The 57671-nt window shown below is 75.9% G+C and carries 43 protein-coding genes (2 of these 43 cut by a window edge); 19 read left to right on the forward strand and 24 right to left on the reverse strand.

The features are described from left to right. The 5 genes from FHN55_RS05915 to FHN55_RS05935 all read right to left on the reverse strand — a co-directional run. Window positions 1-49, reverse strand: the beginning of a protein-coding gene (locus tag FHN55_RS05915; protein WP_139711330.1) for a glycosyltransferase. 2024 nt of this gene lie to the left of the window's left edge; the window shows 49 of its 2073 coding nt (coding positions 1-49); the start codon lies at window positions 47-49; its stop codon lies off the left edge, out of view. After that, entirely contained in the window at window positions 46-1239 is a 1194-nt protein-coding gene (gene glf, locus FHN55_RS05920; protein ID WP_139711331.1) for a UDP-galactopyranose mutase, read from the reverse strand. The genes FHN55_RS05915 and glf overlap by 4 nt, the downstream gene beginning before the upstream one ends. A 101-nt stretch (window positions 1240-1340) precedes the next feature. After that, a complete protein-coding gene (locus tag FHN55_RS05925; protein WP_139711332.1) occupies window positions 1341-2252 on the reverse strand; it encodes a glycosyltransferase in 912 nt (303 codons plus the stop codon). After that, the gene (locus FHN55_RS05930; RefSeq protein ID WP_139711333.1) at window positions 2249-3226 is read right to left on the reverse strand and encodes a glycosyltransferase; all 978 of its coding nucleotides are present in this window, start codon (window positions 3224-3226) and stop codon (window positions 2249-2251) included. Before FHN55_RS05930 ends, FHN55_RS05925 begins: the two co-directional genes overlap by 4 nt. An 82-nt stretch (window positions 3227-3308) precedes the next feature. Beyond that, complete coding sequence (locus FHN55_RS05935) at window positions 3309-4367, reverse strand: cell wall-binding repeat-containing protein (protein WP_180357670.1); 1059 nt, start codon at window positions 4365-4367, stop codon at window positions 3309-3311. A 163-nt stretch (window positions 4368-4530) separates the two neighbouring features. Between FHN55_RS05935 and FHN55_RS05940 the strand changes: the two genes are divergently transcribed. Further along, window positions 4531-6009, forward strand: coding sequence for a DUF1800 domain-containing protein (locus FHN55_RS05940; protein WP_180357671.1), 1479 nt, complete (start codon window positions 4531-4533; stop codon window positions 6007-6009). Next, window positions 6009-7337, forward strand: a complete 1329-nt coding sequence (locus FHN55_RS05945; RefSeq protein WP_218974387.1) for a DUF1501 domain-containing protein — start codon at window positions 6009-6011, stop codon at window positions 7335-7337. Before FHN55_RS05940 ends, FHN55_RS05945 begins: the two co-directional genes overlap by 1 nt. Window positions 7338-7438: 101 nt before the next feature. On the opposite strand, the gene FHN55_RS05950 is transcribed toward FHN55_RS05945, so the two are convergent. The 4 genes from FHN55_RS05950 to FHN55_RS05965 form a co-directional block, all read right to left on the reverse strand. Next, window positions 7439-9595, reverse strand: coding sequence for a DUF6541 family protein (locus tag FHN55_RS05950; RefSeq protein WP_139711336.1), 2157 nt, complete (start codon window positions 9593-9595; stop codon window positions 7439-7441). An 81-nt stretch (window positions 9596-9676) separates the two neighbouring features. Next, complete coding sequence (locus tag FHN55_RS05955; RefSeq protein WP_139711337.1) at window positions 9677-10768, reverse strand: hypothetical protein; 1092 nt, start codon at window positions 10766-10768, stop codon at window positions 9677-9679. Window positions 10769-10831: 63 nt separating this feature from the next. Next, the gene (locus tag FHN55_RS22565) at window positions 10832-12946 is read right to left on the reverse strand and encodes a DUF6541 family protein (protein ID WP_180357672.1); all 2115 of its coding nucleotides are present in this window, start codon (window positions 12944-12946) and stop codon (window positions 10832-10834) included. A gap of 11 nt (window positions 12947-12957) precedes the next feature. Next, a complete protein-coding gene (locus FHN55_RS05965; RefSeq protein ID WP_139711338.1) occupies window positions 12958-14199 on the reverse strand; it encodes a glycoside hydrolase family 3 N-terminal domain-containing protein in 1242 nt (413 codons plus the stop codon). A 146-nt stretch (window positions 14200-14345) separates the two neighbouring features. Here FHN55_RS05965 and FHN55_RS23215 point away from each other — a divergent pair, with 146 nt between their 5' ends. Beyond that, window positions 14346-15632, forward strand: coding sequence for a PRC-barrel domain-containing protein (locus FHN55_RS23215; RefSeq protein ID WP_218974388.1), 1287 nt, complete (start codon window positions 14346-14348; stop codon window positions 15630-15632). A gap of 67 nt (window positions 15633-15699) precedes the next feature. Here the strand turns inward: FHN55_RS23215 and FHN55_RS05980 are convergent, their stop codons facing one another. Genes FHN55_RS05980 through FHN55_RS05990 form a run of 3 tightly spaced genes read right to left on the reverse strand, consistent with a single transcriptional unit; the run spans window position 15700 to window position 19330 of the window. Further along, complete coding sequence (locus tag FHN55_RS05980) at window positions 15700-17013, reverse strand: lipopolysaccharide biosynthesis protein (RefSeq protein ID WP_139711339.1); 1314 nt, start codon at window positions 17011-17013, stop codon at window positions 15700-15702. Between the two features lie 11 nt (window positions 17014-17024). Next, a complete protein-coding gene (locus FHN55_RS05985) occupies window positions 17025-18110 on the reverse strand; it encodes a glycosyltransferase (RefSeq protein ID WP_139711340.1) in 1086 nt (361 codons plus the stop codon). Then, window positions 18107-19330 (reverse strand): glycosyltransferase, encoded by a 1224-nt coding sequence (locus FHN55_RS05990; protein WP_139711341.1) that lies wholly within the window; start codon window positions 19328-19330, stop codon window positions 18107-18109. The genes FHN55_RS05985 and FHN55_RS05990 overlap by 4 nt, the downstream gene beginning before the upstream one ends. Window positions 19331-19489: 159 nt before the next feature. Here FHN55_RS05990 and FHN55_RS05995 point away from each other — a divergent pair, with 159 nt between their 5' ends. From FHN55_RS05995 to FHN55_RS22570, 5 genes are all read left to right on the forward strand, one after another. Beyond that, window positions 19490-19963 (forward strand): hypothetical protein, encoded by a 474-nt coding sequence (locus FHN55_RS05995; RefSeq protein ID WP_139711342.1) that lies wholly within the window; start codon window positions 19490-19492, stop codon window positions 19961-19963. 91 nt (window positions 19964-20054) lie between these two features. Then, complete coding sequence (locus FHN55_RS06000; protein WP_139711343.1) at window positions 20055-20255, forward strand: hypothetical protein; 201 nt, start codon at window positions 20055-20057, stop codon at window positions 20253-20255. Between the two features lie 125 nt (window positions 20256-20380). Beyond that, window positions 20381-22969, forward strand: a complete 2589-nt coding sequence (locus tag FHN55_RS06005) for a cell wall-binding repeat-containing protein (RefSeq protein WP_139711344.1) — start codon at window positions 20381-20383, stop codon at window positions 22967-22969. Window positions 22970-23046: 77 nt separating this feature from the next. Continuing rightward, window positions 23047-23847, forward strand: coding sequence for a sulfite exporter TauE/SafE family protein (locus tag FHN55_RS06010; RefSeq protein ID WP_218974389.1), 801 nt, complete (start codon window positions 23047-23049; stop codon window positions 23845-23847). A gap of 74 nt (window positions 23848-23921) precedes the next feature. Beyond that, window positions 23922-24506, forward strand: a complete 585-nt coding sequence (locus tag FHN55_RS22570) for a hypothetical protein (RefSeq protein WP_180357673.1) — start codon at window positions 23922-23924, stop codon at window positions 24504-24506. On the opposite strand, the gene FHN55_RS23220 is transcribed toward FHN55_RS22570, so the two are convergent. Then, on the reverse strand, window positions 24439-24924 hold the full coding sequence (locus FHN55_RS23220; RefSeq protein ID WP_218974401.1) for a glutathione peroxidase: 486 nt from the start codon (window positions 24922-24924) through the stop codon (window positions 24439-24441). The genes FHN55_RS22570 and FHN55_RS23220 overlap by 68 nt on opposite strands. A 181-nt stretch (window positions 24925-25105) precedes the next feature. Here FHN55_RS23220 and FHN55_RS06025 point away from each other — a divergent pair, with 181 nt between their 5' ends. Next, the gene (locus tag FHN55_RS06025; RefSeq protein WP_218974390.1) at window positions 25106-27619 is read left to right on the forward strand and encodes a cell wall-binding repeat-containing protein; all 2514 of its coding nucleotides are present in this window, start codon (window positions 25106-25108) and stop codon (window positions 27617-27619) included. 18 nt (window positions 27620-27637) lie between these two features. Here the strand turns inward: FHN55_RS06025 and FHN55_RS06030 are convergent, their stop codons facing one another. From FHN55_RS06030 to FHN55_RS06070, 8 genes are all read right to left on the reverse strand, one after another. After that, the gene (locus FHN55_RS06030; RefSeq protein ID WP_139711347.1) at window positions 27638-28024 is read right to left on the reverse strand and encodes a hypothetical protein; all 387 of its coding nucleotides are present in this window, start codon (window positions 28022-28024) and stop codon (window positions 27638-27640) included. A 353-nt stretch (window positions 28025-28377) separates the two neighbouring features. Continuing rightward, the gene (locus FHN55_RS06035; RefSeq protein ID WP_180357674.1) at window positions 28378-29322 is read right to left on the reverse strand and encodes an EAL domain-containing protein; all 945 of its coding nucleotides are present in this window, start codon (window positions 29320-29322) and stop codon (window positions 28378-28380) included. Window positions 29323-29384: 62 nt separating this feature from the next. After that, window positions 29385-30032 (reverse strand): hypothetical protein, encoded by a 648-nt coding sequence (locus tag FHN55_RS22575; protein ID WP_180357675.1) that lies wholly within the window; start codon window positions 30030-30032, stop codon window positions 29385-29387. Window positions 30033-30142: 110 nt separating this feature from the next. Further along, on the reverse strand, window positions 30143-32635 hold the full coding sequence (locus FHN55_RS06050) for an MMPL family transporter (RefSeq protein ID WP_139711351.1): 2493 nt from the start codon (window positions 32633-32635) through the stop codon (window positions 30143-30145). A 1-nt stretch (window position 32636) separates the two neighbouring features. Then, window positions 32637-33296 carry a TetR/AcrR family transcriptional regulator gene (locus FHN55_RS23225; protein ID WP_257570740.1) on the reverse strand — a complete coding sequence of 220 codons (660 nt, stop codon included), beginning with the start codon at window positions 33294-33296 and terminating at the stop codon, window positions 32637-32639. Window positions 33297-33370: 74 nt separating this feature from the next. Beyond that, the gene (locus FHN55_RS06060; protein WP_139711352.1) at window positions 33371-35704 is read right to left on the reverse strand and encodes a bifunctional diguanylate cyclase/phosphodiesterase; all 2334 of its coding nucleotides are present in this window, start codon (window positions 35702-35704) and stop codon (window positions 33371-33373) included. Between the two features lie 92 nt (window positions 35705-35796). After that, a complete protein-coding gene (locus FHN55_RS06065) occupies window positions 35797-37212 on the reverse strand; it encodes an APC family permease (protein WP_139711353.1) in 1416 nt (471 codons plus the stop codon). Continuing rightward, window positions 37209-38342: a class II histone deacetylase gene (locus FHN55_RS06070; RefSeq protein WP_139711354.1), complete on the reverse strand. Its 1134-nt coding sequence runs from the start codon at window positions 38340-38342 to the stop codon at window positions 37209-37211. The genes FHN55_RS06065 and FHN55_RS06070 overlap by 4 nt, the downstream gene beginning before the upstream one ends. Before the next feature lie 410 nt (window positions 38343-38752). On the opposite strand from FHN55_RS06070, the gene FHN55_RS06075 reads away from it, so the two are divergent. The 7 genes from FHN55_RS06075 to FHN55_RS06105 all read left to right on the forward strand — a co-directional run bounded on the left by FHN55_RS06075 (window position 38753) and on the right by FHN55_RS06105 (window position 48641). Further along, window positions 38753-40183 (forward strand): bifunctional diguanylate cyclase/phosphodiesterase, encoded by a 1431-nt coding sequence (locus tag FHN55_RS06075; RefSeq protein WP_139711355.1) that lies wholly within the window; start codon window positions 38753-38755, stop codon window positions 40181-40183. A gap of 59 nt (window positions 40184-40242) precedes the next feature. Beyond that, window positions 40243-41283 carry a LacI family DNA-binding transcriptional regulator gene (locus tag FHN55_RS06080; RefSeq protein WP_139711356.1) on the forward strand — a complete coding sequence of 347 codons (1041 nt, stop codon included), beginning with the start codon at window positions 40243-40245 and terminating at the stop codon, window positions 41281-41283. A gap of 247 nt (window positions 41284-41530) precedes the next feature. Continuing rightward, window positions 41531-43507, forward strand: a complete 1977-nt coding sequence (locus FHN55_RS06085; RefSeq protein ID WP_218974392.1) for a glycoside hydrolase family 127 protein — start codon at window positions 41531-41533, stop codon at window positions 43505-43507. Window positions 43508-43607: 100 nt separating this feature from the next. Next, window positions 43608-44888, forward strand: a complete 1281-nt coding sequence (locus tag FHN55_RS06090) for an extracellular solute-binding protein (RefSeq protein ID WP_139711357.1) — start codon at window positions 43608-43610, stop codon at window positions 44886-44888. Window position 44889: 1 nt separating this feature from the next. Then, complete coding sequence (locus FHN55_RS06095) at window positions 44890-45918, forward strand: carbohydrate ABC transporter permease (protein ID WP_139711358.1); 1029 nt, start codon at window positions 44890-44892, stop codon at window positions 45916-45918. A gap of 92 nt (window positions 45919-46010) precedes the next feature. Beyond that, a complete protein-coding gene (locus FHN55_RS06100; protein WP_139711393.1) occupies window positions 46011-46772 on the forward strand; it encodes a carbohydrate ABC transporter permease in 762 nt (253 codons plus the stop codon). Between the two features lie 153 nt (window positions 46773-46925). Further along, window positions 46926-48641 carry a hypothetical protein gene (locus FHN55_RS06105; RefSeq protein ID WP_218974393.1) on the forward strand — a complete coding sequence of 572 codons (1716 nt, stop codon included), beginning with the start codon at window positions 46926-46928 and terminating at the stop codon, window positions 48639-48641. A 113-nt stretch (window positions 48642-48754) separates the two neighbouring features. Here FHN55_RS06105 and FHN55_RS06110 read toward each other — a convergent pair whose 3' ends face one another. Further along, window positions 48755-51904, reverse strand: a complete 3150-nt coding sequence (locus FHN55_RS06110) for a S8 family serine peptidase (RefSeq protein WP_139711359.1) — start codon at window positions 51902-51904, stop codon at window positions 48755-48757. A gap of 101 nt (window positions 51905-52005) precedes the next feature. Further along, window positions 52006-53064: a cell wall-binding repeat-containing protein gene (locus tag FHN55_RS06115; protein WP_180357677.1), complete on the reverse strand. Its 1059-nt coding sequence runs from the start codon at window positions 53062-53064 to the stop codon at window positions 52006-52008. 205 nt (window positions 53065-53269) lie between these two features. Here FHN55_RS06115 and FHN55_RS06120 point away from each other — a divergent pair, with 205 nt between their 5' ends. After that, complete coding sequence (locus FHN55_RS06120) at window positions 53270-54238, forward strand: glycosyltransferase (RefSeq protein WP_218974394.1); 969 nt, start codon at window positions 53270-53272, stop codon at window positions 54236-54238. Further along, complete coding sequence (locus FHN55_RS06125) at window positions 54238-55710, forward strand: hypothetical protein (protein WP_139711362.1); 1473 nt, start codon at window positions 54238-54240, stop codon at window positions 55708-55710. The genes FHN55_RS06120 and FHN55_RS06125 overlap by 1 nt, the downstream gene beginning before the upstream one ends. 12 nt (window positions 55711-55722) lie before the next feature. On the opposite strand, the gene FHN55_RS06130 is transcribed toward FHN55_RS06125, so the two are convergent. After that, complete coding sequence (locus tag FHN55_RS06130) at window positions 55723-56988, reverse strand: phosphatidylserine decarboxylase family protein (RefSeq protein WP_139711363.1); 1266 nt, start codon at window positions 56986-56988, stop codon at window positions 55723-55725. Between the two features lie 202 nt (window positions 56989-57190). Here FHN55_RS06130 and FHN55_RS06135 point away from each other — a divergent pair, with 202 nt between their 5' ends. Beyond that, a protein-coding gene (locus FHN55_RS06135) for a multidrug effflux MFS transporter (RefSeq protein ID WP_139711364.1) crosses the window boundary here: on the forward strand, window positions 57191-57671 show its 5' end (the start). Its footprint extends 806 nt past the window's final position; only the first 481 of its 1287 coding nucleotides appear in the window; its start codon is at window positions 57191-57193; its stop codon lies beyond the right edge, outside the window.

Below are 57671 nucleotides of genomic sequence, written 5' to 3' on the forward strand. Positions count from 1 at the left end.
CCCGCGCGGCCACGGCGCTGCTGCTGGGCGCGCCCGTCGTCGTCGTCATGCGTCCACCCCGCCGGAGGCGAAGGCCTCGCCCCGGGTGAAGTGCGGGACGAGCTTGTTGTCGAAGGTGCTCAGCGCGGCGCCGATGGCCATGTGCATGTCCAGGTACTTGTAGGTGCCCAGGCGGCCGCCGAAGATCGTGCCCTTCTCGCCCTTGGCGAGGTCGCGGTAGGCCAGCAGGCGCTGGCGGTCCTCGGCGGTGTTCACCGGGTAGTACGGCTCGTCGCCCTTGTCGGCGAAGCGCGAGTACTCCCGCATGATCACGGTCTTGTCCTGGGAGTGCTGGGCCTCGCGCTCCGGGTGGAAGTGCCGGAACTCGTGGATGCGCGTGTAGGGGACCTCGTCGCCGGCGTAGTTCATGACAGGGCAGCCCTGGAAGTCGCGCGTGGGCAGGACCTCCTGCTCGAAGTCGAGCGTGCGCCAGCTGAGCGGGCCCTCGACGTTGTCGAAGTACTCGTCCACCGGGCCGGTGTAGATGACCGGCACCTGGCCCACGACGTCGCGCTTGTTCAGCGGCTGCGACAGGTCGAGGAAGTCGGTGTCGAGCTGCACCGTGATCTTCGGGTGGTCCGCCAGGTTCTCCAGCCACGCCGTGTACCCCTTGGTGGGCAGGCCCTCGTGCGTGTCGTTGAAGTACCGGTTGTCGTACGTGTAGCGCACGGGGAGGCGCGCGATGACCTCGGCGGGCAGGTCCGTGGGGTCGGTCTGCCACTGCTTGGCGGTGTAGTCCCTGATGAACGCCTCGTACAGCGGGCGCCCGATCAGGGAGATCGCCTTCTCCTCGAGGTTGGCGGCCTCGGCGGTCTCGATCTCGCTGGCCTGCTCGGCCACCAGCGCACGGGCGGCGTCGGGGCCGTGCGCGGACCTGAAGTACTGGTTGATGGTGCCGAGGTTGATCGGCAGCGGGTACACCTCGCCCTTGTAGGTCGAGTAGACCTTGTGGACGTAGCTCGTGAAGCTCGTGAAGCGGTTGACGTGCTCCCACACCCGCTCGTTGCTGGTGTGGAACAGGTGCGCGCCGTAGCGGTGCACCTCCACGCCCGTCTCGGGCTCGAACTCGCTGTAGGCGTTGCCCCCGATGTGGTTGCGCCGGTCGATGACCAGCACCTCCAGGCCGAGCTCCTCGGCGCACCGCTGCGCCACGGTCAGGCCGTAGAAGCCGGAGCCCACGACCACCAGATCTGCGTTCACGACACTCCTGCCTCGATCGACCGGCTCACCCTAACGGCGCATCCGGGACCGCTCGCCCGTTTGGCCAGGCTCGTCCCCTCCAGCTCCCCGCCCGCCCGGGATCAGGACGACGACGGGGGCCGCCGTGTGAACACCGCGCGGTACGCCAGGCGGCGCAGCCCCTGCGGCACGGCCCGGTACCCGCCGCGCACCAGCACGTTGCGCACGAACTGCGCCGGGGTGGTGAACCCCTCCGCCACCAGGTGGCGCTGCAGCACCAGCTCGCTGCGCAGCAGACGCAGCCCCCCGCGGCGGGCGTACGCACCCGCCCCGACGCGGTAGCGCACCAGCGGCTGCTGGACGTTGGCGGCCTTGGCCCCGGTGGCGATCATGCGTGTGAACAGCCAGTAGTCCTCGAGCAGCGGCAGGTCGCGGTACCCGCCGGCGCGGGCCACGGCCGAGCGCCGGTACACCACCGTGGGGTGGTTGAAGGGGCTGTGGAAGCGCGCCCGCACAGCGATGGCGTCGTGACCGGCGGGCGGGGTGCGCACCGCGAGCGTGGTCTCCCCGGCACCGGCCGCACCCTCGTCGTCGTCCACCTCGCCCACGGCGTCCTCGGCGGGACCGCCGGAGAACTCCTCCAGCGCCGAGCCGACCACGTCGCAGGTGTCGACCCCGCCGTCGAGCAGCGGGAGCTGCACCGCGAAGCGGTGCGGGAGGGACACGTCGTCAGCGTCCATGCGGGCCACCAGCTCGTGCGAGCAGCGCGCGAGGCCCTCCTCCAGGGCCACGGCGAGGCCGCGGTTGGCGGGCAGGTCCACCCGCACCACGGGGACGCTCGAGGTGGCCGTGAGCTCGTCCAGCGCTCGTGCCAGGGCGTCCGGCACCGGGCCGTCGCGCACGAGCACGACCTCGGCGGGGGGCCGGGTCTGCAGGTGCGTGGCGGAGCGGAACGCCCGCCGCAGGAAGGCGGGGCTGTCGCGGCGGTAGACCGGCAGGAGCAGGGAGAACGGCTCGCCCGCCGGTCCGCTCATCGCCAGGTCCCGGCCTCCAGGCCGGCTGCCTGCTCGCTGACGGGGCCGAGCCCGGCGAGGACCTGCGCGGTGGTCCGGGGCGGCCGCAGGGACTGCAGCGCCCCGGCGCGGGCCGCCGCCCACAGCACCTGAGGCGACTCCGACCGCCGGAAGGTCCTCACCCAGCGCCGGGCGCTGGAGCCGCCGTAGGCGACCTTCTCCCACCAGGCGAGGCTGCTGGAGCGCGTGAACATCCAGAGCTTGTTGCGCACCTCCCAGCGGAAGCGCTGCCCGGGGTCGGCGTCGGTGGAGCCGAAGGTCTTCGTGCGGTGCTCGACCACGGACGTCGGGACCCACAGGCCCACGCCGTGCCGCAGCAGGCGGGTGGAGTACTCGAAGTCGTCGTTCCAGAGGAAGTAGTCGGCCACGGGCAGGCCGTGGCGGCGGACCGCGGAGGCGTCCACCAGCATCGACACGAACGACGACGAGCGCACCGGCACCGCACCGGCCCGCGCCGCGAGGCGCTGGTCGGCCTGCCGCGCCAGGGGGCGCCGGCGGGGGGTGTTCATGGGGTGGTCGCGCCCGTCGGTCCACACCACCCGGCTCGCGGTGACCGCGGGGCGGGCGCCCCCGAGCCACTGGTAGCGCTCGTCCACCGCGAGCAGCTCACCCAGCGCCGTCGGGGTGGGGATGGTGTCGTCGTCCATGAGCCAGACGCGGTCGGCGGCGTGACCGGCCACGGCGCGCGCCAGGCCGGCCGCGAAGCCGCCCGCGCCGCCGGTGTTGCGGACCAGGCGGATCGCGTCGAGCGGGAGGTCGAGCTCGTGCGCGAGGTCCACCGCGGCGTCGGCGGACCCGTCGTGGGAGGCGTTGTCGACGACGACGACGAGGTCGACCGGGCGCGTCTGCTGCGCCAGCGCCCTCAGACAGGCCAGGAGCAGCTCGCGCCTCTCGTGCGCGACCACGACGGCGACGACGCGGAGCTGTGCGGACACGGGCCCACCGTAGACGGAGCGCCCGCCGGCGGCGCGGAGCACTCGATCTCCTCCACCGCCGGCGCCGCCGTGACGCCGGGAGTCAGCGGGCGAGGGCGCCGACAGCGGCGTCGAGCACCGCGTCCGGCAGGGCACCGGAGCGCCCGACGCCCACCAGCGAACGGACCCCCGTGCCGGGCAGCACCGAGCGCGTCGCGTCGGCGAGCGCGTCGGGTCCGGTGACGAAGAGGGGGCGGCGCGCCAGGCCGGCGAGCGGACCGCAGGCCAGGGCGTCGGGGAAGCGGGCGCCGTTGGCGAGGTAGCCGGTGGTGGCGGAGTCGAAGGGGATGCCGAAGCCGCCGACCTCGCCGTCCTCCGCGCCGCTGTCCAGCTGCGGGGCGCAGGCGAGCGCCAGGAGCACCGCGGAGGTGTCGAACCTGTCGGCGCCGCGCACGGGCAGCACGGCCAGGCCCATGGCGTCGAGGGCGTCGAGCACCGCCGTCCCGATGGCCGCCGGACCGCCGAGGGTCACCACCTGGCGCACCGCCATCGACCTCAGCGCGGTGCGCGTGGCGTCGGGGAGGGAGTCGCGCGCGGTCAGCAGGAGGGGCACCCGCGCCGCGCACGCCAGCGGTCCGGCCGAGAGGGCGTCGGCCGGGTTGGTGCCGCTGGCGATGATCGCGGTGCGCTGCGCCGACGTGCCGCCGGAGGCGCCCACCAGCGCGTACGTGCGGGCGGACGGTGCACCGATGGCGGCTGCCGCGGCGGCGGTGCCGTACCTGTCGTCCCCGGCGACGCGGACGGTCCGGGCGCCGAGGGCCTCGACCGCGCGGACCACGTCCGCGGGGACGACGGCCGGGCCGCCCATGACGTGCACGACGGGGGTCCCGCTGGCGTCGCGCGGGAGTCCCGGCAGCAGGTCGCGCAGCGCCGCAGCGGTGGGGGCCGGCAGACCGCCGCGGGCGGTCAGCAGCAGCGGCGCCGACAGGTGACCGGCGAGGAAGGACGCCGACAGGGCGTCGATGCCGCCGGGGGCGTCCTCACCGCTGGCCAGGAGCACCCCTCCGGGAGCGGACCCACCAGCGCGCAGCGCGGCCACGACCTGCGCGGCCACGAGAGCGGCGGTGCCGTAGCGGTCCTCGCCGCCGGTCCTCTCGGCCACGTCCGTCCTCCTCGCAGGCGGGCGGCGTCCTGTCGGGGGGCGCCGGGGGTGGGCGACTCGCCGCGCGGATCGTCCAGAAGTGCACAGATCGTCACACGGCATCACCTAGCGTCGGGACCGGACACGCGAAGACCATCCACGGACGAGCTTGGGGAGGACCCCTGTGGCGCTCAGCGCGCAGCTCACCGCCCTGCACGACCGCGTCCGCCTCTACGAGCCCGGCGGCCTGCCGCTGCCGCTCGACGCGGCCGGTGTCCGCCACCTCGTGCGGCGCCTCACGTGGGGCGAGACCCCCGGGCTCGTCGACGAGGTGCGCCGCGACCCGCAGGCGTGGTTCGACGCCCAGCTGGACCCGGCGCGGATCGACGACTCCGCCTGCGACGGGTACGCGGCCCGCTTCACCAAGGTCCACCGATCGATCGGCGAGGTCAGGGCGCAGGAAGAGAACGCCAACTGGAACACCATGCTGCAGCTGGGCATGGTCACCACCGCCCGCTACACCTGGAGCCGCCGGCAGCTCTTCGAGGTGCTCTGCGACTTCTGGTCCAACCACCTCAACGTCACCTGCCCCAGCTCCGACGTCTGGGACTCCCGCCACGACTACGACGCCGCCGTCATCCGGCGCCACGCGCTCGGCTCCTTCGAGGAGATGCTCGTGGCCTCGGCCAAGCACCCGGCGATGCTCCGCTACCTCGACAACGCCTCCTCCACCAAGAAGGCACCCAACGAGAACTACGCGCGCGAGGTCATGGAGCTGCACACCGTCGGCATCGCTGCGGGCTACGGGGAGTCCGGGGTGCGCGCCGCCGCCCGCGTCCTCACGGGCCTGACGGTGGGCAAGGACGGTCTCTACACCTTCGACGCCAACCGCCACGACACCTCCGCGGCCACCGTGCTGGGGTGGTCGGCGCCGGCCCACAGCGCCGCGGAGGGAGAGGCGACGGCCACCTCCCTCCTGCGCCACCTCGCACGGCACAGGGCCACGGCGACGTCGCTCGCGCGGAAGCTGGCCGTCCGCTTCGTCAGCGACGACCCCCCGGCGTCCCTGGTCGGCCGCCTCGCCGACGTCTACACGGCCAGCGGCACGCAGGTGGTGCCCGTGCTGAGAGCGCTGTTCACCTCCGAGGAGTTCTGGTCGTCCGCCGGCAAGAAGACGCGCAGGCCGCTGGAGGGCTACCTCGCGGTGGTGCGGATGACGGGGTCGACCCCCGGTCCCGAGGGCCTCGGCGGTGTGGACGACCTCCACTGGCAGACCCGCGAGGTCGGGCACATGCCGCTGGCCTGGGCACCGCCCAACGGCTACCCGGACGTCGCCGCCGCCTGGCGCTCCGCCGGCGGCACGATGACGCGCTGGAACGCCAGCACCAGCGTCGTCAACGGCTGGTGGCCCAAGAAGCTCGTCCGACCGGCCACTGCGACCGTCCTGCCCGACCCGCTGCCCTCCACGTTCGGTGGGCTCGTGGACGCCCTCGTGCTGCGGCTGCTGGGGCGGCCTGCCACCGGTACCGAGCGGGCTGCGCTGCTCGCCTTCACCGAGCACGCCGCCGGGGACGCGCTCAAGCCGAACGACCAGTGGCTCGGCTGGCGGCTGGGCAGCGTGGTGACCACCATCCTCAACTCGCCCGGACACATGGAGCGCTGATGGACCGACCCGTGCCGCTCCCCCGCGCCGGCAGCACCCCGTCGTCGACGACGTCGGTGGACGGCTGCGGCTGCCCTGACGGCCCCGGCGGCCGCGGCGCTGGGAGCTTCTCGCGCCGCTCGCTGCTCAAGGCCCTCGGCGTGGGCGCGATGACCCTCGCGGCCACCGAGCAGGTCCACACGCAGGTGGCCTTCGCCGCTCCCGGCTACACCGGTGACGTGCTCGTGGTGCTCAGCCTGCGCGGCGGCATGGACGGCCTGTCCGCCGTCGTCCCCGGCGGCGACCCCGACTACTACCGGCTGCGGCCGACCATCGCTGTGCCGCAGTCGTCCCTGCTCGCGCTGGACGGCACCTTCGGGCTGCACCCGGCGCTCGCGCCGCTGCTGCCGCTGTGGAAGGCGGGGCGCCTCGGGGCGGTGCACGGCGTGGGGCTGCCCGGAGCGAGCCGCAGCCACTTCGCCGCCATGGAGGACATGGAGAAGGCGGCGCCCGGAACGTCGCTGCGCACCGGCTGGCTGGACCGGACCCTCGGCACGCGCGCCGCGGCGGGGACCTTCCAGGCGGTGTCGATGACCGGGGCGCAGACGCCTCAGATGCTCGCCGGACCGGCTCAGGAGCTGACGATGAAGCGGCTCGAGGGCTTCGCGCTGACCGGCCCCGGCGACAGCGCCGTCGAGAGGGCCCGCTGGACCAGGGCCTACGCGGCGCTGCACGCGGAGGGGCCGCCGACCGTCGCGGAGACCGGGCGCGCGGCGCTGGCCGCGGCGGCCACCATCTCCTCCACCGTCGGCGCGACGGCCGCCGGCACCGGCTACCCCGACACCGACCTCGGGACGTCGCTGCGCGACCTCGCGCGCATGGTCAAGGCAGGCGTGGGTGTGCAGGTGGCGGCCGTCGACTACGGCGACTGGGACATGCACTCCGGCCTCGGCGCCGCCGGCGGCGGGTGGATGAAGGACCAGCTCACCGAGCTGGCGACGGCCCTGGCCGCCTTCGACGCCGACCTCGGCGCGCTGATGTCCGGCGTCACGGTGCTCACCATCAGCGAGTTCGGGCGCCGTGCCGCCGAGAACGGCTCCGGCGGCCTGGACCACGGGCACGGCAACCTCATGCTCGCGATGGGCGGCGGCGTGGTCGGCGGGAAGGTGCACGGCAAGTACCCGGGCCTGAGCGCGTCGGCGCTGGACGACGGGGCGGTGGCCAGCGCCACCGACTACCGCGACGTCATCGGCGAGGTGCTGCAGAAGCGCTGCGGCGCCGGGTCGCTGTCCGAGGTGTTCCCGGGCTTCTCCTCCGCGGGCGCGCTGGGCCTGGTCCGCTCCCGCTGATCCCCCCGGCCTCCCTCTCCTCGCACTTTCCACGGAAAGTGCGAGGAGAGGGAGGCCCTCGGCGCACTTTCCGCGGAAAGTGCGAGGAGGAGGGGCAGGGATCAGGACGACGACGGGAGCGCGCCGGGCGTGATCTCCCCGCAGGCGTCGATCCGGTAGAGGGTCGCCACCGGGCCCGCGGACGCGTCCGGCCCGTCCTCGGAGTCGACGGCGGTGAAGCCGGGCGCCGTCGCGAGGTCTTCGAGGCCGGGGTAGCGCAGGTCCCGCTCCGCGGGGTCGCGCTTCCACAGGTGCCACCAGCCGAAGTCGAGCGCGTACCCCAGGTGGAGCCGCCGCACGGCCTCGCAGACGGCCGGGTCCGTGGCGGCGTCTCGCAGGTGCGACGCGACCAGCGCCCGGTCGGCGTCGAAGGTCGAGGTCATGTGGGGGAACGGCGTCGCCCGGTCCGCGATCGCGTAGACGAAGCCGGACCCGTCCCACGGGTTGCCCGCCACCCCGACCCCTGCAGGCACCTGCGATCCGACCCGGTCCAGCAGCGCGCGCTCGGGCGCGTCGAGCAGGTCGGAGTACTCGGTGTCGCTCGTCGCGACGGAGTTGGCGTAGAGCCAGCCGTAGGTCACGGCGTACCCCGGTCCTCGAGCGCCGGCCAGCACCACCAGCACGGCCAGCGCCGAGCTCATCGTCGCCAGGGCGGCCCACCGCTCCGCGGGCACCAGGCGCACCGCGGGGGCCGCACGACGCCGCGCGCGCCCGCCGGTGCCGCGCGCCGCCGGACGGCGCGGTCCGGCGAGCAGCAGGCGCAGCCGGCGCCACACCCGCCGCGCGGCCGCCGGGCCGAGCGAGACCGCGGCGCTGGCCAGCACGATGCCGGTGATCGTCGCGAGCGGGGCGATCCGGTAGGCGTCGTTGAACCAGTACCCGGTGAACCTCTTGGTGAGGGGCGACTGCACGGCCCAGGCGACGACGAACAGCGCCGACGCCACGACGTGCGCTCCCGCCACCCAGCGCAGCTGCCGCCGCCGCACGGCGAGGGCCAGCCCCAGGAGCACCAGGGCGGCGGCCAGCCACAGCGGAGGACGGGTCACCTCCGCGCCGTTCGCAGGGGCGGGGATGCTCAGGTGGCTGAACAGCACGGCCTGCTCCACCGCCTGGCGCACGGACGCCATGGGCGCCCACGGGGTGTTCCGGGCGCTGACCACCGACGCGCTGGTGTCCACCACGCGCCAGGCCAGCAGCGCCACGAGCACGACGAGCACGGGCAGCACCACCGGCACCACGCGCTGCCCGGTGCGCCACCACGCCGTCGTCGTCCTGGTCAGCGCCACCGCCCCCAGCGGCAGCGCCAGCGCGACCAGCGCGAAGCCCCCGCTGGGCTGCGCGAGCGCCAGCCCCGGCAGCGTGCCGGCGGCCACCGCGAGCGCGCCCAGCCGGGCACGCGCGGTGCGGGACCTGTCGGCGGCCAGCACCAGCAGGGCCAGCGGAGCGGGCAGCAGGCTGGTGGTGAGCAGGGTCGGGTAGAGGACGCCCCACCCCAGCGGGGCGACCGGCTGCGCGGTGAACAGCGCGGTGAGCGCCCCCGCCGCGGCCAGCGCCACGGGGCGCCGGCCCAGGACGACCCGCACGAGGCCCACCACCCCGAGCGGCCACGCGACCAGGGCGACGGCGAGGGCGGTGGCGTTGGTGGACACGTCCACGGGGCTGCCGGTGGTCATCGCGGCGAGGGAGACGACGTCGTGCCACGCGGCCGGGTAGAACGACGTCGCCGCGCCGGGGTCGGTGAGGCGTCCCAGGTGCAGGGAGGAGCCGTCGCCGGTGTCGAGCACCCAGCGGACGGCGTTGAGGTGGAACACCGCGTCGTAGCTCTGGGAGACCGCGGTGGGGTCCCACAGCGCGGAGGTGAGGCGCCGCCCGGCGAGCAGACCGCCCCCCACGAGCCCGCCGAGCGCGCTGAGCGCGACGGCGGCGTCGCGGTGGCCCACGCCGCGCCCGCGTCCGAGGCCGCCGGTGAGCAGACCCACCGGCAGGGCGACGACGACGGCGAGGGCGGTGGCCAGCGCGAGCGGCAGCAGCCCCCAGCGCACCCCGGCGACGGCGGCGCCGACCGCGGCCAGCGCCACCACCCCGGTGGACAGCGCGGGCGCCACCCCGGTCCAGACCAGCCCGCGCAGGCCGGCGGCACGCCCGACCAGCAGTCCCGGCACCACGAGGACGGCGGCGGCGACGGCGGCGGGCGCGACCGCACCCGACCAGCCGACCACCCGCCGACGGTAACCAGGAGCGACCCCGCGGCGCGGGCGAACGCGCAGGCCGGTCGGCGGCGGGCGCTCCGCGCCGGTCCGTCAGCCGCAGGCGAGCGCCACCTGCCGCGCCAGCCACAGCGGCGTCCCCGCCACCGGCGTGGTCGCGTCGAAGGCCTGCCCGAGCGAGGTCGTGGTGCCGTCGCCGTCCACCGCCTGCAGGTCCAGCCGGCTCAGCGCCCCGTCGCCGACAACGGCGCAGCGCGGGTGCACCTCGAGGTCCAGGACGGCCGTCTCCCCCGGGCGCAGGTCGCGGGGGAGCGGGGGGTCCGAGGTCGGGTCCAGGCCCGCGGTGCTGTCCAGCTGCAGGCGCACGGGTGCGGCGTCGGGGGGCGAGGTGACGCTGACGCGCAGGCCGCCGTCGTCCTGCCACAGCCAGCCGGTCTGGAGCTGGCCCGCCGAGGACGCGCCGCAGGCCTGCCCGAGCTGCTCGGCGAGGGAGCTGGCGAGGGAGTCGACCACGGGCAGCTGCACGTCCACGGCCTGCCCCCCGCCGGCCGGGCGCACGGAGGCGAGCACCACCGTGGGGCTGCTCGCCTCCGGGGTCGGGTACGGGCCGAGGTCGAAGGGCGAGGCGGGCTGCGCCGTCGGCGGCCTGGTGCGGGGGTCGTCGCGGACCGCCGCGCAGTCGACCTGCACGCCCAGCGGGGCCACCACCACGGCGCCCTGCTCCACCTCCACCGCCTCGGGGGGTGCCGCCGTGCCCTGGTGGGGCGTGGAGAGGCCCTGCAGCTGCACGTCCAGGGCGGTGTCAGCGTGGTTGACCAGCTCCACGTGCACCCGGGCCGCCAGCACGCCCCCGCGGTCGTCACCTGCGGCCACGAAGGCGGAGCCGACGGTCAGCGCGCGCTGCAGCGAGGCCTGCTGGTCCAGGGCGTCGCGGTGGGAGCTGCCCACGGCCGCTCCCCCGAGCCCCGCGGCGAGCACCAGGACGACGACGGCGGCCGGCCCGCGCGCCCAGCCGGGCACCGCCTCCGGCCAGCGGGACCAGGCCGACCCACCGCCCCGGCAGGGCTCAGGTGCGGACCGCGGCGGCGAGGCGCGCTCGTCGTCGTCGTCGAGGTCGTCGACGGGCTGGTCGAGGTCGAGCAGCTCGACGTCGCCGGCTCCGTCGCCGCGCTGCCCGAGGGCCATGGCCGGACTGTAAGCCCCCCAGGTGAACAGCCCGGGTGGGCCAGCCCCCGGAGGGGCCGGCGGTCAGCGGGGTGCGCAGGGCGTACCGGGCACCAGCACCCGGTAGGCCGACGCCGTGCCAGCACGCGCGACCGGCTCCAGCGACGCGGTCAGGTCCAGGTCGGTGAAGCCCGGCGCCGGCTGCATCGACGCGTACACGGGCTCACCGCCCGCGTAGACGTAGCAGACGCGCAGGTCGCGCAGGGCCCGCTGGACGTCCGGGTCGGTGTCGACGTCGTCGAGGCGGGCCAGCAGCAGCTGCGCGTCCGGCGTGAGCGGCCCGGGGGCGTAGTGGCGGAACAGCACGGGGAGGTCGTGGAGGGAGTACAGCCAGGCGGAGCCGTCCACGGGGTCGCTCGCCACGGTGGCCCCGGCGGGCAGCGGCTGGTCGCGCACCACCTGCGCCAGCCGGTCCATGACGGCCCGCTGGTCCGGACCGGTGACCCGGGGCGCGTAGCCGGCCGCCAGCCGCGGCGCCGCGGTGTCGAGGGTGCTCACCGCGGCGCTGCCCACCAGCAGGAGCGCGGCGGCCCCGGCCCCCGCCCGCATCACCGTCCGCCGGGCACCGCGCGCCCGGGCGAGCTGGGGCCCGAGCAGCTCAGCGGCGCGGGCCGCTGCCACGCCGACGGCCACCGCGCCGACCACGGCCACCACGGCCATGAGGCGGAACGGGGCGTTGTAGAAGAAGAGCGTCACCGAGCGCAGGGCGTCCGCGGCCGCTGCGCCGGCCGGTCCCACCACCTGCGCGAGCACCGGTCCCACCGGGACCACCGTCGCCACGGCCGCCGCGACGGCCAGCGCCCAGACCACCGCGAGCCACGCCGCGGCCCGCGAGGTGGCCAGCAGCACCACCGCCGCCAGCACCGCGGCGGCGAGCACCCACTGCCCCCCCTGCGGCGGGAGGCCGAAGCCGTAGCCGCCGCTGATGCGGCGCACGCCGCCCAGCACCGACGCCAGCGCCTCGCCGGCTCCGGCCCAGGTGGGCGGTCGGGTGGCGTAGTCGTAGGCGGCGAGGCTCCCGAGCGCCGGAGACCAGCGCGCCAGCGCCAGCACCAGCGGCGGCAGGAGCAGCGTGCCGACCGCCGCGCCCGCGAGCCCGGCGAGCCCGGCCCGGGTCGGCGCCGAGCCGTCCGCCGCGCCGCCGCCCAGCACATCCCGGGCCAGACGCGACAGCGCCCACCCGAGCACCAGCACCCCTGCCAGCACCACGCCGGCCGGTTGGAGCCCGGCGACGCCCGCCACCCCGAGCAGGACGGCCGCTGCCGCCGAGACCGGCCGCCGCGGCACCAGCCGCCCCTCCAGCGCCCTCACCGCGAGCGCCGCGACGAGCACGGCCGTGGCCAGTGCGGCGCCGTAGCTCCAGACCCCGCGCCACCACTGGTCCCAGGGCGCGGCGACGGGGAGGACGGCGACGACGGCGGCCACGGCCGCGGCCGTGCTGCGCCGCGACGGCGCGAGCGCGCCGGCGAGCGCGGCGACCGCGACGGGCAGCACGGCCCCCGCCACGAGCGCGGCGAGCACGTCGAGCACCGCCGCCGAGCCCGCGCCCGTGGTGCGCACCGCGAGGGCGGCGAGGGCGTGCAGGGCGTCCGGGTAGTAGGTGGAGACGTCGCGCCAGCCGGCGGAGGCCAGAGCGCTGGGGGCGCTGACGGGGTCGCTGTCGCCGGTGTCGGCGATGAGCGTGGTGAGGTTGGCGTGGTAGACGGCGTCCCAGGTCTGCGCGACGTCCCCGAGGCGGTGCCCGGCGCGCCACGCGACGGCCACCACCAGCGCCGCCGCCACCGCCACCCCGGTCGCCGGCGCCACGAGCGCGACAGCCGCAGCGGCTGGCACTGCGCCGGTCCCGGGCTCGCCGCGCCGCCCGGACCGCGCGCGTCGCCGGGGCGGCCGGCGCCGGCGGGGCAGCAGCCGCAGCACCAGCGCAGCCCCCACGGCGACGGCGAGCACGAGCGCCGCCGTCGTCGTCGTCCACCGCAGCCCGGCGCGCGGCACCGCCACCGCACCCAGCGCCACCAGCCCCCACGTCAGCGCCGGTGCCGCGGCCAGCGCCCAGCGGCGGCGCATGCCGAGCGCGCGCCCGAGCAGCGCACCGGGCACCCACAGCAGCGCGGCCGTCGCCGGCAGCACGGCGAGCAGCACGGGCAGACCGGTCAGGGCAGCAGCCCCGCGCGCGCCTTGGCCTCCAGCGCCACCAGCGCCGCGGCGTCCACCGCGTCCGCGAACGCCGGCTCCGCCTGCGCCTTCGCCACCAGCGCCTCGAGCATGGTCGGCGCCAGCTCCGGGTCCACCGTCAGCACGAGCGTGCCGCCCGCTTCGACGAAGCGCGTGGCGCGGTCGGCCGGAGGCACGGAGGCGACGGCCTTGGCCCGCCCCAGGTCGTCGGAGATCACCACGCCGTCCACGCCCAGCTGCTCGCGCAGCAGCCCGGTGACCACGGTGGAGGAGAAGGCGGCGGGCGCGCTCGGGTCGATCTGCTCGTACACCGCCGACGACGTCATGACGAACGGCTGCTGCGGCAGCGCCGCCAGCTGCCCGAACAGCGCGACGTCCGGGTCGGAGGCGGAGGTCTTCGTGTCACGGACGTCGGTGGAGTGGTCGGTGTTGCCGGCCACCCGGCCCAGGCCGGGGAAGTGCTTCACGGTGGCCACCACGCCGGCCTCGCCGAGCCCGGCGACCACGGCGCCGGCGTCGGCCACCACCTCCTCGGGGGTGGCGCCGTACTCGCGGCCGTACCTCCCGATGGGCGCGTTGCCGCGCGCGGTGCCGGCCGGGACGACGTCGGCGACGGGGGCGAGGTCGAGGGTGACGCCGGCCGTGCGCAGCGACTCCCCCATCCGGCGGGCGGTCTCCTGCACGGCAGCGGGTGCCTCTCGCCCCTGCTCGCGGGCGGACGGGAGGTCCTCGAAGCCGGGACCGGAGAAGGTCTGCACGGCGCCTCCCTCCTGGTCGGCGGCCACCCACGGCACCGGCTGGCCGGCCTGGCGGGCGCGGTCGGCCCAGGGCGCGGTGACCGCGCCGATGTCAGCGGCGGACGCCGTCGAGCGCCCGCCGATGAAGACCCCGCCGTAGGGGGCCTGGGAGAGCAGGGCGGTGCCTGCACCGAGGTCGTCGGCGGGGACCCCGACCACGAGCAGCTGCGCGGCCCGGGCGCGCAGGTCCAGCGGCTCCAGCGCGCGCTGCGCGGCGGCGACGTCGGGGTCGACCGGGGACGACGACGGCGAGGGCTCCGGGCTGCCCGAGCTCGTGCCGGGTGAGGCGCTCCCGGCCGGGGCGCCGGCGGGCGCACCGGAGGTGCCCGGCGCTGCGGAGGAGCAGGCGCCCAGCGCCAGGAGCCCCACCAGCAGCCCCGCGAGGACGGCGCGGGGCGGGCGGGCGGGCTGCGCTGGTGCCATCGCCTCGACGCTACCCGGCGACACGCACGCGCCACGCCGACGAGGTCGTCGTCGCGCGGACGGGGGACGTGTGGGGCGGTCGCGGCGGGGTAGTCCGGAGGCGGTGCGCAGCAGAGCGTGCCGTCCGACGATCGCGAGGAGCGGCCATGATCACCGACGCTGAGGTGGAGCGGATCCCCGGAGCTGCTGTCTACGGGGCTGACGGGGAGAAGATCGGCAAGGCCGGCGCGGTCTACCGCGACGACCAGACCGGTCGGCCGGAGTGGGTCACCGTGCAGACGGGCCTGTTCGGCACCTCCGAGAGCTTCGTGCCGCTGGCGCAGGCCCAGTTCGACGGCGACGACCTGCGCGTCCCCTACGACAAGTCCAAGGTCAAGGACGCCCCGCGTGTCGACGACGAGGGCCACCTGGACATCTCCGAGGAGGACCGCCTCTTCGAGTACTACGGCGTGAACAACGCCGGTCCGGCTGGCTCGGCGGCGCACGACGCCCGTGACGACGCCCGCGACCGCGACCGCGACGGCTACGGCGCCGCCGCAGGCGCGGGTGCGGCGGGGGCGGGGCTGGGCGCCGCGGCGGCCCGCCACGACGACCGCCGCGACGGGTACGCCGACGACCGCCGCGACGGCTACCGCGACGACCGTCCTGCCGGGTACGCGGACGACCGACGCGACGACCGACGCGACGACGACCGCGGCTTCGTGGACAAGGTCAAGGACAAGCTGGACGGGGACGACCGCCGCGACGACGTGCGCCGTGACGACCGTCCGGTCGGCTACGCGGACGACCGCCGCGACGGCTACCGCGACGACTACCGGGACGACCGCCGCGATGACGACCGCGGTCGCGGCGCGGGCACGGCCGTCGCCGCCGGCGCCGCCGGCGCCGGTCTCGGTGCTGCCGCCGCCGGTCACCGCGACGACCGCCGCGACGACCGCCGCGACGACCGCCGCGACGACTACCGGGACGACCACCGGGACGACCACCGGGACGAGCGCCGCGACGACGACCGCGGCTTCATGGACAAGGTCAAGGACACGTTCAACGGTGACGACCGCCGCGACGACCGCCGCGACGACCGCCGCGACGACCGCCGTGACGACGTCCGGGACGGTTACCGCACGGACGGCCGCACCGGCACGGACACCGCCGCGGCCCGCGACGACCGCTTCGCCGACGGCGAGGACGTCGGCCGTCGTGACGACCGCTCGTCCTCCGGTCTGGGATCCACCCCGCTGGCCGCGGGGGCGGGCGCTGCCGCTGGAGCCGCGGGCGGCTACGCCGCAGGGCGGTCGTCGTCGACGACGACCGGCACCGAGCGCAAGCCCCGCCTGAGCCAGTGGGTGCTGGTGAAGAAGGAGGACGTCATCGAGGTGCCCGCCGACGAGGCCGAGCGCCTGGCGGCCCAGAAGGACGGCGGCGCCCTGCGCTGACCGGCTGACCGCCCCGCCCGTTCGGGCCGCCGCCCCCTCTGCGGCGGCCCGGACGGTCCGGCCGGGGTCACTGGCGGCGCAGCCGGCCCCACACCACGGCCCACAGGGCCAGCGCCAGCACGCCGTCGCAGACGAGGCTCGCCGCCACCGCCCCGGCCAGCCCGAACGCGGGGATGAGCCAGAGGTTCAGCAGCCCGTTGCCGACGGCCACGCCGAGCTGCAAGGCGCTGCGCACGCGCTGCTGACCGGCGCCGGTGAGGGCGTCGGCGGCGAGGTAGTGCGCCACCTTGAGCAACGGCAGCAGCGCGAGCCACCGCAGGGCCCCGACGGCGGGCTCGTAGTCAGGTCCCAGCACCAGCGGCACGAGGTCGGCGCCGGCGAGCAGCGCCACCGACGCCAGTGCGCACCAGCCGACGGTGGTGGGCGCGATGCTGCGCGCCAGCGCCACAGCGCTCCGCAGCCCTTCCGCGCCCCCCGCGGCCCCGGCCGCGAAGAAGCGCGGGTAGGCCGCGGCGAGCACCGCCCGCAGCGGCACCAGCGACACGTCCACCAGGCGGTACGCCGCCGTGTACGCGCCGTTGGCGGCCACGGACCCCAGCCTGGCGAGCATGAGCTTGTCGAGGTCGTTGTAGAGCGCCTGCGCGCCGAGCCCCACGGAGAAGTGGAACCCGTCGCGCCACTGGCCGAGCAGCCACCGCACCTCGGAGGCCACCCCCGCGCCGCCGCGCCCCAGCTGCCCCCTCACGACGACGACGGCCGCGACGCCGCCCACCAGCGACGTCGCCGCGTACGCGGCCGCCCAGCCGCCCACGGTGAGCCCGGCCGGCGTCAGCAGCAGGGCGACCGCCGCGGCGAACCGCAGCCCGTGGAAGACCAGCTGCGCCTGCGCCGCCGACATCGCCCGGTGCCGCGCCACCTGCACGCCGGCAGCGAGCTCCAGCAGGGCGGAGCCCACCAGGTCGGCGACGAGCAGCGCGAGCACGGCGGGCAGCGGCACCGACGGCACCACGAGCACGCACACCGCGGCGGCGAGCACCGTCGCGAGCAGCCCGCCGCCCGCGGTGACGGCCGCGGCGCCGGCGAACGCACCCGGCAGGCGCTCGGGCGAGCGCACGGCGGACCTGACCAGCAGGTGCACCGCCCCGAGGGAGGCGAACGGCAGGGCCAGCGCGGCGGCGGCCATGACCGCGCTCACGGCGCCGAAGCCCGCGGGGCCCAGCTCGCGCGCCACGAGCAGGAACGTCAGACCGGCGAAGGCGGCGCGACCGCCGTGGCCGAGCAGCATGCTCGCGCTGCTGCGCCGCAGCCCCGAGGTGCTGCCGTCCACCACGGCGCCCGTGGTCGCTGCCCCGTCGCGCGCGTCGACGTCAGCTCCGGCCACGCCAGGTGACGCTACGGCGCGCGCAGGCCCCGTGAGCCCGGTTCGCCCGGATCGAGCACCGCGCGCCAGCCGGCCACGAGGGCCTCCCGCCCGTAGGCCCGCTCCCGCGCGGCGTCCGCTGCCGCGAACTCGGCCACCGGCGGCGGCGCCGCCAGCACCGCGCGCACGGCGGCGGCGAGGGCGGCCGCGTCGGCGGCCGTCGTCGTCCCCGGGACCAGGGAGGGGATGAGGTGGCGGGCCTGCTCGGTGGCCACCGCCACCACGGGCCGGTGCGCCCCGGCCGCCTCGAGCAGCGCGTAGCCGAACGTCTCCGAGCGTGAGGTGTGGATCACCGCGTCGCACGCGTCGAGCAGCTCCGGCACGCGGTCGGTGTGGCCGTGCCAGGTGACCCGGCCGGCCACCCCCAGCTCCTCGGCCCGCCGGCGCAGGGCGGGCAGCCGCGCTCCTCCGCCAGCCACGTCGAGGTGGGCGCCGGGCACCATCACCAGCGCCTCCAGCGCGAGCTCGGGGTTCTTCAGCGGCTCCAGCCCGCCGACGGCCAGCAGCCGGCCACCGGCGGGCACCGGCGCGGGCTCGCGCCGGCCGGTGCCCGTCAGCGGGTCCTTCCCCACCGGGTTGGCGACGACGACGACGCGCCCACCCACCCCCGGCTGCTCCGCCAGCGCCGTCGCGACCGCGGCGCTGACCGCCACCACCCGGCGGGCGCGGCGGGCGTACAGGGGCAGCACGAGCCGGGCGACCGCGTCGAAGGAGCGCAGGGCGGCGCGCCGCTCACGGGTGAGGGAGTGCTCCCAGGCGACCACCTCGCGGTCGCAGGGCCGGCGGAACGGCAGCACCCGCAGCCCCACCCAGATGCCGACCAGCACCAGCGGCGGGCCCGGCTGCCGCACGAGGCGGCGGGCCGCGGCGAAGGAGGCCGCCAGGTCGAGCAGCCGCCCCACCCGCCCGGTGCGCGGGCGGGTGACCAGGGCGTGCAGCGACACGTCGAGTCCGTCGGCCTGCAGGGCGGCCACGGTGTCGGCGGCGGCGCGCTCCATGCCGCGCAGCGGCGTGGCCTGGGAGAGCACGAACACCGCGGCGGGTGACCTGCCCGTCATCGCGAGGACCGGTGCGCGGCGGCGGTCTCGACGGCGGCAGCCGCGCGCCGGGCGACGGAGCGCAGCGAGTGGTGCTCGCGGGTCCACGCGACCAGCCGGGCACGCTCCTGCGCGGTGGGGGCGGGCCGCTCGAGCGCCTCGCGCAGCGCGGCGGCCACGGCGTCGACGTCCCACGGCACCGCCCAGCCCAGCCGGTGCTCCCCCACGAGCTGCGCGAAGGGCCCGGCCCCCGCGTACACGACGGGAGCCCCGCACGCGGTGGCGGCGAGCGGCTTGACGAGGAAGGCGAAGGCGTAGGCGGTGTCGGGCCGCTGGCTGGCCAGCCCCGCGCGGGCCGTCGCCGTGGCCCGGGCGATCACCGACGGCGCCACCAGCCCCGGGAAGGCGATGAGCCCGGGCGCCAGGTCCCGCGCGCGCTCGGCCAGCGCGGCGGCCTGCACGCCGCCGCCGTAGAAGACGGCGCGGCTGCCGGGGTGCTCGGGCAGCACGCGGGCCAGGGCGTCCACCAGCACGCCGGCGCCCTGCACCTCCGACATGGTGCCCGCGTAGACGAACGCCGGCGGGTCGTCGTCGCCGGCGTCGTCCCCGACGTCGTCCCCGGGGGCCGGCGGGCGCAGCTGGTCGGTGTCGACGCCGGTGCCGACCACCACCACCCGCTCCGGCGGCACGCCGAGCGCGCGCACCCGCTCCGCGTACCCCTCGTCCACGGTCATGACGCGCGCGGCGCCGCGCAGCACCCAGGCCTCCAGGGCGGTGAGCAGCCGCAGCGCCGGCCCGGGCAGGCCGGCCTCCGCCGCGGCCAGGGAGAGCAGGTCGGCGGCGTAGTAGGCGTACGGCACGCGGCGCAGCCCGCAGACGAGCCGCACGACCAGTCCCGTGGTGGGCGGGGGCTCGACGACGACGACGTCGGGCCGGGCCCCGCGCGGCCCGAGGACGCGGGCGGCCAGCCTCAGGGCGGCGGGCAGGTCGAAGCTGGCGTACTGCACGTAGCCGCGGACGTTGCCGGTGGCGTCCCGCAGCACCGGCCAGCGGCGCACCCGCACCGCCGGGTCACCCTCGGCAGGGGACGCGGCCCGGTCGGCAACCCCGGCCGGGAGCCGGGAGGTGAGCACCTCCACCGCGTGGCCGGCGCCCGCGAGGGCGCGGGCGAGCGCCGCCTGCCGCCAGGCGGCGGCGGCCGGCTCGGGGGCGAAGGCGCGGGTGACCACGACCGTGCGCACGAGGTGCACCGTACGCACCCCCACCCGGGGTGCGCCCAGCACGCCGCGTCACCGGCTGTGCACGCTGCGGCGGTTCTGGACCGCCACGCTGATCGCCACTTGCCGAGGGCGACCGCCCTCGACTATCAAGTCCTCAACCGTTCAGACGAGAGGCCTCCCATGCGCCGCGCCCTCCGCGCAGTCGTGACGCTCGCCGCCGCGGGAGCCCTCGGTGTCGCCGGTGCCGGCGCCGCCCAGGCCTCCGCGTACGGAGCGTCACCCATCGCACCGTTCAGCTACACGACGTCCACCGGGATCAAGTCGGTGCCCTATGGCTGCGCCCTGATCCACAGCATCACCGGCGAGGGCGTCAACATCACGGCGCAGACCGCCACGGTCGACTGCGCCGGCTGGGCCGCGATGCGCGACAAGCTCTTCTGCGACGCGAGGGTCGTCTTCACCTTCACCAACACCGCCGGGAGGAAGAGCGCTCCCACGGAGGTAGACAAGCTGTCCGGCTGCCGGACGCTCGGCATCCGCCTGACCAACCCCACGATGCCGGTAGACGTCACGCCGGGACGGGCCTGCGTCACGCTCTACGTCAACGGCGAGGACGTCGCGCGCGCCACCTCCTGCCACGTCATCAGCAGCTGACGCAGACCCCGCCGCACCCCGGGGATCAAGACCGGGCGTCATCCGGCCGATGGACACCCTGTCGGACGGTCCGGCGCCCGAGGAGGTCCCCATGAGCACGCCCCACTCCTTCTGCGCGCGGACGGCTGCACTGTCGGCGCTGAGCGCCCTGCTCGACACGGACGCCTCGGCGCTGCAGGCCCGTCTCGAGGCCGGTGAGGACCTCGCGTCCCTGCTCGCCGAGCGCGGAGTGGGCCTCGAGGCGCTCTCCGCGGAGCTCGAGGAGCACCTCGCCCCGGGCCTGACCGCCTGACGCCGGCGGTGTGAGCGAGCCGGTCTCCCCGGGAGGTCGCTGAACCTCCCGCGCGTGGGCGTGTTCTCCCGCGATCTCCAGCGGTCGCTACCTACGGTGAAGGTCCACCCCTCCCGGAGGTCCTGATGCGCCGCGCCCTGCCCGCACTGGCCACGACGGCTACCGCGGCCGCCGCAGGCCTGCTGGGCGCTGGCGCCTTCGTGCTCCCGGCGTGGGCGGACGACCTGAGCGCCTCCACCGCCGCGGGCCCCGCCGCCCCGGCGGCCGCGGACACCGTCGACGACGACGCTCCGACCGCGCTGATCAGCGGCACCCTGCGCGTGCTCGCCGACGTCGACCACACCCGCGGCGGCACGCTCGACGCCGCCCGCCGCCAGGCCGCCGCCTCGCTCGGCGGGGCGATGGGCCCGGCGCTGGGGCCCGCCCGCCGGCTCGACCCCGTGGCCTCCTACCTGCAGGTCGGAGGCGTGTGGGTGCCGCTGCGCGCCAGCGCCGTCGCCGACGTGGCCCCGGGCAGCGCCGTCACCGTGCGCGTCGAGGTCCCCGAGCCGGTCGTCCGCGCGGTGGAGGACGGCGAGCGCCTCGACGCGGTGCCCGACGGGCGCGCGTCGGCCACGACCGCCATCAGCGAGCAGGCGCTCGACGCCGCCACCGGCAGGTCGGCGGCCGCGTCGTCGCCGCTGGCCGGCGCGAGCGCCGTCGCCGCGGCCGCCACCGCCACCCCGGTGGCCGCCGAGGTGGTGGCGGCCACCACTCCGGTCGCCACCGGCGTGACGTCCTCACAGCCGGTGACGGTGGTGGCCGTCTCGATGCTGGGCGGCTCGGACTCCTACTACAGCGACGCGACCGTCGACTCGCTGCTGACGTCCGTCAGCGACTACTGGGGCGAGCAGACCGGCGGGGCCGTCGGCTTCCGCCGCGACGGCGCCGTCACCCGCTACTCCAGCTCCCTGGGCTGCTCCGACCCCAACGCCCTGTGGTCCGAGGCGGCCCAGCGCTCCGGCTTCACCCAGGGCGCCGGCAAGCACCTCCTGCTCCTGCTGCCGCCGCAGGCGTACGCCTCGGGCTGCTCCTACGGGCTCGGCTCGGTCGGCGCCTCCCCGGGCGCCGGCGGCGTCACCTACGTCACCGACGCCAGCTGGCCGGCCATCGCCCACGAGCTCGGGCACAACATGTCGCTGCTGCACGCCAACCGGCTGCAGTGCGGCTCGGCGGTGGACGAGGCCGTCGGCACCTCCGCCAGCTACCGCTCCTGCAGCGTGCAGGAGTACGGCGACCGCACCGACGTGATGTCCAGCGCTGCGGCGCGCTCGGACGGCACGCCGGTCCAGGCCACGGGCAGCGCCTCGGCGTTCGAGCTGGCGCGGATGGGCCTGCTCGGCTCGGGGGGGCGCGCCACCGTGACCTCCACCGGCACCACCACCTGGACCGTCCAGCCGCTGTCGGCGCTGTCCGGGCTGCGCTCGGTGCTGGTCACCGACCCCCGCAGCGGGGACGTGTACGACCTCGAGGTCCGCGCCGGCGCCGGGCGTGACACCTACGGCTGGGGCGGCTCCACGCGCGTCACCTACGGCCTGCGGGTGCTCAAGGCCAACGACGACGGCGGCACCCTCCTGCTCGACCCCACGCCCACCACGGGCACCGACTCCAACGTGGTGGTGGCGCCCGGCACCACCTTCACCAGTGCCGCCGGCGGTGTGGCCGTGCGCACGACGAACAACGCCGACGGCTCCGTCACGGCGCAGGTGTCGGTGGCGACCGCGGGCCAGGAGCACTGGCAGGCGCCCGCCGCCTCCGTCAGCGCTCGCCTGCAGGGCGACGACAGGTACGGCACCGCCGCCGCGGTCTCCGGCGCGCTGGTGAAGACCCCCGCCAGCGGGCAGCGGGTCTTCGTGGCCTCCGGCTCCGCGTTCCCCGACGCCCTGGCCGCCGGCACCGCGGCGGGGCGCGCCGGCGCACCGACCCCCGTCGTCCTCGTCCCCGCCAGCGGTGCCCTGCCCGAAACCGTGGCCGCCGAGCTGCGCCGCCTGTCCCCCGCGCGGATCACCGTGGTCGGCGGGGCGAGGGCCGTGGACGACGGCGTGCTGGGGCAGCTGCGCTCCTACGCCACCACCGTCGACAGGGTCCAGGGCGAGGACCGCTACGCCACCTCCGCTGCGGTGGCCGCGGCCACCGCGGCGGACTCCGGCAGCACGAGCGGCCCGGTCTTCCTGGCTACCGGCCTCGACTTCCCCGACGCCCTCGCCGGCGCCGCGGCCGCCGCCCGGCTGGGTGGCTCCCTGCTGCTCACCGACCCGGGCACGCTGTCGGGGCCCACCCTGGGCGCCCTGGACGCGCTCGAGCCGACCCGGGTGTACGTGCTCGGCGGGGGCATCTCCGGCACCGTGGTGAGCCAGGTCGCCTCGGCGGTGCCCGGTGCCGCCGTGGAGCGGCTGGCCGGGGCGGACCGCTACGAGACGGCGGCCCTGGTGGCCGGCACCTCCACCCCCCAGGGCGCCGGGGGCGTGGTGCTCGCCACGGGCGCCGACTTCCCCGACGCCCTGACCGGCGGGCCGCTGGCGGTCTCGCTGCGCGCGCCGCTGCTGCTGGTGCAGCCGACGTGCGCGCCGGGGGTGGCGGTGGACCAGGTGGAGAAGCTGGGCGCCACGACGACCACGGTGCTGGGCGGCACCCGGTCGGTCTCCGACGCCGCCGCGGCCCTCACCCGGTGCTGACCCCGCTGACGAGGTGCTGACCCGCTGCTGGACCGACAGAAACCGACCACCCCTTAGGGTCAAGCGGTGAGCGCCCGGTGAGCATCGACCTCTCGACCCTCACCGCGTTCGACTGGGCACTGCTGGCCCTGGGCGGCCTGGTCATCGGCTTCTCCAAGACCGCGTTCTCCGGCCTGGGCACCCTCGTGGCGGTGATCTTCGCGCTGGTGCTGCCGACCCGGGCCTCCACCGGCGCGATCGTGCCGCTCCTCATCGTCGGCGACGTCATCGCGGTGTCTCTCTACCGCCGACACGCCGACTGGAAGCTGCTGGTCAGGCTCCTGCCCTACCTCATCGGCGGGCTGCTGCTCGGCGTCGTCTTCCTCGACTCGGTGGACGACGTCGTCCTGCGCCGCTTCCTCGGCGTGCTCCTGCTCGTGCTCGCGGCGATGCAGCTGCGCTCGCTGCTGCGGCCGGCCGCGCCCACCGAGGAGCCGGGCGTGGTCACGGCGCCCTCCGGGCCGGAGACCTGGGGGCCGGCGCGCCGGCGCGTCACGGCGGCGCTGGCCGGCGGCGGCGCGGGCTTCGCCACCATGGTCGCGAACGCCGCCGGCCCGATCTCCTCGATGTACCTGCTCGTGATGCGCGTCAGCAAGATGGCGTTCGTCGGGACCGCCGCGTGGCTGTACGCCATCGTCAACGTCACCAAGGTGCCCTTCAGCGTGCAGCTGGGCCTCATCGACCCCCAGTCGCTCCTGCTCGACCTGCTGCTCGTGCCGGCGCTGCTCGTCGGCGCGTTCGTCGGGGTGAAGGTGCTGCGCCGGGTCCCCCAGCAGCTGTTCACCAACCTCACGCTGGTGCTGACGGCGCTGTCCGCCGTCGCCCTGCTCCTGGTCTGACCCCCTCCCCCACCCGTGATCACGGGCCTCCCGAGCACCTTCCCGCCTCCGCGGTGTCGTGGCAGCGTGGGGACGTGGCCCCCGCAGCGCGAGACGACGGCCTGTTCGCCACCGAGCTCGACGCGCAGTTCGACCCCACCGACCCGCGCACGGTGTTCTGGGCCGAGGTCGACCAGCAGCTGGAGTCCGGGCACGACTCCGCCGCGGTCGGTGCGGTGGTCCGCGCCGCCGACGCCACCGACCCCCGCGACCGCGGCCGCTGGTGGGGCCTCGTCGACGGCCTCGCCGACCTGCCGCGCTCGGCCGGCTGGGCCTACGAGGAGCCCGAGGGCGCGCAGGAGGTGCTCGAGGCGCTGCCGAGCGCGGCGCCAGCCGAGCAGCGGCCCGCCCTCACCGACGACGACGTCCGCGACCGGGTCCTGGCCGGCTGGCTGGGCCGGGACGGCGGGCCTGCCGCGGCACCTCGTCGACCCCCTGCACGACACCGTGAGGTCCGCCCTGTCCGGCTTCGACGGGTCTCGGGTCAGCGACCTCGCCGAGCGCACCGCCCGGCTGGCCCTCTCCCTGCCCTGAGCCGGCCGACGCCGCGCCTCAGGCGGGCAGGGCCGCCTCCACGGCGGCGAGCACCGCGGGGTCGTCGGGTCGGGTGCGGGGGCTGAACCGGGTGACCGTCCCGTCGGCCGCGACGACGAACTTCTCGAAGTTCCACGAGATCCGCCCCGCCTTGCCGTCAGCCCCCGGCACGGTGGTCAGCCGCTGGTAGAGCGGGTGGGCGCTGCGTCCGTTGACCTTGACCTTCTCCGACATCGGGAAGGTCACGCCCCACGTGGTGGAGCAGTACTCGGCGATCGCCTCCTCCGAGCCGAGCTCCTGGAGGAACTGGTTGCTGGGGAAGCCCACCACCGTGAGGCCGCGCTCGCCGTAGGTGCGCTGCAGCGCCTCCAGCTGCTCGTACTGCGGCGTGAGACCGCACCGCGAAGCCACGTTCACCACCAGCGCCGCCCCGCCGCCCCGGAGCTGCCCGAAGGTCGTCTCCTCGCCGGACAGGGTGGTCACGGGCACGTCGTCGAGGTCCAGCTGCACCCCCTGATCGTCACCCGCCGTCCCGCGTCCCGCACCACCGGCCTCCGACCGGCGCTTCCCGGAGAGGACGACGACGAGCGCGTGTCGCTCCCCCGCCGGACGCCCGTCCTCGCGGACGATCTCACCTGTGGAGTGCCCGCAGACGCCCCGGCCCCGGCGGTGGGCGCCTGCTGCGGTGACCGCTGCGCTCGTCGCTGCGGCGCTCACGGGCGCGACCCCGCCGGCCCAGGCCGTCCCGTCGTACACCCAGGCCACCGTCCCCGTGCCGACGAGCACCCTGACGGACGCCGACGCCGTCGCCGTCGCCCCGGACGGCAGCCGCGCGTACGTGCTCGACGGCGCGGCACGCAAGATCTTCACCTTCTCGGGCACCGGCGCCCTGGTCGCGACGACCACGCTGAGCGGCGTGAGCGATCCCCGGGGCCTCGCCCTGGGCGGCAGCACCCTGTACGTCTCGGACACCGGCAACAACCGCGTCGGCTCGACACCGGCGCCCGTCGCCGACGCGACGGTCACCCTGTCGCTCGTGGCGGGCAGCGCCGCACCGGGAGGCGCACCGCAGCCGGGCCCGGCGGCCAGCTCTCCGCTCAAGGAGCCCACGGGGCTGGCCTGGGACCCCGTCGCCAGCGCCCTGTACATCGCCGACACCGGCAACAACCAGGTCGAGAAGGTGGTCGGGACCACGCTGACCGTCGTCGCCGGGACCGGCGTCGCCGGCGCGGCGTCCTCGGGCACCGGCGCGACGACCCAGCTCGACCGGCCGCAGGCGGTCGCGGTCGACAGCTCGTCGACGCTCTTCGTGGCCGACACCGGCAACGGGCTCGTGCGCTCCGTGTCGGCGGGTGGTGCCGTCACGACGGCGGCGACGACGCCCGCGCCGGACGCGCTCGTCGTGACGGGGTCCGGTGACGTCCTGGTGGGCAGCACCACGTCCGTCGCCGCGGTCAGCGGCAGCACCTCGAGCGCGGTGGGCACGGGCGGGTTCCGCGACGTCGAAGGGCTGGCCGTCTCCGGCTCGGGGGTCGTCTGGGTCGCCGATGCCGCGGGGAGCAGCTCAGCGGTGGTCACCCTGACGCCACCCCCACCGGCAGCCGCCCCCGTGCGCATCACCTCGACGCCTCCGACGACGGCGGTGAGGGGCGCTGCGCTGACCCGGACCTTCACGGCGACCGGGACGCCGACCATCACGTGGTCCTTCGTCGGTGGCGCAGCGCCTGCGTGCCTCGGCCCGGGCGCCATCGGCGCGACGACGGGGGTGCTGACGGCCACCCCCGCCACGTCGGGCCGGTGCACCTTCACCGTGCGCGCCGACAACTCCGTCACGCACGACGACCAGGAGGTGACCCTCGCCGTCGGTGCTGCTCCCGCTGCCACCAGCGCCAAGCCCACCGCGACCGCCGGCCAGGGCAGCGCCACCGTCACCTGGGCCGCGCCCGCCGCCAGCACCGCCGCCGGCGAGGCCGTCACGGGCTACGTCGTCACGCCCACCGCCGGCGGCACCGCCGGCACGCCGAGGTCCGTGGCCGCGGGCACGCTCAGCACCACGTTCACCGGGCTCCGGGCCGGGACGTCGTACACCTTCACGGTGGCGGCCACCAACGCCTTCGGCACGGCGCCGGTCTCCCCGGCGTCCGCGGCCGTCGTGCCGTACGGCGGGATCGCCGCGCCCGGCCCGGGGCTGACCCGCTACCAGGGCAGCAACCGGGTCCTCACCGCGGTGAAGGTGTCCCAGCAGCTGTTCCCGGACGCCGGCAGCGCGCGGGCCGTGGTGGTCGCCAGCTCCACCAGCTACGCCGACTCCCTGGCCGGCGCCCGCCTGGCCGCGGCCGTCGGCGCACCGCTGCTGCTGACCGACCCGCTGGCCCTCAACGCCGAGGTGGCCGCCGAGGTCGGGCGGGTGCTGGCCGTCCCGGCGACGACGACGGCCGCCCCGGTGGCGCTGGCCGCGGCTGACGCCTCCACCACCGCCAAGCCCACCACCACGGGCACCGTCTACCTGCTGGGCGGCACCAGCGCGGTCTCGGCCGCCGCGGAGACCGCGCTGAAGGCGGTGAGCAGCAAGTACACCGTGACGCGGCTGTCAGGGGCGGACCGGTACGAGACGGCCGTGAAGATCGCCGCCCAGACGGCCGTGGACGACCCGGTGCCCGGCGCGCCGGTCTACGTGGCCAGCGGCGCGAACTACCCCGACGGGCTGGCGGTCGCGGCCCTGGCGTCGCGCACGGGCGGGGTGGTGCTCCTCACGCAGGGCTCCACGATGCCCGCGGCGACGCTGGCCTACCTGGAGACCTACGACCCGAACAGCGAGCTGCTCGTGGCGGTGGGCGGCCCGGCCGCGGCGGCCACCAGCGGGCACGGCGCGGAGCGCGCGATCGTCGGTGCTGACCGCTACGACACCGCGCGGCTGGTCGCCGCGCGCTTCACGGCCGCGACCGGCGCGGCGCGCGTCGACGACGTGGGCCTGGCCACCGGCACCAACTGGCCCGACGCGCTGGCGGGGGCGGCGGCGATGGGCAACCTCGACGGCCCCCTGCTGCTGACGCCGCCGGACGCGCTCTCACCCGCGGTGGGCTCGGCGCTGTCGGCCCTGTCGAAGGCGGGCAGGCCCACCTCGGCGCTGGTCTTCGGCGGCCCGTCGGTGGTCTCCTCGAGCACCGCCGACGCGTTCGCGGCCCGCGTGGCCGGCTGACCACCGGGTACCGGCAGCTCAGGAGGCCGCGCAGGGCTCCTGGCTCGGTGCGGCGAGCAGGTCGGAGGCGCTGCGCCACACCTCGAGCGGCTGCTCCGACGGCGACCACTCGGCGTAGAGGAGCTCGGTGCCGTCGGCGCCGAGCGCCCACAGGTAGCCGGCGCCGCGGTCCTCGACGGTCAGCACCAGCTCGGTGGCGCCCACCGTCCACCGGGCCTGCAGGTCACCGTCGGAGTCGACCCCCACCTGGGGCTGCGGGGCACCGTCGCGCTGGATGGACGCGACGGCGCGGAAGAGGTGCTTCGGTCCGGTGAGCGCGGACGCGGCGGCGGGCCGGCCGGGCACCGTGACCAGGGCGAGGAGCTGCTGCTCCACGCCCCTCAGAGCGTCGCTGCGCTGGGTCACACCTCCTGTGTCGGCACGCAGCACACCGAGCCTGAGCCGGCCCGCCCCGGTCGCCCGGGCGGGTGCGCCGGCTCACCCTCCCGGAGCAGGGCGGGCGTGTCGGCGCGGCGCGCCGCCGCGGCGTGCTCCGGACGAGCGGATCGGCAGCGGGGGCGGCACCGCTGGCCCTAGCGTCGCCCTCGTCCGTCCCCCGCTCGACGAGGAGCCCCACCGTGTCCCGGTCCGCCACCGCCCCCGCCAGCAGCCCGCTCGCCGTCGCCGGGGCCGTGCTCTCGGTCCTCGGCACCCTCGTGCGGCTGGTGCTGCGCCGCCGCTGACCGCCTCCTGAGGGTGCGTCCCGCGGCGCAGCCGGATCAGGACGACGACGCAGCCAGCTGCTGCTCCGGCGGCTGCGCCGCGCCGCCGTCCTGGCCGGGTGCCGTCGCGGAGGCGGCGTACGAGCGCCACAGGTCCACCACGGCGTCGGGCTCCAGCGCGGGGGCGAACAGCCAGCCCTGCAGGTGCCCGATGCCCGCGCGGGCGCACGCGGCGCGCTGCTCGGGCGTCTCGACGCCCTCGGCGGTCACCTCTGCGCCGACCCCGCGCGCCAGGGCGGTGACGGCCGCGAGCAGCCGCTCGGCGTCCGGGGCGGTGCGCGCCAGCGGCGTGCCGCTCCCCGGCAGCAGCGAGCGGTCGAGCTTGACCAGCCCGACCGGGAGCTGGGCGAGGCGGCCCACGTCGCCGTAGCCGCAGCCGAAGTCGTCCACGGCCAGGGTGGTCCCGGCGTCGGCGAGGGCCTGCAGCCGGTCCAGCACCCCGTCGTCGAGGTGGAGCCGCTCGTGCTCGAGGACCTCCAGCACCAGCCGGTCCGGTCCCGTCCCGGCGCAGGCGCAGGCGCGGGCGACCGCCTCCACGAGGTCGGGGCGCTCGATGCTGCTGCGCCCGAGGTTCACGCCCACGCGGTGCACGCGGACGCCGGCTGCGTCCCAGCGCAGCACCTGGTGCAGCGCCTCGTGCAGCACCAGCTCGTCGAGAGCTGCGCCCAGGCCGTGGGCCTCCGCCACGCCGACGAAGCCGTCCGGCGCCACGAGGGAACCGTCGGGCCGGCGCCAGCGCACCAGCGCCTCGGCGGCCAGGGGCTCGCCGTCGCAGGTGCGGACCACCGGCTGGTAGCGCACCAGCAGCTCCCCCGCCGAGCGTCCTCCGGCGAGCAGCTCGCGCAGGTCGGCGACGCCCCAGCCCGACGGCTCGCGCGTCGCGCGGTGCGCTGTGACGAGCTGCTCCACGTCGACGTCCTCCCCGGCGGTGGGCGCGTCCACCGAGCGGGGACGCAGGTCTCTCCTGGGTGCTTCGGCGCCGCAGGTGCGCGCCTTGAGCACGGTCAGAGGGCGACCGCGGCGGTGAGGCCCTGCGGGGCCAGGGAGGCCGTCAGTCCCACCGAGCCCGCGGTCCCGGTGGCCGCTGTGGTCGCGGTGCCGGCCACGCCGGCCACCGTCCCGACCGTCCCCACCGCGCCGGCGGTGCCGGTGGCCGCGGTCGTGGCGACGGTCCCGGCCGTCCCGGTGGCAGCCGTCCCCGCGACGCCCGCGGTGGTGCCGACGGCGCCGGCCGTGCCGGCCACGCCGGCGGTGCCGACCTCTCCCACCGCACCCGCGACCCCGGCGACGCCCGTGCCGGCCACGGAGGCCGTCGCTCCGGTGCCCGCCACCGAGGCGGTCAGCGCGAGGCCCGCGGTGCTGCCGGCGGTGCCCACGGGGGCGGTGTCGGCGGTCGACGCGGTGGCCGCCCGGTCAGCGGTGGCCGCCGTGTCGGCGGTGTCAGCGGTGTCAGCGGTGTCGGCGGTGTCGGCGCGGTCGGCGGTGGTCGCCCGCTCGGCGGTCGGTGCGGTCTCCGCGACGTCCGCGGTGGCTGCGACCTCGGCGGTGGCCGCCGTGCCGCGGGCGGGGTCGCCCGGCTCGGCGTAGGCGGCTGCTGCGCCCGCGACGGCCAGCAGCACGGCAGCGGGCACGACGACGGCGGTGTGCTTCACGGTGGGCTCCTCCCCGGCGCCGCGGACGCGGCGGCTCCCCCGTGCTCGACGCGCCGCGGCGGCCCGTGGAGGGCAGCGGCGCAGCACGTCATGGGCACCCCGCGGGAGCCTCACCTGGTCGGAGCAGCCTCCGCGGCGTCCGCGGCCGGAGCCCTGCCGTGGGAGCGCTCGAGGGACGCGCCCTCCACGTCGACGTCGGGCAGCACCCGGGCCAGCCAGCGCGGCAGCCACCAGGCGCTGCGGCCGAGGAGGTGCATCACCGCGGGGATGACGAGCAGGCGCACCACGAACGCGTCGGCCAGCACGCCGAACGCCAGGCCGAACCCGAAGGACCGGATGATCACCGAGTCCGACCCGATGAAGCCGGCGAAGACCGAGATCATGATGATCGCCGCGGCCACCACCACGCGGCGCCCGGCCTTGACGCCCGCGGTGACGGCGGTGCGGGCGCTCGCGCCGTGGGCGTAGGCCTCGCGCATGCCGGAGACGAGGAAGAGCTGGTAGTCCATCGCCAGCCCGAACATGATGCCGATGACGATCGTCGGCAGGAAGCTCAGCACCGGTCCCGGCGTGGTGACGCCGAAGACCGGCGCGAGCCATCCCCACTGGTACACCGCGGTGATCGCCCCGAGCGTGGCGAACAGCGACAGCACGAAGCCCAGCGTCGCCGTGAGCGGCACCAGCAGGGACCTGAAGACGACCACGAGGATGAGCAGCGACAGGCCCACCACGAGGCCGAGGTAGCCGGGGAGCGCGCTGGCGAGCTTCTCCGAGACGTCGATGTTGCCGCTGGCCACCCCGGCCACCCCGTAGCCCTCGGGCAGGTCGCGGATGTCCTGGACCAGAGCCTCGGTCGACTCGTCGGTCGGGCCACCGGCAGGGACCACCTGGAACGCGAGCAGCCGCTGGTCGGCGGAGGCGCCGACGGGGGCGACGGCGGCGACGTCGGGCAGGCCCTTGAGCTGCTCGGCGATGCGCACCTGCTCGGCCAGCTGGTCGGTGCCCGTGACCGGCTGTGCCAGGTCGGCCACCACGAGCAGCGGGCCGTTGACGCCCTCGCCGAAGGCGCGCTGGGTCAGCTCGAAGGCCTGGTACTGGGTGGAGTCCCTCGACTCCGAGGAGCCGTCGGGCAGGCCGAGGCGCAGCGAGGCGGCGGGCACGGCGAGCAGGCCCAGCACGGCCACGCCCAGCACCACGGTGAGGACGGCGCGGCCGGTGCTCATGGGCCTGAGCGCCGCCTGGGCGGCCTCCTCCGCCTCGTCGTCGTCGTGGCGCTGCCGCTCCGCGGCGGCGTCGTGCCGGTCGTAGAACGCGCGCTCCTTGCGCCGCAGCACGCGGGCCCCGAGCAGGGAGAGCACGGCGGGGGTGAACGTCACGGCCATCGCCACGGCCACGAGCACGCAGAAGGCGCCGACGGTGCCCATCAGGCCCAGGAACCCGATCCCGGTGACGTTGAGCGCGGCCAGGGCGATGACGACCGTCAGGCCCGCGAAGAGGACGGCGTTGCCGGCGGTGCCGGTGGCGAGGGCGATCGAGGGGCGCAGCGGCATCCCGTGCAGCAGCTGGCGGCGGTGGCGGTTGATGAGGAACAGGGAGTAGTCGATGCCCACCGCCAGGCCGAGCATGACGCCGAGGACGGGCGTCACGGAGATCATGTCGACGACACCGGACAGGGACAGGGCAGCGGTCACCCCGACCCCCACCCCGACCAGGGCGGAGACGATCGGCACGGCCGCGGCGACCGCCGTGCCGAGCACCACGAGCAGCGCGACGGCGGCGATCACCAGGCCCGCCGCCTCACCGGGGCCGAAGACCTCGGGCACCTCCTGCACCAGCTCCTGGCTGAGGGCCACCTGCACGCCCGGCAGGTCGGCGCCCTCGAGCTGGGAGACCACGGCCTCCTTGGTCTCGGGGGTCACCTCGTCCTGCGGCAGGGAGAACTGGACGACGCCGAGGGCGGTGCCGCCGTCCTGCGAGACCTGGCGCACGCCCTCGGACACCGCGAGCAGGCGGCTGCCGAGGTCGGCCTGGCGGGCCTGGTCCTCCAGCTGGGCGCGGCTGGCGTCGAGCTGGGACTGCTGCTGCTCGAGCGCAGCGAGCTGGGCCTGCACCCGGGGGGACTGCTGGGCCGCGGCCGGCAGCGCCTGCAGCTGGGCGCGGCCGGCGTCCAGCTGGGCCTGGCCGGCGTCCAGCTGGGCGCGGGCGGCCTGCAGCTGCTGCTGCCCGTCCTCCAGCTGGGCCGCCTGCTGCTCGCGCTGGGCGGTGGTGGTGAAGGGGTCGACCACGCCCTCGACGCCGGGGGTGGTGGCCACGCGCTCCAGCAGCTGGGAGACCTGCGCGCGCTGGGCGTCGGTGAGGGCGCCACCGTCCTCGGCGTGGAAGACCACCGTGCCGCTGCCGCCGCTGGCGTCGGGGAACTCCTGCTGCAGCTGCGCGGCGACCCTCGCCGTCGGCGTCCCGGGCAGGCTCACCGTGGACGACAGGGTGCCGCCGAGGGTGAGGTACCCGGTCACCCCGAGGGCGAGGAGCACCAGCCAGGTGCCGATGGTCGTGCGGGGGCGGCGCGCGGCGAGGGAGCCGAGCGCGTACAGCCAGCGGGCCACGTCAGGAGCCTTCCGTCGGTCGAGAAGCGGGAACGGGTGCCGCGCGCGGCACGAAGCCGTGGCGCACGGCGGCGAAGAGCACGTCCAGGAGGTCCGCCCAGCGGCGTCGGCCGCCCTCGTCGAGCGTCCCCCCGGTCTCCTCGAGCCAGGTCTCGGCCACCACGGCCATGCCGTTCATGACGGTGGTGGTGAGCAGGACCAGCTCGAGGGGGCTGGTGCCGGGGTAGCGCTCGGCCAGGCGCTCGGCGGCGCCCGCGCCGAAGCGGTGCATGGCCCGCAGGCGGACCCGCTCCGCGGCGGCCTCGCGGCCGGGCGCGGACAGGGCGCGCCCGAGCCAGCTGAGGGTGGTGGTCACCGCGGGGGTGCTGAGCGTCGCCACGAGGTCGTCCAGGGGTCCGGGGCGCTCGGCGGAGGCGGCCAGGTCCGCCTCCACGGCGGCGATGGCGGTCTCCAGCTCCCCCTCGACGCAGGCCACCACGACGTCCTCGAGGTGGGAGAAGTGGTTGAACACCGTGCGGCGCGAGACGTCCGCGCGGGCGGCGAGGTCGTCGGTGGTGAAGCCGGCCGCGCCGCGCTCGTCCAGCAGCTGGCGGGCGGCGGTGACGATCGCCGCGCGGTGACGCGCTTTGAGGGCGGCCCGCCGGTCGTGGGGCACCAGCATCACCCCCACATCATGCACTCAGTGCAACGATGCGCCCAGTGCAGCGGGTGTGACTCCCACGACACCCGAGCACCTCAGCCCGCGGCGGGGGCCCGCAGCACCGACGGCAGGAGCGCCGGCCGCCCTCCGGAGACGACCAGGTCGTCGAGCTCGGCGGCCGGCAGCGCCCGGCTCCACAGCCACCCCTGCCCCAGGTCAGCCCCCGCGGCGCGCACCACCGCCTCGTGCTCGCGGGTCTCGACGCCCTCGACCGCCACCAGCGCGCCCACCGCGTGCCCGGCGCGCACCGCGAGCGCCAGCAGCTCCAGCGCTCCGGGCTCGCGGGAGGTGACCAGCGACCTGTCGATCTTCAGCAGGTCGCAGGGCAGCCTGCGGAGCTGGCCGATCGAGGTGTACCCGGTGCCGAAGTCGTCGATGGCGACCAGCACGCCGAGGGCGCGGATCGCCTGGAGGTGCTCCACGGAGGGGCCTGACCCCACCACGTCGGTCTCGGTGACCTCCACCACGAAGCGCCCCGGCCGGACGCCGGCCGCCTGCAGGGCCTGGGCCACGTCGTCGACCACGGCGGAGCTGGCCAGGTGCCGGGGCGCGATGTTGACGCCGACGATCGGTCCGTGGTCACCGCGCGCGCGGGCCCAGGCGGCCTGCTGGGCGGCGGCGGTGCGGAGCACCCAGCGGCCGAGGTCGCAGACCAGCTCCGACCGCTCGGCCAGCGGCACGAACTCCTCCGGCTGCAGCGGGCCCCGCTGCGGGTGGTTCCAGCGGAGCAGGGCCTCCAGGCCGTCGGCGCGGCCCGCGCGCAGGTCGAGGACGGGCTGGTAGTGCAGGTCCAGCTGGTCGGCGGCGAGGGCGGCGCGCAGGTCCGCCTCCAGGGCGGCGCGGGCTGCGACCTCGGCCCGCAGCGCCTCGTCGAAGAGCACGGCGCACCCGCGCCCGCCCGCCTTGGCGCGGTAGACGGCGGTGTCGGCCTCGTGGAGCAGCACGTCGGCCTCGGCCTGCCCGTCCGGGCTCCACGCCGCTCCGACGCTGGCGCCGACGGCCACCTCGTGACCGTCGGCGGTCATGGGGGCGGACAGGTCCGCCACCAGCCGCCGGGCCAGCGCCATGACGTCGTCCTGGTCGCGGGCGCTGGTGAGGACCACCACGAACTCGTCACCGCCCAGGCGCCCCACCACGTCACTGGAGCGCACGCAGGAGGTGGTGCGACCGGCCACGGCGCGCAGCACCTCGTCGCCGGCGCGGTGCCCGTGGGTGTCGTTGACGGCCTTGAAGCCGTCGAGGTCGACGAACAGCAGCGCCACGCCCCGGCCCTCGCGGCGCCCGCTGCGCAGCGCCGAGGCCAGGCGGGCGCGGCTGGTGGCGCGGTTGGCCAGCCCCGTGAGCGGGTCGTGCGCGGCCTGGCGCTCCAGGGTGCGCGCCAGCCCCTCGAGGGCCGTGACGGACGCCCCGGCGGCGCGGACGGCGAGCGCGGTGCGCGCCACCACGAGCACCGCCATGGCCGTCCCCGCCGCCACCACGGCCCACACGAGCCAGCCGTCCTCCCAGCCGCCGTCGCGCCGGGGGTCCGCGCCGCCGCTCCCGTGGAGGTCGAGCAGCACGAGCACGCCGAGCAGCGCCGAGGGCAGCACGAGCGCCGCGGTGAGCCCCGCGGCCGGCAGCAGGCCCATGGTCGCCGGCTCTGCGTCGACGTCGCGCCTCTCGGCGTCGGGGTGCAGGGCCGCCGCCGCCCACAGCAGGTTGCTGACGAGCACACCCACCGCCAGGACGGACTGGTAGGGGTTGTGGTCCCCCCAGAGCACCCAGGTGGCGTCGCAGGACAGGACGACGGCGACGCCGGCCGCTCCCAGGCGGGGCCCCGCGGCGCGCCACCGGCTGGCGGCGAGCAGCACCACGGCCTGCGAGAGGAGAACGACGTCACCGACGAGGTAGCTGGCGCCCAGCACGTGGTCGGCCGCCACGCGGCGGGTGCTGGCGAGCGCCGGGCCCACCACCACCACGCAGGCGAGCAGGGCCAGGCCGACGGCGGCGATGCCGCCCTCGAGCGCGCGGGCGCGCCAGTGCTGGGCCCCCGCGTCGCGGGTGAGCATCAGCAGCCCCGCGGCCATCGGCAGGTAGGCGGCCAGGTACAGGGGTGCGGCCGGTGAACCGGCGCCGTCGAATCCGGCGGCGAGGGCCGCCACGTGCACCGCGTCACCCGCCAGCCACAGCGCGTACCCGGCGGCGAGGCCCCACCAGCCGGCTCCGCGCCGACCGCGGCGGCGCGCACCCACCACCATCGCGGCCACGCCGACGGCGCTCAGCGGCAGCTGCACCGACGCGGAAAGCGGGCCCGCGATGGCGAGGACGAGCACCGCGCCGGCCACGCCGAGCGCCACGGCCCCGCTCCAGTGCCACCGCGCCCACGTCACGACCCGTGCATCGGCGGTCGGGGCGGACTCCTTGATCTCCAGACCGCCTCCCGTGGCGCGGACGGGCGCACGGGCGGATGACGGGACCGGGATCAGGGCGTGTGGTCCACCGCCAGCTGCGGCGTCGGCCGGCGGAACCCCCGGGTCAGCACCGCGAGGTAGACCACGCCGACCAGCGCCCACACGCCTCCCACCTGGAAGGTCAGCGCGGTGAGGTTGGTCCACAGCCACAGCGTGAGCAGGAAGCCGACGGCCGGGACCACCGCGTACAGGGCCAGGTCGCGCGGGGAGCGGCGCCCGCCGTCGACGACGTAGCCCTTGATGACCGTCACGTTCACCAGGGAGAAGGCCGCGAGCGCCCCGAAGCTGATGATCGAGGCGAGCGTGCCCAGGTCGATGACGAGGGCCAGCAGCGACACCGCGGCGACGACGAGCGTGGCGCCCACGGGGGTGAGGAAGCGGGCGCTGAGGCTGCCGAAGAGGCGGCGCGGCAGCACGCCGTCGCGGCCCATCGCGAACAGGACCCGCGCCACGGAGACCTGGCTGGCGGTGGCCGAGGCCACGCAGCCGGCGATGTAGGCCGCGAGGAACGCCGAGGCCATCAGCTGCCCGCCGGCCTCGGTCATGACCTGCAGCCCGGCGGAGTCGGGGTCGGTGATGGAGCGCCAGTCCGGCAGGGCGGTCTGCGACGCCCACGACAGGACGATGAAGACGACCCCTCCGAGCGCCGTCGTGAGGATGATCGCGAGCGGCACGGTGCGGCGCGGCTCGCGGGCCTCCTCCGAGAGCGTGGAGATGGCGTCGAAGCCGAGGAAGGACAGCGCGAGCACCGCCGCGCCGGAGAAGACCGTGCCCCACTGCAGCTCGTCGGAGACGAACGGCGCGGTCAGCGACGGGGCGTCGGCACCGCCGACCTGCGCGACCACGACGGCCACGAACACGACGGCGAAGACCAGCTGCACCCCCACCAGCACGACGTTGGCCTTGTCGACGACGGTGATGCCGACGACCGTCAGCGTCGTCACCAGCGCGACCGCCACGACCACCACGAGCCAGGCCGGCACCGACGGGAACTGCGCGTTGACGTACAGCCCGATGACGAGGTAGTTGATCATCGGCAGCAGCAGGTAGTCGAGCATGAGCACCCAGCCGGTGAGGAACCCCGCCCTGGCGCCGAAGGTGCGCTGCACGAACGTGTAGGCCGACCCCGCCGAGGGGTGGGCCCTGACGTTGAGGGCGTAGCTGACGGCGGTGAACGCCATGACCACCGTGGTGACCACGTAGGCGGTGGCGAGGTGGCCGCTCGTCTCGGTGGTGACCAGGCCGTAGGTGGTGAACACGGTCAGCGGCACGAGGTACGCCAGGCCGAAGAGCACCAGCGACGGGGTGCCGAGCACCCGCCGGAGCTTCCCGTCGACGACGAGGCCGTGCTGCTGGCCGTGCTGCTGGCCGGGCTGCTGGCCGGGCTGCTGGCCGGGCTGCTGCGCTCCGCGGTCGACGGTGCTCACCGCGCCACCCCCGCGGGGACCGCCACGCCGAGCAGGCCGGCGGCCTCGGCGGCAGCGCGCACGGCCTCGGCCTGGTGGGGCCGCAGCGCCTGGTCGGGCAGGTCCTCGTACTCGTGGGCGAGGACGTCGGTCACGGCGGTCCGCTCGCCCGACATCTCCTCGAGCACCGCGACGCCGCACAGCGGGGCGTACACCGGGCTGTAGCCGCCCTCGTGGGTCATCACCACACGGCCGCCGCAGAGCCGCTCCGCGGCGTCGAGCACCGCGCGGGCCATGCGGCGGAAGCCCGTCGTGGTCACCACCATGCCGCCGAGCGGGTCGAGGGCACCGGCGTCGAACCCGGAGGCGACCACCACGAGGTCGGGGTGGTGGCGCCCGAGCGCCGGCAGCACCACCTGCTCCACGGCGTGCAGGTAGCCGTCGTTGCCGGTGCCGGCGGGCAGCGGCACGTTGATCGAGGACCCCTCCCCCACCCCCCGGCCGCGGTCGGTGACGCGGCCGGTGCCCTTGGGGTAGAGCTGGTCCTGGTGCACCGAGATCGTCAGCACGTCGGGGTCCTCGGCGAAGACCTCCTCGGTGCCGTTGCCGTGGTGGACGTCCCAGTCGACGACGGCCACGCGCTCGACCCCGTGGTGGCGGCGGACGTGCTGCACGGCGATCGCGGCGTTCGCGAACACGCAGAAGCCCATCCCGGTCTCGGGGCGGGCGTGGTGGCCCGGCGGTCGGACCAGCGCGTAGGCGTTGGTGACGCGGCCGGTGACCACGGCCTTCGCGGCCTGCACCGCACCGCCGGCGGCCAGCAGGGCGATGTCCACCCCGCCCGGGCCGAACGGCGAGGTGCCGTCTCCAGCGTCACCGCCGCGCTCGGCCGCGCTCCCGGCCCTGATCCGCTCGAGGTGCTCGCGGGTGTGGACGGCCAGCACGTCCTCCTCGCTGGCGGGGACCGCGCGCACGCGGTCCAGCTTCGCCGCCAGGCCGCTGACCTCCACGAGCGCGGCGAAGCGCGTCTTGGACTCCGCCGACTCCACGTGGTGGTGGGGCTGGACCAGCCCGCCGGGCGGCACGAACGCGGCGTGGGTGCCGGTGTCGTGCCAGCCGTAGAGCTCTTCCCACACGTACCCGGTGCGCATGCGACCTCCTCGTCGTCCCAGCCCTCGAGGGTGGACCGACCGTAGGGGTGCATCCCTGGGCGTCACAAGCATCCCGGCGCGGATCCGTGCAGCACGGCGGCCAGAGCCTTCGGATCCGGTGACCGCACGGCACGGCTACGACGGAAGTCGCACCCAGGTACATGACTGTGAGTGACGTCTTGATCACCAAGCCGACCGGTTGATCAAGAGTGGAATGATCGTGTCTGCACAGTGAGTGACAGATCGACATCTCAGGACGGCGTGCTCGGCGAGGTGGCGGACGCCCGTGCACCGTGGCTGCTGCGCCGTGACACCGACGACCGCCACGAGGCGGCCTTCCTGTCCGCGCACGGGCTGCGCGAGGCGATGGTCTGCCCCGTGGACCTCGGGGACCGCCGGGCCTGGTGCTCGTGGCCGACCGGCTCGGGGAGACCGCCACCTTCGCCCGCCACGACATCGCGCTGCTGCAGACCCTCGCGGGGCACCTCGCCGTCGCGCTGCGCAGCGCCTGGCTCCTCGACCGCCAGCTGCACGACGCCCGCCACGACGCCCTCACCGGGCTGCCCGACCTGGTCGGCCTGTCCGAGCTGGCCGCTCCCCTGCTCACCACGGGCGTCCCGCCGGCGGTGCTGGTGCTCACGCTGGACCGGGCGGCCGAGGTCAACGCCGTGCTCGGCCACCGCAGCGGGGACGAGATGCTGCAGCTGGTGGCGCGCCGCCTGGAGCTGGCCCTGCCTGGCGCCCTCGTCGGCCGGCTCGGCGGTGAGGAGTTCGCCGCGGCGCTCGCCCCGCGCGACGGCGTGCCCGCGCTCCAGGACGCGCTCGCCGCCGCGGCCCGGGTCGAGCACGTGCTCGACGCGCCGGTGCAGCTGAGCTCCGCGTCGGTGTCCACCACGGCCCGCCTGGGCGTGGCGCTCGCGGAGCCCGGCGACGACCTCGGGGACGCGCTGCGCCGCGCCGACACCGCCCGGACCAGCAGCGACGGCACCGGCGCCGTGGTCTACACCACCTCGATGGACGAGGGCCGCGCCGAGCGCGTGGAGCTGCTCTCCGACCTGCGCCGGGCGCTGGACACCGACCAGCTGATGCTGCACTACCAGCCCAAGCTCGACCTCGCCTTCGGCCTGGTCACCGGCGTCGAGGCGCTGGTGCGCTGGGACCACCCGCGGCTGGGCCGCCTCAGCCCCGACCGGTTCGTGCCGCTGGCCGAGTCGACGGGCCTGGTGGAGCCGTTCACGCACCACCTGCTGGGGGTCGCGCTGCGGCAGCTGCGCGCGTGGCAGGACGGCGGCGTCGACGTCTCGGTGGCGGTGAACCTCTCGGCCCGCAACGTGGCCAACCCCGCGCTGCCGGACCTCGTGGCGGCGGCGCTGGCCCAGGCCGGCGTGCCGGCCACCCGGCTCACGCTGGAGCTCACGGAGTCGACCGTGATGGGGGACCACGCCCGCGCCGTCCCGGTGCTCGAGCGCCTGGCGGCCATCGGCGTGACGCTGTCCCTCGACGACTTCGGGACCGGCTACTCGTCGCTGTCCTACCTCCAGCGCCTCCCGGTGCGGGAGCTGAAGATCGACAGGAGCTTCGTGCGGGGCCTGGAGGCCACCGCCAGCGCCGAGGACTCGGCGGTCGCCGCGGCGCTCATCCGCAGCACCACCGCTCTCAAGGACGCCCTGGGCCTGCGCATCGTGGCCGAGGGCGTCGAGGACGCCGACGTGCTGGAGCGGGTGAGGGAGCTCGGCTGCGACGTCGTGCAGGGCTACCACGTGGCGCGCCCCGCCGCGGCGGACCAGCTGGACACCTCCACCACGCGCCTGCTCACCGCGGGCGACGCGGCCGCGCGCTGACCGGGCCGGACAGGACCGCCGTGTCGACTCCCGGCGACCGCGGCTGGCACCATGCGCGGGTGTCGAGCCAGCGCCCTCCCACCCTCGTGGAGGTCGCGCGCCGGGCCGGCGTCTCCCTCACCACCGCCTCCAAGGCCATCAACGGCCAGCCGCGGGTCTCCGCCGAGGCGCGCAAGAAGGTCCTGCGGGCCGCGAAGGAGCTCGACTTCACGCCCAACCCGCTCGCGCGCAGCCTGCTGTCGGGGCGCAGCGGCACGGTGGCGATGCTCATCATCGACACGCTCTCCCGCCGGTGGGCGGTGCCCGCGATGCTGGGCGCCGAGTCCGCGCTGAACCGGGTGGAGCTGTCGATGGTCACGGCCGACGCCCAGGGCGACCCGGACCGCCTGCGCGAGCTGGCGCGGCTGTACCAGGCGCGCAAGGTGGACGGGCTGCTCGTGCTGGGGGACAACAACTCCCCCACCCCCTCCCTCGGCGCCGACGTCTCCCTGCCGGTGGTGTACCTGCACGGCGAGACGGGCGACCCCCGCGACGTGTGCCACGTCCCCGACGACCGCGGCGGTGCCGCCCTGGCCCTGGAGCACCTGCACGCCCTCGGCCGGCGGCGCATCGCGCACATCACCGGGCCCACCGGGGTCCGCGCCGTCACCGAGCGGGCGGCGGGGGTCCGCGAGCGCAGCCGGGCGCTGGGCGTCGAGCTGGTCGGCGAGGTGCTCGAGGGCCCCTGGTCGCAGCGGTGGGGCCGGCAGGCCGCCGAGCGCCTGCTGGCGGAGCACCCCGATGTCGACGCGGTGCTGTGCGGCTCCGACCAGATCGCCTACGGCGTGGTGACGGCTCTGCAGGCCGCCGGCCGCAGCGTCCCCGGGGACGTGGCCGTCACGGGCTTCGACAACTGGAGCGCGTTCGCGCTCGAGACCGACCCGCACCTGACGAGCATCGACATGGAGCTCGACGTGCTGGGCGCCTCGGCCGTGCGCGACCTGTTCGCCGTCATCGACGGCGAGGCCGGCGGCGTGAGCGTGGGGGCGGGCGTGCGCTCGCACCCCTGCACCCTGGTGGTGCGCGGGTCCACGGACCCCTCCGCCGCCCCGTCCGCCTGACGGTCCCGCTCACCGCCTCCTCCCCGACCTCCCCCCTTCCGCAGCGATGGGTCGCCGCGCGCCACGCCGGTGAGGAACCGTTTCACCTTGTCTGAACTGCGAAGATGCAGCGTTCGAGAAGCAGTTGCGAGAAAACCCTTGACGCCGCACGTCGAGAAGAGGAAACCTTTCCTCACCTTCGCCGGCGAGGCCGGCGAGCAGACCCCCTCCCACCGCGACGGCGGGAGGCCCAGAGAGGACGTCGACGGTGACGGATCTGGTGGAGCGCCCCGAGGCGCGCGCGCAGTCCCCGGCGCACGGCGCCGCCGGCCCGGTGGCACCGACGCCCGCTGCGCTCTCGCCGCTGCGGCCCCTGCCGCACGACGCGGCCCGGCTGACCGCCGGGTGGCTGCACGACTGGCAGCGGGTGACGCTGACCGCGACCCTCCCCCACGTGCTCGACCGCGTCGAGCAGGGTGAGGCGCGCAGCAACCTCGCCCGCCTCGCCGGTGAGAGCGACGCGCCGCTGACCGGCATGTTCTTCACCGACACCGACGTCTACAAGGCCGTCGAGGCCGTCGCGTGGGCCTCGACCCGCCTGCCCGCCGACCACTCGCTGGTGCAGCGCGCCCAGGCCCTGGTCGACCTGGTGCGCCGGGTGCAGGAGCCCGACGGCTACGTCAACAGCCGCGTGCAGGGGGACCCCGCCGTCGAGCGCTGGGCCGACCCGCAGTGGGGCCACGAGCTCTACACCGCCGGACACCTGCTGCAGGCCGCCGTCGCCGCCGCCCGCACCGGGTCGCTGCCCGGCGCCCTCGAGACCGCCCGGGCGATGGCCGACCTCGTCGTCGCCCTCTTCGGACCGGGCGGCACCGGCCGCCCGGGGTACGTCGAGGGCCACCCCGAGGTCGAGACGGCACTGGTCGAGCTCTACCGCCTCACCGGCCACGGGCCCTACCTCGACACCGCGGCCCGCCAGCTCGAGCTGCGCGGCCACGGCTGGCTGGGCGAGGACAGGTTCGGGTCGGCCTACTTCCAGGACGCCGTGCCGGTGCGCGAGGCCCACGAGGCCACCGGCCACGCGGTCCGCCAGCTCTACCTGCTGACCGGCGTCGTCGACGTCGCGGTCGAGACGGGGGACACCGAGCTGCTCGCGGCCGCGGTGCGCATCTGGGAGGACCTCGACGCCACCAAGACCTACGTGACGGGCGCGCACGGCTCGCGCCACCGCGACGAGGCCATCGGCGACGCCTACGAGCTGCCGCCGGACCGCGCCTACGCCGAGTCGTGCGCCGCCATCGCCACCTTCCACCTGGCCTGGCGCCTGCTGCTGGCCACCGGTGAGGCGCGCTACGCCGACGCGATGGACCACGTGCTGCACAACGCGCTCGCCGCCTCGACGTCGATGTCCGGCACGGAGTTCTTCTACTCCAACCCGCTCCACCTGCGCACCGGGCACGGCGGCGAGCACGAGGACGCCCCCACCCAGCGCCTGGCCTGGTTCACCTGCGCGTGCTGCCCGCCCAACATCGCGCGGCTGCTGACCTCCGTCCACGACTACCTGCTCACCAGCTCCCCCGCCGGCCTGCAGCTGCAGCACCACGCCAGCGCCGACGTCGACGCGCTGGTCGGCACGCGCGGGACGCCCGTGCACCTGGAGGTGACCTCCGACCAGCCGTGGGGCGGCACCACCCGGGTGGTCGTGACCGGTGGCGAGGACGCCCAGGCGTGGGAGCTCGCCGTCCGGGTGCCCTCCTGGGCCCGCGACTGGTCGGTCACCGTCGACGGCGCCGCCGTCGACGACGCTGCGGCGGACGGGTACGTGCGGCTGAGGCGGTCATGGGCGGGTCGGCACGAGGTCGTCCTCAACATCGGGGTGACCGTCCGCCAGCTCACCCCCCACCCGCGTGTCGACGCCGTGCGCGGGTGCGTGGCCCTGGCCCGCGGGCCCGTCGTCTACGCCCTGGAGCAGGCCGACCTGCCCGCCGGCGTCGTCCTGGAGGACGTGCGCCTGCGCCGCGTCCTCGGGGCGGTTCGTGCGCCCGAGGGCGCCGTCGCCCCAGTGCTCCTTGAGGCCGAGGTGTCGTTCGAGCGTCCCCAGCAGGACGCGCTGTACAGCAGCGCGCCGCGGACGCACGAGACCGAGGTGGCCGTGGTGCCCCTCGTCCCCTACCACCGGTGGGCCAACCGCTCACCGGGACCCATGCGGGTCTGGCTCCCCCTGGCCGACGCGCCCACCGGCTGAACCGGCCGGAGCACCACCGCTCTCCCGCCCCACCACGCCCCACCACCGCCACGAGCGCCCCGCTCGGGCAAGCACCCTGTTTCAGAGAGGAAACACCGTGATGCACTGCTCCTCCACGTCCCGCGGGGCCCGCCGCTCCACCCTCGCCCTCGCCGTGGCGGCCGTGACCGCGCTCGGCCTGTCCGCCTGCGGCGGCGGTTCGACCGACGCCGCCGACCCCGCTGCCTCAGGCTCCGGTGCGGCCGGCGGCACCTACACCGTGTGGGACCCGTACCCCCAGTTCGACGACTCCTCCGACTGGGTCAAGCTGCTGCAGAAGTGCGGCACCGACAACGGCGTCACCGTGGAGCGGACCGGGTACGACACCACCGACCTCACCAACAAGGCGCTGCTCGCGGCCCAGCAGGGCACCTCGCCCGACGTCATCCTCATCGACAACCCGGTGATCTCCACGCTGGCCGACGCCGGGGCGCTCACCGACACCGAGACCCTCGGCCTGGACACCTCGGCCTTCGAGGAGAACCTCATCGGCGCCGGCGAGGTCGACGGCAAGACCTACGGCGTCCCCGTCGGCGCCAACACGCTCGCGCTGTACTACAACAAGGCCGTCCTCGACGCCGCCGGGGTCGACCCGGCCAGCGTCACCGACTGGAACAGCCTCAACGCGGCTCTGGAGAAGGTGAAAGCCGCCGGCAAGAAGGGCATCACCTTCTCCGCCATCGGGACCGAGGAGGGCTCCTTCCAGTTCCTGCCGTGGTTCTGGGGCTCCGGTGCCGACCTGAAGGAGCTCGACTCCAGCCAGGGCGTCGCCGCGCTGAGCCTGTGGAAGGACTGGCTGGACAAGGGCTACGCCCCCAACTCGGTGCTGAACAACACCCAGACCACCAGCTGGCAGGAGTTCGCCACCGGCGACTACGCCTTCTCCGAGAACGGCACCTGGCAGCTCGGCAACGCCAAGGAGACCGGCTTCGACTGGGGCGTCATCTCGATCCCGGCCGAGAGCGGCGGCGTCGCCCCGGCGCCGACCGGTGGCGAGTTCGTGGCAGCGCCGGTGCAGACCGACGAGTCCCGCTACGCCACCACCACCAAGCTCATCAGCTGCCTGACCAGCGCCGACAACGCCCTGGCGACCGACACCACGCTGTCCTACATCGGCGCCACGCAGGCCGTGCAGGAGAAGCAGTCCGCTGACGCCGAGCTCAAGCCGTGGGTCGAGGCCGTGCAGGGCGCGAAGGGCCGCACCAGCGACAACCTCGGCACTGACTACCCGAAGATCTCGGAGCCGATGTGGGACGCGGTGCAGGCGGCGCTGTCCGGCTCGAAGACGCCGGAGCAGGCCATGAAGGACGCCCAGACCGCTGCGGCCTCGGCGACCAGCTGACATGACGACGCTCGAGCAGGGCGGGGGCGCGGGCTCCCGCCAGGGGGCCGACGCGCAGCCGTCCGGCCGAGCGCCTCAGGGCGGGACCCGCTCCGGCGGGTCCCGCCCCCGGGCTGGGGGTCGGGCTGGCGGCAGGCGCCGCTCGCCCGCCACCACCAGCCAGCTCACCGCGTGGGCGTTCGCCACCCCCGTGGTGGTGTACCTGCTGGCGTTCTACGCCGTGCCGCTGTACCGCAACCTCGACCTGTCCCTGCGGGACTACACGGTGAGGTCGTTCGTGCAGGGAGGTGCGGAGTTCAACGACTTCGCCAACTACGTCGACGTCTTCCAGGACCCGACGTTCTGGCCCGCGCTGTGGCACACGCTGGTGTTCACCTTCGTCTCGATCGGGGTGCAGTTCGCCCTCGGGATGGCGCTGGCGGTGTTCTTCTTCCAGCACTTCCGGCTCTCCACGACGCTGCGCGCCCTGTTCCTCGTGCCGTGGCTGCTGCCGCTCATCGTGTCGGCCTCGACCTGGGCCTGGATGCTCAACAGCGACTCCGGCGTCGTCAACTACGCCCTGTCGCTGGTGGGCGTCAGCCCGGTGAACTGGCTGACATCACCGCAGTGGGCGCTGGTCTCGGTGATCATCGCCAACATCTGGATCGGCATCCCGTTCAACCTCGTCATCGTCTACAGCGGGCTGCAGTCCATCCCCGGTGACGTCTACGAGGCAGCGTCGCTCGACGGCGCAGGGGCGTGGAAGAAGTTCTGGAGCATCACGTTCCCGCTCCTGCGTCCCGTCAGCGCCATCACGCTGCTGCTCGGCCTCGTGTACACGCTCAAGGTCTTCGACATCATCTGGATCATGACCCGGGGCGGTCCGGGCGACTCCTCGCAGACCTTCGCCACCTGGTCCTACGACGAGAGCTTCGGCAACGTGCTCCCCCGCTTCGGCACCGGCTCGGCCATCAGCACCCTGCTGATCCTCATGGCCCTGGTCGCCGGCCTGGTCTACATCCGCGCTCAGCACCGCCAGGAGGACTCGTGAGCACCACCACGGCCAGCGCGAGGCACAGCGCGGTCACCCCTGCGGCCCGCCGCGGCGCCAAGACCGCCCTCGGCCTGGTCCTCACCGCGGTGATGCTCTTCCCCGTCTACTGGATGGTGAACGTCTCCTTCACCCGCACCCAGGACATGCGACGCACCCCTCCGGCGCTGTTCCCGGTCAACGGCACCCTGGACGGCTACCGGGCGGTGCTGCGCGACCAGATGCCCTACCTCGGCACCAGCCTGCTGATCGGCGTGGCCACCGTGGCGCTGACCCTGGTGCTGGCCGCACCGGCGGGGTACGCCATCGCCAAGCTGCGCCCCCGCGGCGCCGGGGTGCTCAACTTCGCCCTGCTCGTGGCGCAGATGATCCCCGGGATCATCATGGCGATCGGCTTCTACGCTGCCTTCATCAAGCTGGGGGTGCTCAACACCCTCCCCGGCCTGGTGCTGGCCGACTCCACCATCGCGGTGCCGTTCGGGGTTCTCATCTACACCGCCTTCATGAGCGGGATCCCCGACGAGCTCATGGCCGCGGCGCGCGTCGACGGGGCCAGCACCTGGCGCACGTTCGTCTCCGTCGTCCTGCCCGTCAGCCGCAACGCCACCGTGACCGTGTCGCTGTTCGCGTTCCTGTGGGCCTGGTCGGACTTCATCTTCGCCTCGACGCTCGCCTCGGGCTCGAAGCTGCAGCCGATCACCATGGGCATCTACCGCTACATCGGCAACAACAACCAGGAGTGGGGCTCGATCATGGCCACCGCCGTGGTCGCCTCCGTCCCCGCCGCCGTGCTGCTCGTCCTCGCGCAGCGCTACGTGGCCGCCGGCGTCACCGCCGGAGCCGTCAAGGACTGACGGCACCCTCGAGCCGCCGCCGGGCGGGACGTCGTCCCCCAGCACGTCCTGCCCGGCGGCCTCCAGACCCCCGCTCTCCACGCACGCTGGTGAGGGCGGGCCCGGGTCGCGCGCACCTGTGCGGTCCCTCCCGAGATGGCGAAGGAGCCTTCCGTGAGAAAGCACGTCCTCAGCAGCACCGCGACCGCCGGCCTGGTGCTCGCCTCGCTGCTGGCCCCCGTGAGCGCCGCACAGGCCAGCGGGAACACCCTGGTCGTCAACGCCGGCGGCGACCTCCGACCCGTGACGCACGTCGCGGCCGGCACCCTGTACGGCATCGCCGATGCGAACACCCCCTCAGCGGCGCAGCTCATGCCGCTGCGGCTCAACCAGCTCACCCAGCCACCGCCGGGCGTCCAGCAGCTCGGCAACGGGGCCACCACCCCGACGGGCGACGCGCTCAAGGTGGCCCCGACGGTCACCGCCGTCGGCGCGCAGCAGTACATCCGCATGCCCGACGTCTACCCCGACTTCCCCTACAAGTGGGTCAGCTGGGACGACTGGCTGAGCAAGGTCGACACCATGGTCAAGGCGCGCTTGAACGCCACCACGACCACGGGCATCAACGGCTGGGAGATCTGGAACGAGCCGGACGGCACCTGGGACACCGCCAAGGCCGGCCCGTACAACGACGGCTGGACCAAGACGTACCGCAAGATCCGCTCGCTGGACACCGCGACGCCGATCATCGGCCCCGGCACCACGATCTACAACCGCGACTTCATCAAGTCGTTCCTCACCCAGGCCAAGGCCGACGGCACCCTGCCCGACGTCATCGTGTGGCACGAGCTCAGCCAGGGCTGGCAGAACATCGACGAGCACGTCGCCGACTACCGCGCGCTGGAGAAGGAGCTCGGCATCAGCCCGCGCCCCATCTCCATCAACGAGTACGCCTGGACCGACCAGGTCGACGTGCCCAGCGCCGCGCTGCACTACATCGCCCAGTTCGAGAGGACCGGGGTCAACGACGCGGAGCGTGCCTACTGGTACGAGTCGGGCACGGCCAACGGCCTCTTCTACAACGGCCAGCCGACCGCCTCGTACTACATGTACAAGTGGTACGGCGACATGGCCGGCAAGATGCTGCCCGTCACCGCCTCCGGCGACCTCGACGGCATCGCCTCCCTCGACTCGACCCGCAAGATCGTCAACGTCGTCTTCGGTGGCGACTACGGCGACGACGCGGTCAAGGTCACGGGCCTGGGCAGCTTCGGCTCCCAGGTGAAGGTCACCCTCACCGCCAGCGGGATCACCGGGCGCCAGACGGCGGCGTCCGCACCGCAGCCGGTGTCCACCCAGACCCTGACCGTCGCGTCCGACGGCTCGGTGACCGTCCCGGTGAACGGCATGGACGCGCGGGCCGCCTACCAGCTGCTCGTCACCCCGGCCGCCGGCCCGACGACCAGCTGGCAGCAGACCTACGAGGCGGAGAACGCCTCCGTCAACAACGCTCAGCGCCTGGCCGCCGGGTCCGCGTCCAACGGGTACTACGTGGGCCGCATCGACGGGTCCGGGGACGTCCGCAAGGACAGCTTCGTCGACTTCGTCGTCAACGTGCCGACGGCCGGCAGGTACTCGATGTCGGTGCGCTACGCCAACGGCGGCACGTCGACGGCCACGCAGGGCCTCGCCTACAACGGCGGTGCCTGGTCGACGATCTCCTACCCGACGACGGGCTCGTGGGGCACCTTCGGCAGCACCGCGGCGTCGAGCGCCTCGCTCGACCTCAAGGCCGGGTACAACGTCATCCGGCTCGCCAAGGGGTCGCCGAGCTTCGCGGGCGGCACGGGCTTCGCCGAGCTGGACAGCATCACCCTGAACAAGAGCTGACCCAGCAGCTGACCGTGGTCTGGGGTCCCCCACCTCGGGCCGCTGAGAGACGGCTGACCGGGGTCACGTCCAGCCGTGACCCCGGTCAGCCGCACCCGCGGGGCTCGCCCGGGTCAGACCCGGGTGCCGCCGCAGGTGGTGGCGCAGGAGGTGCTCCACACGGCGCCCAGGCTCGACGCCAGGGCCGTGCGGCGCAGGCGCTCCCCGTTCGGGCCGGTGCGGGCCGTTGGGGCGGGGCTCGCGGTGGGCGATGTGGTCGGCGCGGACGACGCCGAGGACGACGAGCTGGCGGACGCCGAGGGCGGCGAGCCGCCCGAGCCGCCCGAGCCGGTGCTGCCGGAGCTCGACGAGGGCGTGCTGCCCGGCGCGGTGTCGTAGTAGGTCAGCCCGCCGGTCAGCGTCGACGTCTTCGCCGTCGTCGACAGCACCACGTCGTAGGCGCCGGCAGAGCGCGCCGGCGTCCGGAACACCAGCTGCGTGCCGGTGGCCGCGAGGACGTCGGCCGTGGCCGTGCCCACCCGCACCCGCGTGGCGAAGCTGAAGCCCTCACCGGTCACCGTCACCGAGGTGCCGCCCGACGACGGCACGCGCGTCGGGCTCATCCCAGTCACCTTGAAGTCCCCGACGGACGGGTACTGGGTGCTGCCGCCCGGCGTCTGCGTCGCCGACGCGGTGCTGGAGGACGACGACGACGGAGCGCTGCTCGAGCCCGTCTGCGCTGCGCTCGGCGTGCCGCTGGCCGTGCTGCTGGCCGTGCTGCTGGGCGTGCTGCTGGCCGAGCTGCTGGGCGAGCTCGACGCGCTGCTGCTGGGCGAGCTCGACGCGCTGCTGCTGGGCGAGCTGCTGGGCGAGCTGCTGGGCGTGCCCGTCGATGACGGCATCGAGCCGCCCGACCCGCCCGAGCCGCCGGTGGAGCTGGCCGAGGGCGACGGCGAGGAGATGCCGGGCTGTCCCCCGCCGGTCGGCAGCGCCGTCGCCGAGCGCGACCCGGTCGGCGAGGCCGTCGCCGACGGAGTCGACGTACCGCCGGTCGAGGAGCCGCCCGGGGTGCTCGTCGAGCTGCCGGGCGTGCTGGACGCGCTGCTCGAGGAGCTGCTGCCGGGCGGGCTCGTGGTGGGCGTCCCACCGGTCGGGCTGGGCGAGGCCGACGGCGAGCTGCCCGCCGCCCCCACCGCCAGCGGCGCCGCGAACGGCCGCCCGACGGGCGTGCCGTCCTTCACCAGCTGCGCCACCAGGGCGTACGTGCCCGGCCCCAGCGTGAGGGCCGGTGAGACCGTCTGCGTGGCGAAGGCGTTCGAGCCCGTGACGGTCGGCAGGTCGACGCTCACCTGCCCGTCGTCGTCGGTGGTGAGGGTCTGCCCGCCCGTGGCCACCGGGACGTCGGCGACCGCCCAGGCGTCGCCCTCGTGCCGCATCGCGAGCGTCAGGCGCAGCTGGTAGGCGCCGGCGCCGGTGACCGAGTCGACCGCGACGCTCGGCGTCACGGTGCCGGCGCTCCCGGACATCGACGAGAACGTGTACCGGGCGCCGCCGGCGGTGGCGCCGAGGTTGGTCAGGTCGAGGCGCCCCCCGGTCACGGACCGCCCGGAGAAGGCCGGCACGCGCTCGGCGTCGGCCAGCAGGCCGGCCTTCACCTGCGCCGCCGTCCACGTCGGGTGCGCCCCCAGGTACAGGGCCACCGCCGCCGCCGTCGCCGGCGCCGAGAAGGAGGTGCCGTTGGCCACGCGGTACCCGCCGTCGGGGTAGGTGGTGTAGATCCACGAGCCGGGCGCGAACAGGTCCACGCTGGTGGCACCGAACGCGCTGAAGGAGCTGACGGCGTCCGCGGCGGTGGAGCTTCCCACGGTGATGACGTCGTCGGAGCTCAGCGACGCCGGGTACACCGGGTTCGAGTCCCGATCGGCGCTGTCGTTGCCGGCCGCGGCCACCACGAGCACCCCGTTGGCCCGCGCGTAGTCGACGGCGGCGGTCAGCTGGGTCAGCCAGTAGCCGCTCACCGCGCCGCCCCAGGAGGCGTTGATGACATCGGCGCCGTGGTCGACGGCGTAGCGGATGGCCTTCACGGCCAGGGGGATCTGCACGCTGGACCCGCCCCCGACGACCAGCGGCATGATCGTCGCCCGCGGGGCCACACCGGCGATGCCGGTGCCGTTGCCCAGGCGCGCGCCGATGACGCCGGCGGTCATGACGCCGTGGTCGCCGTTCGCGCCGTTGTTGACGTCAGCGGTGTTCGTGTAGAAGTTCCAGCCGCCGCAGTCGCCGGTGATCCCGTCGCCGTCGGTGTCGGTGGAGCAGGCGGTGTTCGACCACTGCGACCCGACGAGGTCGGGGTGGTCCGTGTCGAAGCCGGAGTCGAGGTCGGCCACCACGACCCCCTGGCCGTCCGAGGCGGCCCAGCCGGTGGGCGCGGCCACGTCCACGCCTGCGCGGGCGCCGCCGCCGTAGGCGTTGCGGCCGGTGTTCTCGAGGTGCCAGCCGTAGGTGTCCTGGTCGGGGTCGGAGATGGCCGGGCTCTGGAAAGCGACCTCCGGGGACGGCTCCGCGGACGTCGCGCCGGGCAGCTGGCGCGCCTGCGCCAGCGTGAGGTCGCCGGCCACGAGCACCAGGCCGTCCACCAGGCGCTGAGCCGTGACGACGCCAGGCACCGCCTCCAGCGCCGCGAGCTGCGCGTCGGTGACCACGCCGTCGGCGGTGCCGACCACGGCCTGCTCCGCCGGCGTCGCGCTCGCCGTCGGCTCGGACCTCGCCGTCGCCGTCGCCGTCGACGTCGCAGCGGTGGCCGCCGGGGCGGCGAAGTGCAGGTCGAGCGGCTCGCCCAGCTGGGCGGCCCACTGACGCAGCTCGTCGAGGGTGAGCACGCGGTCGGACGCGCCGGGGCCGAAGGCCCGCGCTCCGCCCTCGGTGGCGTAGTAGTCGGTGCCGCCCAGGCGCACCACGGCGCCGCCCTCGCCGAGCTGCGCCCGCACGTCGGCGGGTGCGGTGGGGGCGGGTGCGGCGTCGGCCAGCGGCGTGGAGGCCGAGGCCAGCTCCAGCGGCGGCAGCGCGACCGCGTCGGCGGCCACGGCGGTGGGGGCGGTGGAGGGCTCGAGCTGCACCACGTAGCGGGAGAGGCCGTCACCGGGGCCGAAGTCGGTGACGACGTCCACCTGGCGGCCGTTGGCGGCGATCGCCAGCCCGGTGCCGGCGGCAGCACCCACCACGAGCGCGACGGAGGCGACGCTCGCGGTCAGCGTGCCGCGGCGGCCCAGGGCGATCCTCTTCACCCCGCCGGGTTCGGCGCCCCGGTCCGGGACCTGCAGCCCTCAGCGGCCAGCTGCACCCGTCCGGCCGCCCCGCACCCCGCGACCGGCCCACCCCCGCGGTGTCAGCAGGGGGTGAGGGCCGCTGCCGCCGGGCTGACCACCGTGGGGCCGCCGAGGACGACGACGCGCTGCGCGCGCAGCCGGCTGATCTCCGACAGGGTCGCCGCCGGCACGCAGTCCTTGGACGTCAGCAGCAGCGGGACACCGCTCGGCCCGGACACGGCCGCGCCGGCCAGCCCGTCCGGGAAGCTCGTGCCGCTGGCGAGCATCACCGCGGAGACGGTCTCGGTGCCGTCGGCGGCCCGCGTGGACGGGCTGCCGTCCACGTGCACCTGCGCGCTGGCCCTCGCGGCGGTCTCGTACCGGTCGGCGCCGTAGGTGCGCGTCACCGACGTGCCGGGCAGCAGCGCCTTCAGCTGTCCCACCACCGCGTCGGAGACGGTGCCGGGGCCACCGAGCACCACCACGCTGCTGGGCGCGAGGGTCTTGACGTCCGCGGCGAGGGAGGAGGGCAGCCGCGCCGGGTCGGTGAGCACCAGCGCCCCGCCGACCGCGCCGGCCGCGGCGCCCCCGCCGAGGGCGTCGGCGAAGCCGGTCCCGGACGCCACGTACAGCGGCTTGCCGGGGTCGGCCAGCACGCTGGCGGCGTACCCGGCGGTGTCGTACCTGTCGTTGCCGTCGAAGCGCTTCACCTCGGCGAGGTCGCTGAGCTGGGCGCTGATGCGGTCGCTGACGGACCGGTCGCCGCCGAGCACGTAGACCTGCTCCACCTTGAGGCGGTGCAGCTCGGTGCGCACCGCGGCGGGCAGCTGCCCGTCGGCGGGCACCAGCAGCAGCGGAGCGCCGTACTGGGCGGCCAGCGCGCTGGCCGCGAGGGCGTCCGGCCAGCTGGCGGCCGAGGCCACGAAGGCGGCGTAGGCGCCGTCCGCGTCGGTGAACACGGCCTGGCTGACGGCGATGGCGGTGCCGATCCGGTCGTCGCCGGCCAGGCGCTGCACCTCGAGCGCGCCCGGCGCCGGGCTGGGAGCGGTGTCCGCGCTGGCGGCGCCGGCGGTGGCCAGCACGGTGGCGGCGGCCAGCGCGGCGATGGTCGCCGCGGCCCTCGAGCCGGTGGTGCGCACAGCGGGTTCCCCCAGACACGACCTCGGCGGTCGGCAGCGCCTCGCAGCCGCCGACTCCTCACACCGGTGTCCCGACGACCGTGGCACACGCCGGCCCCGGATCCGCGGCGCCACGCCGCAGCGACCCCCGACCGCTGGGCGCGTGCCCCACGGGCAGTTCCCGCGAACGCCGGTGGGCGCACCGCCCCCGGCGCTACGTTGCGGTGTGCCGTGGGCCTCCAGCGCCGGACGGGTCGCCGTCCTCGTCCCCTGCTTCAACGAGGCGGCCGCCGTCGGCGACGTCGTGGACGACCTGCGCGCCGCGCTCCCGGACGCCACGGTCTACGTCTACGACAACGCCAGCACCGACGGGACCGCGGCCGTCGCCGCCGCGCACGGCGCGGTGGTGCGCCGCGAGCCGGTGCCCGGCAAGGGCAACGTGGTGCGGCGGGCCTTCGCCGACGTCGACGCGGACGTCTACGTGCTCGTCGACGGCGACGACACCTACGACGCGACCGCCGTCGCCGACCTCGTCGAGGTGCTGCTGTCGGGCCCGTACGACCACGTGGTCGGCGCCCGCCGGGCCCGCACGGGCACGGCGTACCGCCCGGGCCACGCGGCGGGCAACCGCGCGCTGAACCGCGTGGTGGGCCTGGTGTTCGGAGCGGACACCACGGACATGCTCAGCGGCTACCGCGTGATGTCGCGGCGGTTCGTCAAGACGTTCCCGGCGCGCAGCCGCGGCTTCGAGGTGGAGACCGAGCTCACCGTGCACGCGACCGCCCTGCGGGTGCCGCAGGTGGAGGTGCCGGTGGGCTTCCGCGACCGGCCCGCCGGCAGCGAGAGCAAGCTGCGGACGGTCCGAGACGGGCTGCGGATCCTCGGGTGGGTCGCGCGGCTGGCGCACTCCGAGCGGCCGCTGGTGCTGCACGCGCCGCTGGCCGCGGTGCTCGTGGCCGGCGCCGCGCTGCTCGGCTCCCCGCTGGCCGCGGCGCTGCTGGGCGGGCTGGCGGTCGCCACCGGCCTGGTGCTGGACGGCGTGCGCCGCGGCCGGCAGGAGTCGCTCCGGCTGGCCTACCTGCAGCTGCCCGTGCCCGGCGGCCCGAGCCGTCCCGGTGGCCCCGGCGCCCCGCTGGTCGGCGAGCCCCTCGGCGCCCTGGCCGCGCCTCGTCCCCGCGTGCCCGCGGGCACCTGATGACCGCGCCCGTCCCGGCGCCGTCCCGCCCTCCGCCCAGCACGCGGCGCTCGCTGCGCGCCGACGAGCGCGCCGGCCGCCCGGCCCGGCGCTCCCTCCCGCCCGGCCCGGGCGCGCTGCGCGCCACGGGCCGCTTCGCCGCCGAGTGGGTCGTGGCGCTGGTGCTGCTGCAGCTGGTGCTGCTCGCGGGGCTCATCGGTGCGCAGGCCGTGCCCAACGGCCCGATCGTCGACAGGCTCGCGCAGGCCGTGGCCGACGGGGACTACGGCCCCGCCTACGTCTCCGACGGCATGGGCGGACGCGCCGACCGCTTCACCGAGTGCGTCGAGCTCGGCTACGGCGTCAGCTCCCCCGACGACCCCCGCAGCCTGTGGTTCCGCGCCACCGGCGGCCCGCGCCTGGAGTCCTGCGACGCCGGCGCCGCGCAGGTCAGGGCGCTGGCCGCCGGCGAGCAGGTGCTGCCCCCCGCCACCTACTACCGCTACTGGAACGGGTACGCCCTCGTCAGCCGCCCGGTCCTCGCCACGCTCGGCGTCCCCGGTGTGCGCATGGTCTCCGGCGCGCTGCTCGCCGCCGCGGGCGTCGCGGCGTTCGCCGCGCTGCGCCGCCGGGCGGGCACCGCCGCGGCGTGCGCCCTGGTGCTGCCGGTGGCGGTCTCCACCAACGCCCTCGCCATGCCGGCGCTCGCGTTCACCCACGCCCTCGCGCTGGCCGCGATCGCCGCCGGGGTGGCGCTGACCGCGGTGGCCGCCGGCTCGGCGCGCCTGCGCGGCTGGCGCGGCGCCGCCGTCGGAGCCGGTGGAGCGGGCGCGCTGCTCGCCTACACCGACCTGCTCACCACCCCGGCGATGTCGTGGGGCCTGTGCGCCGCAGCGGCCGGCGCCGTCGCCCGGGGCACCGCCACCCGCCGCGGGCCCTCCGAGGAGGACGACGACGGCGGCCCCGCCGGCGCCCGACCCGCGCTGTCCCCGGTGCTGGCCTCGGTGCTGGCCCCGGTGCTGGCCTCGGTGCTCGCCGCCGGCGCGGCCTGGCCGGTCGCCTACGGCGTCACGTGGGTGAGCCGGTGGCTCGTCGCCGCCGCCGTCCAGGGCCCCGGCGTGTTCGCGGCCGTCCGCGACAAGTCCGCCGAGCGCCTCGACGGCGCCGCCCGGGCCGTCGACCCGTCGTTCGGCGCGCCGACCGCCGCCAACGTCGAGCGCTGGCTCGGCACCGCCCCGACGGCGTGGCCGCTGCTCGTGGTGGCCGCCGTCGTCGTCGTGGTCGCTCTCGCCCTGGCGGTGCAGCGCGGCGGAGCCAGCAGGCTGCTGCTCGCCGCGGTGCTCGCCGCACCGGCGCTCGTGGTCCCCGCCTGGTACGAGGTGCTGAGCAACCACTCCCAGGTGCACGCCTTCTTCACCTACCGCAGCGTCCCCGCGGCCCTCGGCGTGGTCGTGGCCGCCTGCGTCCTCGCGGCGGCTCCCCACCGGCGCTGAGCGGCGACCTGCTCAGCCGACCACGCGGGCCAGCCGCGAGCGCACCCGCACCAGCGGCGCGTCGGGCAGGTGCGGCTGCGGCAGGGCGTGCAGCGCGAGGTCCAGCTCCACGCCCGGCTGCAGCAGCAGGCAGTAGGTGGAGCCGCCGAAGGCGAAGTGGCCCAGCTCGTCGCCCTTGGCCAGGTGCGCCCCCTCGGTGACGTGGTCGGCGATGACGCAGGAGGAGACGTCCACCATCCCCACGGCCACGAAGCCGACCAGGCCCAGGCGCGGGTCGTCGGCCTCGAGGACGACGACGGCGCGGGCGGCGACGTGCGCGAGGTACGCCTGCGAGGCCGCCGGCTCGTAGGCGGAGGAGCCCTCGGCGTCGTCGACGGAGTAGTAGGTGCCGGGCACGTTCGCGGCCCGGACCACGCGCCCGCCGACCGGGGCGTGCCAGCGGTGGTAGTCGGTGGCCGACAGGAACGCCTGGAAGACCGTCCCGCCGGCGAACCGCTCGGCCAGCGGGTCACCGGCCAGCAGGTCCCGCAGGGAGTACGGCTGCGTCTTCACCCAGAAGCTGTCCGTCAGCTGCGCGTTCGTGGTGACCCCGTAGGGCACGGACTCGCAGGGGCTGACGACGACGGCGTCGTCACCGGGGTCCGCCACCGGGCGCTGCCCCTCCCGGAAGCGGCGGGTGAAGAAGTCGTTCCAGGAGGTGAAGCCGGCGTGCTCGGCGCCGGGGTCGTGCACGTACTGGTCCAGGCCCACCGCCTCCTTCGCGGCCGGGGAGAGCCAGCCGCCGTCGGCGTCCACCAGCACGTCGCGGGAGGCCGGGGAGTCGAGGTGCTCGCACCAGGCGCGCAGGATCCTGCCGAAAGCGTCGTTGACGCGCGGGTCGCGGAAGGCCGCCTCACCGGACGGCGTGGCCATCGGCCAGTCGAGCAGCGCGGCGACCGGGGTCATGACCATGGAGTCCTGGCTGTACGTGGGCGCGGTGGTGAGGACCGCGCTGAGCAGCTGGTACAGCTCCTGGAGGCTGTGGACGTGCCGCTCGACGTACTGCTTGCCGCGCGGCTCCTCGGCCACCATGCGCTCCAGCAGCATCCGCACCACGGCGTCGCCGGCAGCCAGGTCGGCGAGGTGCTGCACGGCGGGGTGCAGCGGCTGACCGCCGGCCCTCGCGCGGTGCTCGCGCAGCCATCGCTCGAGGGCCTCCTGGTCGGGCAGCCAGCCGGCGCGGCCCCGGACGTGCTGGTCCTGCGGGCGGTCGCTCGGCCCTGACGAGGAGGGGCTCACGCTCCGCGACGCTAGGCGCGCCCCCGCGCCGCCGCTCGTGGGTCATGGACGTGGCGACGCGTGCCCGGTGGGTGCCTGTGTGAACAGTGTGTGACGTCTCGCGGGTCCGGGAACAAGCCCGCCGGTGGCCGGGCTCTGGCTGGGTGGCAGCAGCGGGCCCCGGCTCGCGCGCCACCGCACTCCCCCGGTCTGGAGGACCACGATGACGCTGCGCGAGGAACGCTCCGCGCCCACACCCGCCCCCACGAGCACGCCGACGGGCGGCCCGCCCACCCAGCGGAGCCTGCTCGGCACGGTGCTCGTCCTCGGCGCGTTCGTGGCGATCGGCCCGCTCACCATCGACATGTACCTGCCGGCGCTGCCGACCATCACCGCCGAGCTGCAGACCACCGAGGCCGCGGTGCAGCTCACGCTGACCGGCACCCTGGTCGGCCTGGCGCTGGGCCAGCTGGTGCTCGGCCCCCTGTCCGACGCCCTCGGACGCAAGGGCCCGCTGCTGGCCGGCACGGCGCTGCACGTGGTCAGCTCCGTGCTGATCCTCTTCGCGCCTGACATCACCACCCTCGGCGTGCTGCGCGTGCTGCAGGGCGTCGGCACGTCAGCGGGCGCCGTCATCGCGCTGGCCGTGGTCCGCGACAGCCTCTCCGGCCGCGCCGCCGCCACCATGCTGTCCCGGCTGTTCC

This window comes from Streptomyces sp. NP160, assembly GCF_006335115.1.
Lineage (GTDB): Bacteria > Actinomycetota > Actinomycetes > Actinomycetales > Quadrisphaeraceae > Quadrisphaera.

Coding starts and splice junctions, on each gene's coding strand:
- FHN55_RS05925 (WP_139711332.1), bottom strand. CDS start 2,252: ATGAGCGGACCGGCGGGCGAGCCGTTCTCCCTGCTCCTGCCGGTCTAC.
- FHN55_RS05945 (WP_218974387.1), top strand. CDS start 6,009: ATGGACCGACCCGTGCCGCTCCCCCGCGCCGGCAGCACCCCGTCGTCG.
- FHN55_RS05955 (WP_139711337.1), bottom strand. CDS start 10,768: ATGGCCCTCGGGCAGCGCGGCGACGGAGCCGGCGACGTCGAGCTGCTC.
- FHN55_RS05965 (WP_139711338.1), bottom strand. CDS start 14,199: ATGGCACCAGCGCAGCCCGCCCGCCCGCCCCGCGCCGTCCTCGCGGGG.
- FHN55_RS23215 (WP_218974388.1), top strand. CDS start 14,346: ATGATCACCGACGCTGAGGTGGAGCGGATCCCCGGAGCTGCTGTCTAC.
- FHN55_RS05985 (WP_139711340.1), bottom strand. CDS start 18,110: ATGACGGGCAGGTCACCCGCCGCGGTGTTCGTGCTCTCCCAGGCCACG.
- FHN55_RS05995 (WP_139711342.1), top strand. CDS start 19,490: ATGCGCCGCGCCCTCCGCGCAGTCGTGACGCTCGCCGCCGCGGGAGCC.
- FHN55_RS06000 (WP_139711343.1), top strand. CDS start 20,055: ATGAGCACGCCCCACTCCTTCTGCGCGCGGACGGCTGCACTGTCGGCG.
- FHN55_RS06005 (WP_139711344.1), top strand. CDS start 20,381: ATGCGCCGCGCCCTGCCCGCACTGGCCACGACGGCTACCGCGGCCGCC.
- FHN55_RS23225 (WP_257570740.1), bottom strand. CDS start 33,296: ATGCTGGTGCCCCACGACCGGCGGGCCGCCCTCAAAGCGCGTCACCGC.
- FHN55_RS06070 (WP_139711354.1), bottom strand. CDS start 38,342: ATGCGCACCGGGTACGTGTGGGAAGAGCTCTACGGCTGGCACGACACC.
- FHN55_RS06090 (WP_139711357.1), top strand. CDS start 43,608: ATGCACTGCTCCTCCACGTCCCGCGGGGCCCGCCGCTCCACCCTCGCC.
- FHN55_RS06095 (WP_139711358.1), top strand. CDS start 44,890: ATGACGACGCTCGAGCAGGGCGGGGGCGCGGGCTCCCGCCAGGGGGCC.
- FHN55_RS06100 (WP_139711393.1), top strand. CDS start 46,011: ATGCTCTTCCCCGTCTACTGGATGGTGAACGTCTCCTTCACCCGCACC.
- FHN55_RS06125 (WP_139711362.1), top strand. CDS start 54,238: ATGACCGCGCCCGTCCCGGCGCCGTCCCGCCCTCCGCCCAGCACGCGG.